Source organism: Streptomyces sp. 3N207 (assembly GCF_052246355.1).
Classification (GTDB): domain Bacteria; phylum Actinomycetota; class Actinomycetes; order Streptomycetales; family Streptomycetaceae; genus Streptomyces.
Genome location: NZ_JBQQBV010000023.1, coordinates 57,320 through 114,990, shown reverse-complemented (window position 1 = coordinate 114,990; position 57,671 = coordinate 57,320). Strand labels below are relative to the sequence as shown.

At 71.1% G+C, this 57,671-nt stretch carries 45 protein-coding genes, 1 pseudogene and 1 riboswitch (1 of these 47 cut by a window edge); of the genes and pseudogenes, 27 read left to right on the top strand and 19 right to left on the bottom strand.

All coding sequences use genetic code 11. The features are described from left to right. On the bottom strand, positions 1–419 hold the 5' end (the start) of the coding sequence (locus tag ACTWP9_RS29115; RefSeq protein ID WP_443249287.1) for an NAD(P)/FAD-dependent oxidoreductase. The gene continues 1,138 nt to the left of window position 1, outside the view; 419 of the gene's 1,557 nt are visible here — the first part of the coding sequence; it begins with the start codon at positions 417–419; the stop codon falls past the left edge of the window. Between the two features lie 410 nt (positions 420–829). On the opposite strand from ACTWP9_RS29115, the gene ACTWP9_RS29110 reads away from it, so the two are divergent. The 3 genes and pseudogenes from ACTWP9_RS29110 to ACTWP9_RS29100 all read left to right on the top strand — a co-directional run bounded on the left by ACTWP9_RS29110 (position 830) and on the right by ACTWP9_RS29100 (position 3,496). Continuing rightward, positions 830–1,651 carry a TetR/AcrR family transcriptional regulator gene (locus ACTWP9_RS29110; RefSeq protein ID WP_443249278.1) on the top strand — a complete coding sequence of 274 codons (822 nt, stop codon included), beginning with the start codon at positions 830–832 and terminating at the stop codon, positions 1,649–1,651. A gap of 53 nt (positions 1,652–1,704) precedes the next feature. Beyond that, a pseudogene (locus ACTWP9_RS29105) lies at positions 1,705–2,502 on the top strand (RNA polymerase sigma factor); the annotation flags it as partial. Between the two features lie 127 nt (positions 2,503–2,629). Then, a complete protein-coding gene (locus tag ACTWP9_RS29100) occupies positions 2,630–3,496 on the top strand; it encodes a zf-HC2 domain-containing protein (protein WP_443249277.1) in 867 nt (288 codons plus the stop codon). Between the two features lie 64 nt (positions 3,497–3,560). Here the strand turns inward: ACTWP9_RS29100 and ACTWP9_RS29095 are convergent, their stop codons facing one another. Further along, complete coding sequence (locus ACTWP9_RS29095) at positions 3,561–7,307, bottom strand: AfsR/SARP family transcriptional regulator (protein ID WP_443249276.1); 3,747 nt, start codon at positions 7,305–7,307, stop codon at positions 3,561–3,563. 107 nt (positions 7,308–7,414) lie between these two features. Continuing rightward, on the bottom strand, positions 7,415–9,841 hold the full coding sequence (locus tag ACTWP9_RS29090) for an asparagine synthase-related protein (RefSeq protein ID WP_443249275.1): 2,427 nt from the start codon (positions 9,839–9,841) through the stop codon (positions 7,415–7,417). A gap of 1,305 nt (positions 9,842–11,146) precedes the next feature. Between ACTWP9_RS29090 and ACTWP9_RS29085 the strand changes: the two genes are divergently transcribed. From ACTWP9_RS29085 to ACTWP9_RS29065, 5 genes are all read left to right on the top strand, one after another. Continuing rightward, entirely contained in the window at positions 11,147–12,685 is a 1,539-nt protein-coding gene (locus ACTWP9_RS29085) for a sporulation protein (RefSeq protein WP_443249274.1), read from the top strand. A 176-nt stretch (positions 12,686–12,861) separates the two neighbouring features. After that, the gene (lhgO, locus tag ACTWP9_RS29080; RefSeq protein WP_443249286.1) at positions 12,862–14,106 is read left to right on the top strand and encodes an L-2-hydroxyglutarate oxidase; all 1,245 of its coding nucleotides are present in this window, start codon (positions 12,862–12,864) and stop codon (positions 14,104–14,106) included. A 195-nt stretch (positions 14,107–14,301) separates the two neighbouring features. Continuing rightward, positions 14,302–15,036: a tRNA (guanosine(46)-N7)-methyltransferase TrmB gene (gene trmB / locus ACTWP9_RS29075; protein ID WP_443249285.1), complete on the top strand. Its 735-nt coding sequence runs from the start codon at positions 14,302–14,304 to the stop codon at positions 15,034–15,036. A 657-nt stretch (positions 15,037–15,693) separates the two neighbouring features. After that, a complete protein-coding gene (locus ACTWP9_RS29070) occupies positions 15,694–16,971 on the top strand; it encodes a PrsW family intramembrane metalloprotease (RefSeq protein ID WP_443249284.1) in 1,278 nt (425 codons plus the stop codon). 172 nt (positions 16,972–17,143) lie between these two features. Continuing rightward, a complete protein-coding gene (locus ACTWP9_RS29065) occupies positions 17,144–20,263 on the top strand; it encodes a DUF3427 domain-containing protein (protein WP_443249273.1) in 3,120 nt (1,039 codons plus the stop codon). Positions 20,264–20,289: 26 nt separating this feature from the next. On the opposite strand, the gene ACTWP9_RS29060 is transcribed toward ACTWP9_RS29065, so the two are convergent. Further along, entirely contained in the window at positions 20,290–20,700 is a 411-nt protein-coding gene (locus ACTWP9_RS29060) for a (deoxy)nucleoside triphosphate pyrophosphohydrolase (protein WP_443249272.1), read from the bottom strand. A gap of 257 nt (positions 20,701–20,957) precedes the next feature. On the opposite strand from ACTWP9_RS29060, the gene ACTWP9_RS29055 reads away from it, so the two are divergent. The 3 genes from ACTWP9_RS29055 (at position 20,958) to ACTWP9_RS29045 (ending at position 23,346) form a co-directional block, all read left to right on the top strand. Continuing rightward, positions 20,958–22,199 (top strand): helix-turn-helix domain-containing protein, encoded by a 1,242-nt coding sequence (locus ACTWP9_RS29055; RefSeq protein ID WP_443249271.1) that lies wholly within the window; start codon positions 20,958–20,960, stop codon positions 22,197–22,199. A gap of 263 nt (positions 22,200–22,462) precedes the next feature. Then, complete coding sequence (locus tag ACTWP9_RS29050; protein WP_443249270.1) at positions 22,463–22,687, top strand: hypothetical protein; 225 nt, start codon at positions 22,463–22,465, stop codon at positions 22,685–22,687. A gap of 218 nt (positions 22,688–22,905) precedes the next feature. Next, entirely contained in the window at positions 22,906–23,346 is a 441-nt protein-coding gene (locus ACTWP9_RS29045) for a PPOX class F420-dependent oxidoreductase (RefSeq protein WP_443249269.1), read from the top strand. A 140-nt stretch (positions 23,347–23,486) separates the two neighbouring features. Here ACTWP9_RS29045 and ACTWP9_RS29040 read toward each other — a convergent pair whose 3' ends face one another. The 5 genes from ACTWP9_RS29040 to ACTWP9_RS29020 all read right to left on the bottom strand — a co-directional run bounded on the left by ACTWP9_RS29040 (position 23,487) and on the right by ACTWP9_RS29020 (position 30,870). Next, positions 23,487–24,434, bottom strand: a complete 948-nt coding sequence (locus ACTWP9_RS29040; protein WP_443249283.1) for an aldo/keto reductase — start codon at positions 24,432–24,434, stop codon at positions 23,487–23,489. A gap of 204 nt (positions 24,435–24,638) precedes the next feature. Further along, complete coding sequence (locus ACTWP9_RS29035; protein WP_443249268.1) at positions 24,639–25,796, bottom strand: M23 family metallopeptidase; 1,158 nt, start codon at positions 25,794–25,796, stop codon at positions 24,639–24,641. 10 nt (positions 25,797–25,806) lie between these two features. Beyond that, positions 25,807–25,981, bottom strand: a riboswitch (cyclic di-AMP (ydaO/yuaA leader). A 132-nt stretch (positions 25,982–26,113) separates the two neighbouring features. Beyond that, complete coding sequence (locus ACTWP9_RS29030) at positions 26,114–27,373, bottom strand: PP2C family protein-serine/threonine phosphatase (RefSeq protein WP_443249267.1); 1,260 nt, start codon at positions 27,371–27,373, stop codon at positions 26,114–26,116. 233 nt (positions 27,374–27,606) lie between these two features. Beyond that, positions 27,607–28,461 carry a DUF4232 domain-containing protein gene (locus ACTWP9_RS29025; RefSeq protein ID WP_443249266.1) on the bottom strand — a complete coding sequence of 285 codons (855 nt, stop codon included), beginning with the start codon at positions 28,459–28,461 and terminating at the stop codon, positions 27,607–27,609. A 459-nt stretch (positions 28,462–28,920) separates the two neighbouring features. Next, complete coding sequence (locus tag ACTWP9_RS29020; protein ID WP_443249265.1) at positions 28,921–30,870, bottom strand: protein kinase domain-containing protein; 1,950 nt, start codon at positions 30,868–30,870, stop codon at positions 28,921–28,923. An 18-nt stretch (positions 30,871–30,888) separates the two neighbouring features. Here ACTWP9_RS29020 and ACTWP9_RS29015 point away from each other — a divergent pair, with 18 nt between their 5' ends. The 3 genes from ACTWP9_RS29015 (at position 30,889) to ACTWP9_RS29005 (ending at position 33,509) form a co-directional block, all read left to right on the top strand. Beyond that, entirely contained in the window at positions 30,889–31,527 is a 639-nt protein-coding gene (locus ACTWP9_RS29015; RefSeq protein ID WP_443249264.1) for an RNA polymerase sigma factor, read from the top strand. 327 nt (positions 31,528–31,854) lie between these two features. Then, on the top strand, positions 31,855–32,571 hold the full coding sequence (locus tag ACTWP9_RS29010; protein WP_443249263.1) for a sigma factor: 717 nt from the start codon (positions 31,855–31,857) through the stop codon (positions 32,569–32,571). A gap of 92 nt (positions 32,572–32,663) precedes the next feature. Continuing rightward, complete coding sequence (locus tag ACTWP9_RS29005; protein ID WP_443249262.1) at positions 32,664–33,509, top strand: SDR family oxidoreductase; 846 nt, start codon at positions 32,664–32,666, stop codon at positions 33,507–33,509. Positions 33,510–33,597: 88 nt separating this feature from the next. Here ACTWP9_RS29005 and ACTWP9_RS29000 read toward each other — a convergent pair whose 3' ends face one another. After that, positions 33,598–33,762 (bottom strand): amidohydrolase family protein, encoded by a 165-nt coding sequence (locus ACTWP9_RS29000; RefSeq protein ID WP_443249261.1) that lies wholly within the window; start codon positions 33,760–33,762, stop codon positions 33,598–33,600. 227 nt (positions 33,763–33,989) lie between these two features. Here ACTWP9_RS29000 and ACTWP9_RS28995 point away from each other — a divergent pair, with 227 nt between their 5' ends. Continuing rightward, positions 33,990–34,817, top strand: a complete 828-nt coding sequence (locus ACTWP9_RS28995; RefSeq protein ID WP_443249260.1) for an alpha/beta fold hydrolase — start codon at positions 33,990–33,992, stop codon at positions 34,815–34,817. Here the strand turns inward: ACTWP9_RS28995 and ACTWP9_RS28990 are convergent. After that, positions 34,780–35,853 (bottom strand): aldo/keto reductase, encoded by a 1,074-nt coding sequence (locus tag ACTWP9_RS28990; protein WP_443249259.1) that lies wholly within the window; start codon positions 35,851–35,853, stop codon positions 34,780–34,782. The genes ACTWP9_RS28995 and ACTWP9_RS28990 overlap by 38 nt on opposite strands. Positions 35,854–36,087: 234 nt before the next feature. Here ACTWP9_RS28990 and ACTWP9_RS28985 point away from each other — a divergent pair, with 234 nt between their 5' ends. Next, complete coding sequence (locus ACTWP9_RS28985) at positions 36,088–36,648, top strand: TetR/AcrR family transcriptional regulator C-terminal ligand-binding domain-containing protein (protein WP_443249258.1); 561 nt, start codon at positions 36,088–36,090, stop codon at positions 36,646–36,648. A 130-nt stretch (positions 36,649–36,778) separates the two neighbouring features. Here the strand turns inward: ACTWP9_RS28985 and ACTWP9_RS28980 are convergent, their stop codons facing one another. Beyond that, positions 36,779–37,702 carry a LysR family transcriptional regulator gene (locus ACTWP9_RS28980; RefSeq protein ID WP_443249257.1) on the bottom strand — a complete coding sequence of 308 codons (924 nt, stop codon included), beginning with the start codon at positions 37,700–37,702 and terminating at the stop codon, positions 36,779–36,781. A 138-nt stretch (positions 37,703–37,840) separates the two neighbouring features. Between ACTWP9_RS28980 and ACTWP9_RS28975 the strand changes: the two genes are divergently transcribed. Then, positions 37,841–39,316, top strand: coding sequence for an MFS transporter (locus ACTWP9_RS28975; RefSeq protein WP_443249256.1), 1,476 nt, complete (start codon positions 37,841–37,843; stop codon positions 39,314–39,316). Positions 39,317–39,368: 52 nt separating this feature from the next. Beyond that, complete coding sequence (locus ACTWP9_RS28970) at positions 39,369–40,454, top strand: NAD-dependent epimerase/dehydratase family protein (RefSeq protein WP_443249255.1); 1,086 nt, start codon at positions 39,369–39,371, stop codon at positions 40,452–40,454. Between the two features lie 132 nt (positions 40,455–40,586). Here the strand turns inward: ACTWP9_RS28970 and ACTWP9_RS28965 are convergent, their stop codons facing one another. Both ACTWP9_RS28965 and ACTWP9_RS28960 read right to left on the bottom strand, forming a co-directional pair. Then, positions 40,587–41,738 (bottom strand): sensor histidine kinase, encoded by a 1,152-nt coding sequence (locus ACTWP9_RS28965; protein WP_443249254.1) that lies wholly within the window; start codon positions 41,736–41,738, stop codon positions 40,587–40,589. 6 nt (positions 41,739–41,744) lie between these two features. Then, entirely contained in the window at positions 41,745–42,464 is a 720-nt protein-coding gene (locus ACTWP9_RS28960; protein ID WP_443249253.1) for a response regulator transcription factor, read from the bottom strand. A gap of 124 nt (positions 42,465–42,588) precedes the next feature. Between ACTWP9_RS28960 and ACTWP9_RS28955 the strand changes: the two genes are divergently transcribed. Genes ACTWP9_RS28955 through ACTWP9_RS28945 form a run of 3 tightly spaced genes read left to right on the top strand, consistent with a single transcriptional unit; the run spans position 42,589 to position 44,779 of the window. Further along, positions 42,589–43,305 (top strand): glycosyltransferase family 2 protein, encoded by a 717-nt coding sequence (locus ACTWP9_RS28955; protein WP_443249252.1) that lies wholly within the window; start codon positions 42,589–42,591, stop codon positions 43,303–43,305. Further along, entirely contained in the window at positions 43,302–44,066 is a 765-nt protein-coding gene (locus ACTWP9_RS28950) for a TIGR04282 family arsenosugar biosynthesis glycosyltransferase (RefSeq protein WP_443249251.1), read from the top strand. The genes ACTWP9_RS28955 and ACTWP9_RS28950 overlap by 4 nt, the downstream gene beginning before the upstream one ends. Beyond that, a complete protein-coding gene (locus ACTWP9_RS28945) occupies positions 44,063–44,779 on the top strand; it encodes a class I SAM-dependent methyltransferase (RefSeq protein ID WP_443249250.1) in 717 nt (238 codons plus the stop codon). The genes ACTWP9_RS28950 and ACTWP9_RS28945 overlap by 4 nt, the downstream gene beginning before the upstream one ends. Here the strand turns inward: ACTWP9_RS28945 and ACTWP9_RS28940 are convergent. Both ACTWP9_RS28940 and ACTWP9_RS28935 read right to left on the bottom strand, forming a co-directional pair. Further along, positions 44,731–45,333 (bottom strand): hypothetical protein, encoded by a 603-nt coding sequence (locus ACTWP9_RS28940; RefSeq protein ID WP_443249249.1) that lies wholly within the window; start codon positions 45,331–45,333, stop codon positions 44,731–44,733. The two genes, ACTWP9_RS28945 and ACTWP9_RS28940, sit on opposite strands and share 49 nt — an antisense overlap. Next, on the bottom strand, positions 45,330–46,688 hold the full coding sequence (locus ACTWP9_RS28935) for a molybdopterin-dependent oxidoreductase (RefSeq protein WP_443249248.1): 1,359 nt from the start codon (positions 46,686–46,688) through the stop codon (positions 45,330–45,332). Before ACTWP9_RS28935 ends, ACTWP9_RS28940 begins: the two co-directional genes overlap by 4 nt. Positions 46,689–46,801: 113 nt before the next feature. On the opposite strand from ACTWP9_RS28935, the gene ACTWP9_RS28930 reads away from it, so the two are divergent. After that, the gene (locus ACTWP9_RS28930) at positions 46,802–48,343 is read left to right on the top strand and encodes a hypothetical protein (RefSeq protein ID WP_443249247.1); all 1,542 of its coding nucleotides are present in this window, start codon (positions 46,802–46,804) and stop codon (positions 48,341–48,343) included. Positions 48,344–48,498: 155 nt separating this feature from the next. Continuing rightward, positions 48,499–50,784: an ATP-binding cassette domain-containing protein gene (locus tag ACTWP9_RS28925; RefSeq protein ID WP_443249246.1), complete on the top strand. Its 2,286-nt coding sequence runs from the start codon at positions 48,499–48,501 to the stop codon at positions 50,782–50,784. A gap of 14 nt (positions 50,785–50,798) precedes the next feature. On the opposite strand, the gene ACTWP9_RS28920 is transcribed toward ACTWP9_RS28925, so the two are convergent. Further along, on the bottom strand, positions 50,799–51,620 hold the full coding sequence (locus ACTWP9_RS28920) for an SDR family NAD(P)-dependent oxidoreductase (RefSeq protein WP_443249245.1): 822 nt from the start codon (positions 51,618–51,620) through the stop codon (positions 50,799–50,801). Continuing rightward, the gene (locus ACTWP9_RS28915) at positions 51,617–52,234 is read right to left on the bottom strand and encodes a cupin domain-containing protein (RefSeq protein WP_443249244.1); all 618 of its coding nucleotides are present in this window, start codon (positions 52,232–52,234) and stop codon (positions 51,617–51,619) included. The genes ACTWP9_RS28920 and ACTWP9_RS28915 overlap by 4 nt, the downstream gene beginning before the upstream one ends. Before the next feature lie 346 nt (positions 52,235–52,580). On the opposite strand from ACTWP9_RS28915, the gene ACTWP9_RS28910 reads away from it, so the two are divergent. From ACTWP9_RS28910 to ACTWP9_RS28895, 4 genes are all read left to right on the top strand, one after another. Further along, on the top strand, positions 52,581–52,949 hold the full coding sequence (locus ACTWP9_RS28910) for an STAS domain-containing protein (RefSeq protein WP_443249243.1): 369 nt from the start codon (positions 52,581–52,583) through the stop codon (positions 52,947–52,949). Positions 52,950–53,225: 276 nt separating this feature from the next. Then, positions 53,226–54,209 (top strand): Bug family tripartite tricarboxylate transporter substrate binding protein, encoded by a 984-nt coding sequence (locus ACTWP9_RS28905; RefSeq protein WP_443249242.1) that lies wholly within the window; start codon positions 53,226–53,228, stop codon positions 54,207–54,209. Then, positions 54,206–54,739: a tripartite tricarboxylate transporter TctB family protein gene (locus ACTWP9_RS28900; RefSeq protein ID WP_443249241.1), complete on the top strand. Its 534-nt coding sequence runs from the start codon at positions 54,206–54,208 to the stop codon at positions 54,737–54,739. The genes ACTWP9_RS28905 and ACTWP9_RS28900 overlap by 4 nt, the downstream gene beginning before the upstream one ends. Positions 54,740–54,742: 3 nt before the next feature. After that, positions 54,743–56,230 (top strand): tripartite tricarboxylate transporter permease, encoded by a 1,488-nt coding sequence (locus ACTWP9_RS28895; RefSeq protein WP_443249240.1) that lies wholly within the window; start codon positions 54,743–54,745, stop codon positions 56,228–56,230. A gap of 229 nt (positions 56,231–56,459) precedes the next feature. Here ACTWP9_RS28895 and ACTWP9_RS28890 read toward each other — a convergent pair whose 3' ends face one another. After that, entirely contained in the window at positions 56,460–57,485 is a 1,026-nt protein-coding gene (locus tag ACTWP9_RS28890) for a DedA family protein (protein ID WP_443249239.1), read from the bottom strand. Positions 57,486–57,671: the final 186 nt, after the last annotated feature.

The following is a 57,671-nucleotide window of genomic DNA, read 5'->3' as shown; positions in this document are numbered from 1 at the left end:
GCCGCGTCGGCCTCCGAAGTGACGAGGGTGCTGATGTGCGCGACACGGCGGTCGGGGTCGATGCTGCGGGCCTCACCCACGATGACCTGGCAGTGCGACAGCACCCGGCGCAGCGGTACGACGACATGGCGCGGAGAGATCGAGCCGGCGGCAGCCTCGGGCAGGAACGGCTGGTACGTCATGTACGGATCGGGGTCCAGGATCGTGATGATGACCCCGTCGGCGGACTCGAGCGATGCGGCGACCGGCCCACCCGGCGCATCCGGCGTGCTCGGCACAGCGGGCATGTTCGCCGCATCCTTCGGCGCTCCGGGCGTACCGGGCACGGCCGAGGCATCCGGAGCGAGGGCCTCGCCGGGGCGGGCGGCCTGCCGGAGTCGGTGCTTGAGTCTGCGTTGGAGGCGCAGCGCTGTGTACATCCCGACGTAGCCGCCGCCGACGACGAGGATGCGCGCGGGTTTCGCAGGTTCTTTCGTGGCCTTCGTCACCTGACCATGACGCACCCTCGGCCCCTCGTTTGTCCACAGGACACGTCAATCATGTGACCGGTGTGCGCCGGGCGCTCTCCGTATCACCGATGTCGTACGGAGAGTGGTCGTTGCAGGTCACGGCTGGGGCGCAGGGGGCGCAAGGGGCGCAAGGGCGGGGTGCGGCCGGTTCGGGCGGGTCAGGGCCAAACGGCCGTGCCGGGACGCCCTCTTCTCTCTCAGGGTGGGCTCAACTATGTTCGTATCCCAGCGGGTGCGGCCTATGGACCAGTGCGCCGCATTCCGACCCCGCGGACGCGGGGGTCTCCGGGGGGAGACATGGATTTTCCGGGGGAACAACGATGCACATTCAGGGTATTCACGGCTCTCATGCTGGGGCGGCGCCGACCGCTGTCTCCGCTGTTCCGGAGGGCCAGACCACCGCGCACGCCACGGCTGCCACGGCTGCTGCGCGGACGACGCCGCTGCGGGTGGACGCGCAGCGGAATCTCGAGCATGTACTGCGCGCCGCACGCGAGGTCTTCGGCGAGCTGGGCTACGGCGCGCCGATGGAGGACGTCGCGCGTCGGGCACGGGTGGGGGTCGGGACGGTCTACCGCCGCTTCCCGAGCAAGGACGTGCTGGTCAGGCGGATAGCCGAGGAAGAAACCGCGCGGCTGACGGAGCAGGCGCGGGCCGCGCTGGGCCAGGAGGAGGAGCCCTGGTCGGCGCTCTCCCGTTTCCTGCGTACCTCTGTCGCCTCGGGAGCGGGGCGACTGCTGCCGCCGCGGATACTCCGCGCTGAGACCCGGCCCGACAGCGCCTTGCGGGTGCCGCAGCAGCGCACCTCCGTGCTGAGCGGTTACACCGAGGCTCCGACGCCTGCCGAGGGGACGCATCCGGACCTGCGGCTGGTGGAACGTCCCAGCGCGGCGAGCGAGTCCTCGGCCGCGTACGACCTGGGAGATGACCCGGGAGCGGCGGAACTGCTGGAGGTCGTCGGGCAGTTGGTCGAGCGGGCGCGGGAAGCGGGCGAGCTGCGCCCGGACGTGACGGTGGGCGATGTGCTGCTGGTGATAGCGACCGCCGCTCCCTCGCTGCCGGACGCTGCGCAGCAGGCCGCCGCCTCGACGCGGCTGCTGGACATCCTGCTGGAGGGGCTGCGCTCCCGTAGTGCGCGCTGAGCAGCCTTCCGCAGCGGCGCACTGAGGGCTGAGCACCAGGTCAGCAGGGGAGCATGCCCTCGGCATTCGCAGAGCCGGGTGTCTGTACCCGAACGGGTGGTTGGTCTGCTTGTCCGGTTCCCGCCCTGCGGCGCTGTGCCACGCTGACGCGATGGTCAGCGCGCGGGGCGGGTACGGAAGTCGCGGCTATGGGCGGTGACAAGGAGCGGGGGCCGGGAGAGCCCCGTCCGGATCCCTCCCCCAGCCTTCGGCCTGGCAGTGCCCCCAGGGGGGTGCCCGAGCAGTCGGTATCGCGCCAGGTGCCCGAGCAGCGCAGGCGGCAGGACACTTCAGGGGCGCCTGGCCGGCACGGCGGGCGTGGCAGCAGGCGCGGCAGGCATGGTGGCGGACCCGGCAGGCATGGTGCCTCCGACATGGAGCTGCTCTCCCGGATGCGGGAGGGCGACAACGAGGCGTACGAGGAGCTGTACAGGCGGCACGCCGAGCCGGTGCGCCGCTATGCCCGTACGTGCTGCCGGGACGCGGACACGGCGGACGACCTGACGGGCGAGGTCTTCGCCCGCACCTTGCAGGCCGTACGCGGCGGCAAGGGCCCCGAGGCGTCGGTGCGGGCCTATCTGCTCGCCTCCGTACGGCATGTGGGGGCGAACTGGGCGCGGACCCGGCGGCGGGAGCGGCTGGTGGACGACTTCGCCGCCTTCGCACAGTCGGCCTCCGCGGCCTCCGCGGCGCGCGACGAGGACACCCTCGAGCTGGGCGCCGAGGTGCGGGCGATGCGGGAGGCCGAACAGAAGCTGGTGGTACGGGCGTTCCGCAGCCTGTCCGAGTACGACCGGATACTGCTGTGGCACACCGCCGTCGAGGGCGTACCGCCGCAGGAGGTGGCGCCGCTGCTGGGCAAGTCCCGCGGGGGGGGCCACGGCGACGGCGGCGCACCGGGCGCGGGAGCATCTCAAGCAGGCGTACCTCCAGGCGCATGTGAACCAGGCACTGACGGAAGGCGGCGAGTGCGCGCGGTACGCCGACCGGCTCGGGGCCTATGCGCGCGGCGGGCTGCGGATGCGTGCCGAACGCGGGCTGGCCCGGCATCTGGAGGAGTGCCCGGCATGTCGGCAGGCGGCGTCGGAGGTCAAGGACCTCAACGAGCACCTCAGGCTGCTGGTCCCATTGGCCCTGGTCGGCTGGTTCGGGACGGCGGGCGGCGCCAAAGCCTTCGCGGCGCTGATCGGCGGCGGTGCGACGACGGCGGCCACGGGCGGCGCGGCAGCGGGAAGCACGGCAGCGGGAAGCCCGGGGGGCGCAGGAAGCGCAGCCGGGGGCGGTGCAGGTGGCGCTGCGGTCGGTGGCGCCGGAAGCGGAGGTGCGGGTGCCGGGGCCGGAGCCGGGGCGGGCGGTGCGGCGTCGGAAGGGCTCGGCGCCCCCGCGAAGGCCGGTATGGGGTTCGGTGTGGCGGCGGCGGCCGGTGCGGCGCTCGCATACGCGCTGTCCGGAGGCGACGGCGAGCCTCCCAAGAAGCCTGAGGCACGGCACCCGGCGCCGCCTGCCGCGCCCGGACAGCCGCCCGAGAAGCCGGACCCCGCGCCCCGGACCGAGCCCCGGCCCCCAGAGCCGAAGCCCGAGCCGCCCGCACCCGATCCGATGACGCCGCAGGCCGAACCGCGGCCCGCACCGGAGCCGGAGCAACCGGAACCGGTCGATCCGGCCGAGCCCCCGCGCAGTCCGGACCGCCGCAGTCCGGACCGGCGCCGCCCGAGCCACCGGCGCCCGGGCCGCTGCCCCCGCCCCCGAGGCACCGCCCCGCACCGCCGCCGCCTCCGCCGGCCGAGCACCACCTCGTCAGGGTGACGGGGGACACCGTGACGCTCAGCTCCAGCACCGGCGAACGCCAGGTACGGCTGGTGGTGGAACGTCAGCCCTCGGCAGCGGGCGGGGCGCCCTCGGTGGAGCTGTCGGCGGCGAGCTGGGCACACAGCTCGTCCAGGCGCTCGACGGCCTCGACGGCGGTGAGCGGCGGTCGCCCGTCGGCCCCCTCCGTCCCATCAGCCCTCTCCGTCCCCTCGGCCCCGCCCGCCCCCTCGGTCCCGTCCGCCCCGGCGTCGGCGGCAGCGGAGGGGTAGGCGCGGATCGTGCCGTCGATGCGGAGTTCGGGGACGCTCGCGGGCAGCTCGCCCCGGAGTCGCTGGGCCGCGTCGGCGAACTGGACGGCCAACGGGTGGCGGCCGTTCAGGTGCAGGATGTAGCCGGCGGTGAGCAGCGCCTGACCGACGAGGCTTTCCGGGATGCCGATCTCCAGCCCGATGCGAATCGCGGTACGTATCTTGCGGACGGCGTCGGGAAGCAGATCCGGCCCCTCGGAGGCGGTGATGCGGGCGTCCAGCATCCGCAACATGACCTCGAACATCGCGGGCGGTGTGCCGACGGACGCGTTCTTCCGGCTCTGGCTGTGGAGGTCGCGGGCCCGTTCGATGTCACCCGCCTCGGTCGCCGCGACCGCGCGGACGAAGACCGCGATGGTCAGTGCGTCCCGGATGCCGAGGCGTTCGGCGTCCTCGATGGCCCGGCGGGCGAGCTGGTCGGCCTGTTCCGTATCGCCGCGGCGGAACCAGATGTCGGCGATACGGGCGAGCAGCACCGGCATCTCGGTGAGGGCGCCGAGCTGCTGGGCGTAGCGCAGGGCGGTCTCGCACTCGGCGCGTGCGTCGTCGTAACGCCCCTCCTGGAGGGCGACCTCCGCGCGCAGTCCGCACAGCTGGCTCAGCAGCCAGCGGTCGCCGGTGCTGTCGGCGAGGGCGCTGATCTCGGGCAGGTCGTCCTTGGTGGCGGCCACTCCGCCGGGGAGGTCCATCCGCACATGGGCGCGGAAGAGCAGCGCCACGGCCAGCCCCCACGGCTCGGCGTAGCGGCGGCAGTTGGCGACGGACAGGTCCATCAGGGCCGCGACGCCCTTGCTGCCCTCGATCAGATAGCCGGTGAAGGGCCAGAGCATGCCCGGGAAGCGGGCGGCAGCAGGGCCGGGTTGCCGGAAGGCCGCGACCAGTTCTTTGGCGACGGTCTGGTGGTGCGGGTCGGTGAGCAGCTCCTGGGTGTAGTGCTCGGACAGCAGGAAGTAGTCCAGCAGCTGGAACTCCCGGAAGAGCAGCTCCTCCTCCGGGTCGCGCTCCTCCGCGGTGGGGGGAAACATCGACAGGACGGTCTCGACCCAGTGCGCTCCCTCGTCGCGGTAGTTGCGCAGCCACCAGAACCAGCCGGCCACGCGGACGAGCGCGACGACCGTCTCGCGGTCCTCGTTGCGCAGCGAGCGGTGCAGGGCGGCGCGGATGTTGTCCAGGTCGGCCTCGACTCTCGGCAGCCAGGAGAGCTGTTCGGCGGAGCGGAGCCGGGGTTCGGCGGCGTTGGCGAAGCGGAGGATCTGGGCGGTGTGCCGTTCCTCGGCCGCCTCCCGGTCGGCCGGGTGTTCGGCGGCGCGCTCGCGGGCGTAGTCGTGGATCGTCTCCAGCATCCGGTAGCGCACGCCGGTGCCGGTGAGGGCGGGCGGCTGGTCGGCGACCAGGATGGACTTGTCCACGAGTGCCGAGAGCAGGTCGAGTACGTCGTCAGGGTGGATCTGTTCCGGGTGGGTGTCCGGCGCGGGTGACCGCCCGGCGTCCTCCGGGGCCCCGTCCGCGCACACATGTTCGGCAGCGGAGAGGGTGCAGCCGCCGGCGAAGACGGACAGCCTGCGTACGACGGTACGTTCGCGCTCGTCCAACAGGTCCCAGGACCAGTCCACGACGGCCCGCAGGGTCTGCTGGCGCGGCAGTACGGTGCGGCTGCCGCTGGTCAGCAGGCGGAAGCGGTCGTCGAGGCGGTCGGCGATCTGCCGCGGGGTGAGCGACCGCAGCCGCGCTGCCGCCAGCTCGATCGCGAGGGGCAGTCCGTCGAGGCGGCGGCAGATCTCGGCGACGGCCTCCGGGTCCTCGCTCGTACGGAACCCGGGGCGGGCCGCGGCGGCGCGGTCGGCGAACAGGCGGTGTGCCGGTGCGGGCGGCAGCGGCTCGACCGGGCGCACCGTCTCCCCCGGTATGCCGAGCCGTTCGCGGCTGGTGGCCAGCACGGTGAGTCCGGGACAGTGCGCCAGCAGCGTCTCGGCGAGGGTGGCGGCGGCGTGGACGACGTGCTCACAGTTGTCGAGCACCAGCAGCAGACCGCGCTGCTCCAGGTGTTCGACCAGCAGCGCAGTCGGGTCCGCCTCGCCGCCCAGCGAACGGGTGCCCTCGGTGGCGGCCGTGGACAGCGACGTCACCCGGCGGCCGAGGGCGCTGAGCACGGCGCCCGGCACGGCTGCGGGGTGGTCGAGCGGTGCGAGCTCCACCAGCCAGGTGCCGTCGGGATACGGCGCGGGGTCGGCGGCGGCCGATGTCGCGGCAACCTGCTCGGCCAGCCGGGTCTTGCCCGAGCCGCCCGGCCCGATCAGGGTGACCAGCCGGGAGGCGGCGAGATCGGCGCCGATGGCGGCGATGTCCGCCTCACGACCGACGAAACTGGTCAGCCGTGCGCGGAGGTTGCCGAGTCGAGGCCGGGCACTCTCGTCGGCACACTGCGGCCTGAGGGATGTGGGGGATTCGGCGGAGTCGCGTGAGTCGGGGGATCCGACGGGCTCAGGGGGCTCAGGGGAGCTGAGTGCTCCGGAGGATCCGAGGGAGCTGTGCTCGCCCTGGGAGTGCGGAGGTGCGGAGCGCGATCCCGGGGTCGAGGTGCCGGAACCCGGCGGCGTTGGGCGCGACTCCGGTGGCGCAGAAGGGGACTCCGGCGGCGCGGCGCTGGAGGACCCTGGCGGCGCAGAACGGGAGGACCCTGGCGGCGCGGCGCCGGAGCGGGGCACGGCAGTGCCGGTCGAGGTGCCGGTTCTGTCGGGCGAGGTGCCGGTCGGCGTACCGGCGGCCAGCAGTTCGGCGTGCAGGGCGCGCAGTTCGGGGCCGGGGTCGGCGCCCAGGCGGGCCGCTATGCCGCGGCGTACGGACTCGTAGCCGGCCAGTGCCTCCGCCGTACGGCCGCTCTCGTGCAGGGCGCGCAGATACAGCGTCTGCAACGGCTCGTCGAGGGGATGTTCGGGCGCCAGCTCGCGCAGCTCCGGCAGCACCCGGGCGGCGCGGCCGAGGGCGAGGTCGGCCGTGAGACGGCGTTGCAGCGCGGTGTGCCGCAGCGCTTCGGCGCGGGCCGCGACGCGGGTGCGGCCGGGCAGGTCGGCGAGGGCGGGGCCGCGCCAGAGTGCGAGACCCTCGCGGAGCGCGGCGGCGGCCTGTTCGGCGTCCCCGGCCTCAAGTGCGCGCTCGCCCTCGGCGGCCAGGCGTTCGAAGCGGATCAGATCGACCTCGTCGTGCTGCGGGTCGACCCGCAGCCGGTAGCCGCCGGCCAGCGATTCGACGGCGTCCTTGCCGAGAACCCGGCGCAGCCTGCCCACGAGCGCCTGCAGCGCGGCAGGCGCGTTCTCCGGCATCGTGCCGGGCTCCCCGTCCGCCCACACCTCGTCGATCAGTGTGTCCGGAGAGGTGGGAGCGCGGCTGTGGGAGCGCAGTGCGAGGGCGGCGAGCAGCGCACGCAGCCGCTGCCCGCCCAGCGGGAGCGGCCGGCCGGCCTCGTCGTGGGCCTCGCTCGCCCCCAGGATCAGATACCGCACGGGCCCATTGTCCCCGCAGCCGCACACACCGCCGCCACATTTTCCGGCAGGCGCCCCCGGACTCCCCCACCGAGCGCCGCCTTCCCCAGGCGAGCGCCTCTTCGGGATCACCCGGCAGTGGGCGGAAGAATTCGTTCGTAGCGGGCGTCCGGGTGGACGCCCGCCGCAGCGGCGCGGTGGCGGGGCGCTGCAGAACCGGTCCAGCAGGTGCCGCGCCGCGCCAGCAGACGGCCCAGCCACAGTTCCATGGAGACCAGGTCGGCGATGCCCTCCACGGGCAACTGTTCGCCCCTGGCCACCCGCTGGACGGCCTGGCGTACGACGCGGGCCTCCACCAGTCCGGCCTCGGCCAGCAGCGGCGCACGGAAGAGTTCCAGCAACTGTTCGGCGGCCAGCCGCACACCGGCGCGGAGGGCGGCGTGGTGGGTGGCGTGGGTAGGGGCGCCCCAGCCGGGAGGGAGTCCGTGCACGCCCGCACCGGCGAGGGCGGCACGCAGTATGGAGGCGCGCGCTCCCGGGCGTACGCGGAGTGCTTCGGGCAACTCCCTCGCCGAACGGACAACCTGGTTGTCGAAGAACGGAGCGTGCAGCCGCTGGTTGCGGATCTCCGCGGCCTGTTCCAGCACCCGGTGGTCGGCGGCGGCGCGGGCCAGCGCTGCCCGGGCCCGCCGTTCACCGGGGCGCTCGACGGAGGGCCGGGCCTGCGCGGCGGCCTCCAGCCGCAGTGAGACCTCCGCCAGTGCCTCCCCCGTCAGCCAGCGCGCCGCAGGCCCGGGGCGGCACCAGGTGAGCGCGGCGACCGAGGCGTCCACAGCGCTCTCGCCACCCTCCGGGTACGGCGCGAAGGCGGCAGCCGTGAACGAGCTGTCGCGCAGCTGCGCCGCGGTCTCCACGACCCCGTCGCGGTAGGGCGTACGGGCCAGCCTGCGCGCCGCCCGGTAGATGGTCACGGGCACCAGCAGTGAGCGGCCCGAGACCTGCCCGCCCGACTGTCCCTCGGCGCGGGCCAACGCGGCGACGGGCCGCACCAGATGGCGGCGGCGCCGGTCCAACAACAGATCGGCCAGGCGGGCGGGGTGCGCGTCGAGGACCTGGCGGGCGCCCGAACCGAGGAAGTGGTCGGCGCTGCCTGCGGAGAGGCGGTGCCGGTGGCGTTCCGCGGTCACCAGGGAGGGGCCGGGCTCGTCGGTGAGGGGGCCGTTCTCCAGATCCGCGTAGGGCAGCGTCTCCTCGCTGCCGGTCACCACGACATGGCGCAGCCGCGGGTTCTCCGCGATGGCGTGCGCCCGTTCCAGCTCGGCGAGATGGCTGTCGGCGCTCGCGGTGCCGGGCGGGTCGGCCGTGGTGCCGGCCAGGTTCGCGGCGCTGCTCAGGGTGAGGTCGTTGAAGGTGACCGCCAGCAGCCGCTCGCCCGCGCTCGCCGCGCCGGAGCCGAAGACGGTGCCGGGCGTACCTGGCAGCCCGGCGGCGAGCAGCGCGAGGGTGCCGGACGCGGGCCCGCCGGACAGGTCGGCGCCGACGCCGGGTGCCGGGCCGCCCCGCGCACGTTGCCGGTCGGCGGGGCCCATGCCGGGCACCGGCCCCGGATCGCGTACGGCCCCTACGTCAACGTCCTGTTCGGCCGCGTGGCGGGGCGCGGTGAGCCGGGCCCGTACGGCGTCCACGAGCGCGTCCCGCACGCCCGCGACCGCTGCCTCCGGATCGACGGGCGGGGCGCCGACGACGAGTGAGGCGGACGACTCGTAGCTGGCGACCTCGCGGCTGCCGCCGTCCCGCACGATCAGCGCGTGCCCCGGCGGCACCCGCCGCACCCCGCGGTAGGGGGTGCCCTCGCCGAGCGCTTCGGCCGCCTCGGGGCAGGCCAGCAGAGCGGCCAGGTGCCCGAAGTCCAGTTCGGCCTCGACGAGATCGGCGAGCGGCAGCGCGGCGGTCGCATAGGCGGTGCCGCCCGCCCAGGGCGTGTGGAAGACGGGCCGGGCGCCCGCGAGGTCGGCCGCGATGGTGATCCGGCGGCCCACGCAGGCGACCGCGGTATAGCTGCCGGGCCAGGCGGTCAGGTGACGAAACGCTCCGCCGCGCGCGGCGACCAGGCCGAGGCGCAGCTCGTCGTCGCTGGCGCCGCAGCAGCCGAACACCGCGAGCCGGTTGCCCGGTTGGGCTTCGACGACGCGGATCTCGTCCGGCCGCCAGTCGCCGACGGCCCACAGCGGGTCGGGTCCGCTCCACAGCACCTGTGCGCCGACGGGCTGGAGGACTCCGTCACTCCCGTCGGGGATGTGCGCGGTGTGCGGGGCGTGCCCGTAGGGGCCGTAGGAGTCGTACGGGTCACGGGAGTTGTACGGGTGGTGGGAGTTGTGCTGGTCATGAGAGTCGTACGGGCGGTACGACTCACGAGGATCGCGGCCGGTGTGGCGATCGGCGTAGGCGTCGGCGGAACCGGTTGCCGAGCGGCCGGAGTTGGCGGTGCTGCGGGCGGATCCGCGACGGCGGTCGGGCGATGCCGCGGCGCTGCTCCACCCCACCAACCAACGCATCGCCGCCTGCCTTCGCGTCACTCCACCGCTGTCTGCGCACCGCGCGGGCGCCTGGAGCGGCGGGTGTCTGCCGTCCGGGAAACCTGCTGCCGTTGCGGCTATGGTGCCACGAGAGTGGCGCGCAGGAGGCGTGTAAGGGGCGCATACCTCAGCTCAGTACGCCGCCCCTCGCGCACCGCCCAGCGCCCCCGAGCGGCCGTTGCCGGGCCGTCGAGTTGCCGAATCGGCAGCGGCATATACCAGTGGCGTCCGCACCCGGCACGGCACACGCGACCGATGTCATTCGGCCAAATATGAACGGCCTCCGCGACGCCGTAACAGCCGTCTTGCCCCCTCGCTACGCAACAGCGAACGGGCGGCGTACCGAAGGCAACCGGGGCGAGCGGGACAGCCGGGCACGATCCGCACGGACCGTACGCGCGGGGCGCGCGGGCCCGTCGCATGCGCGGGGCACAGAAGCATGGGAGGGAGCACACGGCAAGCAGCGTTCCGGACGTGGCCGCTTCCGGGCGCCGGCCGCACGCTCCGGGCGGGGGCGCCACAGAAGTGGACACCCCGGGCGAAGGCAGCGGGCGGCGCCGGGACGGTGACGCCGAGGCGCGGCAGACACCGTGCTGCGCCGCGCGTTGCGGCGAGGCAGCGGTCACCCGGAGACGCCCATGACGACGGCGCCTCCGAGCGATCTCCGTACCCACCTCTGTTACCGACGGAAAGGCCACGTCCGCCCCGGTGCCGCGGCCCTTCCGCGCTCTTCCGCGCGGGCTCTTCGAGGGGACGGCCGCGGCCTGTCCGCGTTGCTCGTCCGCCGGCGAGACCCGCGCCTCGAACTTCGTTCCCGCCCCGTCCCGTTGCCGGGCCGGGAGGGGCATTGCGCACCTCCCGGCCCGGACCGCCGTCCGCGGGGAATGAGACGGCGGTGTCCCCCAGCCCACTGATCCTGTGCAGCGGGCCGACCCACGCGACTCCCATCGAACCGCTCCCCCCTTCGGGTCCGGCAGGCGCATGAGTGGGCGCACGGCCACACGCCAGGGGCACGGCGACCGGCGCCGGAGAAGTCGTACGTCCCGCGGACGGCGCGCATGATTCCAGCCGCTTCGCGCGGGGCAGCATGGGGGTGGCACGTGACCCCCGCACGTACACGCGTACGGACATAGATCTCGCCATCCGGCATGACGCCTCTTAACGGTCGGGATGCGGCGAACTACGCTGTGTTCGCAGTGCTTTCCGCGCCGCGCAGTGCGCAGTGACGGGAGGGGGCCCCGCGCTACAGCCGCGGGGCGGTCGTCGGTGTGGTCAGGGGTGCGCATGTCCAGGGAGTCACGCGGGCCGAATGAGAAGCTCGGCACCGTCCTCGCCCTCGCAGGAATCAGCAACGCCGGACTCGCCCGACGGGTCAACGATCTGGGGGCCCAACGCGGCCTCACTCTTCGGTACGACAAGACGTCGGTGGCCCGCTGGGTGTCGAAGGGGATGGTGCCGCAAGGAGCGGCGCCCCACCTCATCGCGGCTGCCATCGGCAGCAAGCTCGGCCGTCCGGTGCCGCTGCACGAGATCGGTCTCGCGGACGCCGATCCGACCCCCGAGGTCGGGCTGGCCTTCCCGCGCGATGTCGGCGCCGCCGTCAAGTCGGCCACCGACCTCTACCGGCTCGATCTCGCCGGGCGGCGCGGCGGCGGCAGCATCTGGCAGTCCCTCGCCGGCTCGTTCGCCGTGAGCGCATATGCCACCCCGGCCTCGCGCTGGCTCATAACCCCGGCCGACAGTTCGGTCGCCCGCCACGTCGAATATCTGGAGGGGGCGCACCCGTCCGGCGACGGGGCCAGAGCGGACTCCGCCGCGAACGGCGGGCTCCTGGCCATGGCCGAAGGGCGGCTGCGGGAGGGCCGGGACGGACGGGACGGCGACGTGGACGGGGCCAGCACCCCGCTGCGCGTCGGGCACACCGACGTCTCCAAGCTGCGTGAAGCGGCGGACGAGGCGCGCCGCTGGGACTCGAAGTACGGCGGTGGTGACTGGCGTTCGTCCATGGTCCCCGAGTGCCTTCGGGTGGACGCCGCACCGCTGCTGCTGGGCGCCTACACCGACGAGGTGGGACGCTCCCTCTTCGGCGCGACAGCCGAACTGACGCGGCTCGCCGGTTGGATGGCGTTCGACACCGGACAGCAGGAGGCCGCGCAGCGGTACTACATCCAGGCGCTGCGGCTGGCCCGCGCCGCCGCCGATGTGCCCCTGGGCGGCTATGTGCTGGCCTCCATGTCGCTGCAGGCGACCTACCGGGGCTTCGCCGACGAGGGCGTCGACCTCGCGCAGGCCGCGCTGGAGCGCAACCGGGGGCTGGCGACTGCCCGGACGATGAGCTTCTTCCAGCTCGTCGAGGCCCGTGCCCATGCCAAGGCGAACGACGCCCAGGCGTGCGCCGCAGCGCTGTCGGCGGCCGAGAGCTGGCTGGAGCGCTCCCGCGAGGGGGATCCCGACCCCTCCTGGCTCGACTTCTACTCCTACGACCGGCTCGCGGCCGACGCCGCCGAGTGCTACCGCGATCTGAAGGCACCCCGCCAGGTGCGCAGGTTCACCGAGAAGGCGCTCTCCCAGCCGAAGGAGGAGTTCGTCCGCTCGCACGGGCTGCGGCTGGTCGTCTCCGCCGTCGCCGAACTGGAGTCGGGCAACCTGGACGCGGCCTGCGCCGCCGGGGTCCGCGCCGTGGAAGTCGCCGGCCGCATCTCCTCGGCGCGCACCACGGAGTACGTCCGCGATCTGCTGCACCGCCTGGAGCCGTACGGGGACGAGCCCCGGGTCGCCGAGCTGCGCGAGCGCGCCCGGCCACTGCTGGTGGCTCCGGCGTGAGGGCTGATGGCTCCGGCGTAAGGACTGGTGTTTCCGGCGTGAGGGCTGATGGCTTCGGCGTGACGGCTGGTGTCCCCCGTGAGAGATGGTCGCTCCCGTGAGCGGGGGACGATATGGGCTGGAGAGGCGCGTGAGGTGGGGAGGCAGCTGAGTCGGGAAGGCGGAGGCAGTTCATGATGGGGGACGTGTCCTCGACGTCCGGAAGACTCGACTGCGACGTGCTCGTGATCGGTGCGGGCATCGTCGGCCTGTCCACCGCCCATGCCCTCACCCGCAGGGCACCCGGCACCCGGGTCACCGTCCTGGAGAAGGAGCCCGGCCCGGCGCGCCATCAGACCGGGCGGAACAGCGGCGTGATCCACAGCGGCATCTACTATCCGCCCGGCTCCCTCAAAGCCCGGTTCGCGCTCCAGGGCGCGGCCGAGATGGTGAAGTTCTGCGCGGAATACGGGATTCCGCACCAAGTCACCGGCAAGCTGATCGTCGCCACCGAGCACCGGGAACTGCCCCGGCTGCACGCCCTCATCCAGCGCGGCAGACAGCACGGCATCCCGGTACGGGAGCTGGGCCCCGCGCAGATCGCGGAGCACGAGCCGCATGTACGGGGCCTCGCGGCCATCCACGTCGGGACGACGGGCGTGGCCGACTTCGTCGCCGTCGCCGATCAGCTCGCCCGGCTGGCACAGGACGCGGGCGCCGAGGTGCAGTACGGCGCCGCCGGTCAGGTCACCGCGATCGACCGCCGCCCGGGCCGCGGAGTCGCCGTCCGCACGGCGGACGGGACGGTGGTGCGGGCACGCGCCCTGGTCAACTGCGCCGGACTGCACTGCGACAGCATCGCCCGACTTGCCGGAGATGCCCCGCAGGCCCGCATTTTCCCGTTCCGCGGCGAGTACGCGGAGCTGGCGCCCGAGCGGGAACATCTGGTGCGGGGGCTGGTCTATCCCGTACCCGACCCGGCGTTCCCCTTCCTGGGCGTCCATCTGACCCGCGGCGTGCACGGCGGCGTACACGTCGGCCCGAACGCCGTCCCGGCACTCGCCCGGGAGGGATACGCGTGGCCGACCGTACGCCCCGCCGAGCTGGCCCGGCTCCTCACCCACCCGGGCACCTGGCGGACAGCCCGCCGCCATTGGCGCTACGGAGCCGGTGAGGTGCGGCGCTCGCTCTCCCGCCCGGCGTTCACCGCCGCCGTACGACGGCTGCTGCCCGAGGTGACGGCGGAGGACCTGCGCCCCGCGCCCGCCGGGGTACGGGCCCAGGCGGTGCTGCGGGACGGGACGCTCGTCGACGACTTCCTCTTCGCCGAGGGCCCGCACACCATCCACGTCCTCAACGCGCCCTCGCCGGCGGCAACCGCGTCCCTGCCCATCGGGAGGGAGATCGCGCGGAGGGTGGCCCGGGCGCTGGGAGAGGGCTGACGGGTCCCTCCGCCGCCGCAGCCGCCCCCGTAAAATTGAAACATCGTGTCCGAAAGCAAAGACTTCCCTCAGAGTGACGATCCCACCCGCGACGCGGTCGGCCTGGCAGGACCCGGCGACGACCAGAAGGACGCTGATGACGGTCCGCAGCGAGTTGATGACGCCCGTGTCGGACAAGCGCCGGCTCCGCGGGTGATGGCCCGGATGTTCCCGCCGGGGGCCGGGCCCTCACCCGATCCGGCCGGGTCGCACCACGAGCGCCGGATCCGCAGCTTCCAGCCCCGCCGCAGCCGGGTCACCAAGGGCCAGCGGGCGGCGCTGGAGCGGCTGTGGCCGCAGTGGGGGTTCGACGTGGACGGACTGCGGAAGATCGACCTCGGCGAGCTCTTCGGGGACCCGCAGCTGCCCGTCGTGCTGGAGATCGGCTTCGGAATGGGCGAGGCCACGGTGCAGATGGCGGCCGGCGACCCGGCCACCGGCGTACTCGCCGTGGACGTCCACACCCCCGGCCAGGGCAATCTGCTGCGCCTCGCCGACGAGCAGGGCCTCACCAACGTACGGGTGGGCAACGGTGACGCGATCATCCTGCTGCGGGAGATGCTGGCCCCCGACTCGCTCTCCGGACTGCGGATCTACTTCCCCGACCCGTGGCCGAAGGCCCGCCACCACAAGCGGCGGCTGCTCCAGCCCGAGTTCCTGGATCTGGCGGCCGGGCCGCTGCGGCCGGGCGCCCTCGTGCACTGCGCGACGGACTGGGAGGACTACGCGGAGCAGATGCTCGAAGTGCTCAGCGCGCACCCGGAGTACGAGAACACCCAGCCGGACGGCGGTTTCGCACCCCGTCCCGAGAACCGTCCGCTGACCCGGTTCGAGGGACAGGGGCTGGACAAGGGGCACAAGGTGCGGGACCTGCTCTTCAGGCGGCGCTGAGACCGCACCCTGCTCGGTGGCCGAGGGGCGACGGCGCCCGACGGTCGTTGTGGCGGTGCCGCAGCATGCGTCACCCACACTGGTTACTGTCGATGGGTGCATGACGAGGCAACCGGCGCCCCCGGCGCGCCACCGAACCCGACGACGCCCGGGCCTTCCGACGGCCCCGCGCCTGTCCCGCCCGCACGTCCTGGTCGGCCGGAGAGCCCCCAGGACCGGGTACCGGAGACGGAGCGGGGTGGTCCGCGTCCCCAGGACGGCACGCATTCGGCAGCACATCCCGAGCCCGGCCGGACGCCCCCGCCCGCGCAGGGGTCCGCGTACGCGGATGACCCGGCGCCGGCGAACCCGTACGCCCCCGTGAACCCGTACGCACCCGCGAATCCGGAAGCGCCGCCGCACCAGGGCGCTCCCGCGGACCCGCCCCCGTACGCCGCCACACCGCCGTCTCCGCCCTCGCCGCAGGCTCCGTACGGTTCGGCTTCTCCATACGGGGGGTCTCCGTACTACGGCGCGACGCCTCCGTACGCTCCCGCAGCGCCGCCCCCGCAACCCCCCGGGCCGGGCGCCGTCCCCTCGGCGGCCCCGCACTACCCGGAGGTGGCCGCTCCGTCGGACCGGGCGCCGTACCCCACCAACCCGTCCCCGGTGGGTGGCATGTACGCCCCCATGGACGACGCCGGGCAGGGCGGATCCGGGCATCCCATGCAGACGCATCCGGTGCCGTCCTGGTGGCAGCGGAACCAGCGCACCCTGCGCGCCACAGCGGTGATCGTGCTGCTCGCCCTGTGCGGGCTGATGATCCTGGCACTGGTACGTGAACAGACGGGTACGCAGGGCCTGCTGGTCGGGTTCGGACTGGCACTCTTTCCGGTACCGCTGCTGCTGGCCGCGTTCCGCTGGCTGAGCGCGCCGCTGCCCGCTCCGTGGCGTACCCATCTCTTCGCCTTCGCGTGGGGCGCGTGCGCCGCGACGCTGGTGGCGATCCTCGCCAACGGCTTCGCGACCGACTGGCTGGCCTCCTCCGTCGTCGTCGACTCGCCGCACCAGGCGGACACGCTGGGTGCCACCGTCATCGCCCCCGTCGTCGAGGAGACGACCAAGGCGGGGGCCATCCTGCTGCTCTTCCTCTTCCGCCGCCGCCATCTCGACAGCGTCGTCGCCGGCATAGCCGCTGCCGGCATCACCGCTGCCGGCTTCGCGTTCACGGAGAACATCCTCTATCTCGGCACCGCGTACGGGGAGGACACGGTGCTGGACCCCGACAGCCTCTCCGGCTCGGCAACGGCCGGTACGTTCTTCATCCGCATCATCTTCGCGCCCTTCGCGCATCCGCTGTTCACGTCGATGACGGGCATAGCCTTCGGCATGGTCGCGGCCCTGCCACGCCGTCGGCGCACCCTGCGCTGGGTACTGCCGCTGCTGGGCTGGTTCACGGCGGTGCTGCTGCACGCGATATGGAACGGCTCGGCATCCTTCGCCAACTACACCTTCCTCGCCGTGTACGGCCTCTTCATGATCCCGGTGTTCGGCGCGCTGACGTGGCTGGCCATCTGGTCACGGCTGTACGAGCTGCGCGTCGTACGGGACACCCTGCCCGCGTACGCCGCCGCGGGCTGGTTCAGCGAGCCGGAGCCGTGGTCCCTCTCCTCGATGCGGGCCCGCTCCATGGCCCGCGCGATGGCCCGCCGCAGCCACGGCCCGGAGGCGGCCCGCACCGTGGCCGCCTACCAGCACGACGCCACCGCCCTGGCCCTCCTCCGCGCCCGCGCCGACAACGGCGCCACCGCCCCCGACTTCGCCGCCCGCGAGCACGAACTCCTCCAACGCCTCTGGACCAACCGCCCCCTGGCCGGCCCCCCAACCACCAGCGCCGCCCTGGCCCTGAGCCGGCCGGTGGGGGCGGGGTGGGTGGGGTATCCGTCACCGCGATGAGGGGCCTGCTGAGTCGCCAATCTTGAGACGTGAACTTGCAGCACTCTCGCCTGCGTTGGTGCGGCCTCACGGTCTGCTGGCCACGCTGGACGTCGAGTTGACGTGATCAGGCCCCTCTTGTCATAGCCCGCTGGTACAACGTTCAGCAGAACGTACGGTCCAGAGGGGGGACATGTCCGACTCACATAGCCATGACCAGCCGATCGCAGGTCTCTATGAGCAGCTGATCACCCAACAGCTCCAGGCTCGGCTGGAGAAGTTGCGGAAGGAGGGCTGGGCAGCTGATGAAGCACACGTCGCCCCAGGCTCGTCTCCACGCATACTGGCGCGCCATGTTTCCGACGTCATAGAGGAGAAGCTCGCTGGGCTCTCCCCTCTTGAAAGAGGCATCTACACCAATCTGGTACTGAAGCGTCTGGATGACGTCGTACCTCCAGGGGCATTGCTCGCAGATGGGCCCCGACAGTTGCTCGGGCTGAGCAAAGGCGCCGACAGTTCGCCTATACCGCGCCCAAGTACCCCCATGTCAGAAGCGACGCTCATTACCAACAGGCGAGACGTCACAATGGGCGAAGAGCTGCAAAACGAGATCTACTCAGCAGACGCGATTGATCTTCTTTGCTCTTTCATCAAGTGGCCGGGCCTTTACCACATGCGGCCCGCACTGCGCGATGCTAAGGAACGTGGCATCCCCATTCGCATTCTGACCACGACCTACATGGGGGCAACCGAACCGCGAGCCATCAATCGATTGGTCCACGATTTTGGGGCGGAGGTGCGCATCAATTATGAATCCTCCGGCTCCCACGTTCATGCAAAGGCTTGGCTCTTTCATCGGAATACGGGTTTCCACACCGCCTATATCGGCAGCTCAAACATCTCAAAATCAGCACTTAGTACGGGACTCGAGTGGAACGTCCGGGTTTCCCCTGTGTCCGCTCCGGGAGTTCTCGACACATTTAAGGATGCTTTCGCAGGGTATTGGGAATCTGGGGCGTTTGAACCCTATGACCCAGACATCGACGGTGATCGCCTTGCGGCAGCAATCCAGAAGCGCAAGTGGATCCCCGTCGGAAAGATCAAGGAGCCGTCAGAGAGCATAACGCCGCAGCCACACCAGATGGACATGCTCGAGCGCCTCCGGGCGGAACGTGAGGTTCATAAAAAGCCGGGCGCTTTGCTAGTCGCCCCAACGGGCACCGGGAAAACCGTCATGGCGGCCCTTGACTACAAGTCGCTGTGCGAGAAGAAGGCAGAAAAGCCGCGACTACTGTTCGTAGCGCACACGAAGGAAATCCTGGAGCAATCACTAGAGACGTACCGAAAGGCCCTCGGAGACAGCACTTTCGGGGAACTCCACGTAGGCGGCCTCCAAGGTGTTGAGCGGAAGCACCTGTTCGCCAGTATCCAATCCTTCAGCAACGCGAGCTTCCTCGAATCATTCGAAAACGGACACTTCGACGTACTCGTCATTGACGAATTTCACCACTCGGCGGCAAATACCTACAAGAAGGTGATCGATCGCTTTCATTCAGAGGATCGCCTCTTGCTGGGCCTCACAGCAACGCCCGAACGGCATGACGGCGAAAATGTGCACGACCTGCATTTTGAGGGTCGAATTGCAGCTGAAATGCGCCTCTGGGAAGCGCTTGACAGCAACCTCCTCAGCCCTTTCCACTATTACGGAATCGCCGACGATTCCGCGCAGTTTGAGCACCTGCGCTGGCGGGGCAGCGGCTACGACAGCAAAGAACTGACGCAGATTCTTCTCGCGACGGACGAGCACGCGCGTCTGGTCTTTACGGAGCTCTACGACAAAATAGTTGACCCCACGTCAATGCGAGCACTCGGGTTCTGCGTATCCGTAGAGCACGCTAGATTCATGGCCGACTACTTCCAGCAGCGCGGTATAAACGCTAAGGCACTCGATGGAAGCACGCCCCCGGCAGAGCGAGAGTCAGCATTCGCTGGGCTGCGGAAGGGGACGATCCAAGCACTCTTCGCCGTCAACTTGTTCAACGAAGGACTGGACATCCCAGACGTCGACACCCTGCTCTTCCTTCGCCCAACTGAAAGCGTTACCGTCTACCTTCAACAGTTCGGAAGAGGACTGCGGCGCACGTCCGACAAGGAGTTTCTTACTGTTCTTGATTTCGTGGGGCGTCATGGACGCAACTACGACTTCGAGGCGCGTCTTGCCGCGGTGACCGGGCTGCACAAAGGCCGACTCATTAAGAGTATCGAGAACGACTCTTACGGACTTCCTGACGGTTGCGAGATCATCCTAGATCGCAAATCCAAAGAATTGATCATCCGCAACATTAAGGCGCGGCTACACTTCCCGCAAATCGTCAAGGAGGTGAAGGCAGATAAACCGGAATCCCTTGCCCAATATCTCGAAAGTAGCATGCGAGATATCACAGATATCTACCGCAACGGCAACTCGTGGACCAAAGCACGGCGGGATTCCAAGCTCCTCACGGAGCCTGCGCCGGACCGCGAGGACAAGCTCCTTAACCGCATGGGCAAGCTCCTCCACGTGGACGATCCCGAGCGAGCTGATGCATACCACTCTCTCTTGAGCCTTGATTCACCTCGCTACGAGGACCTCTCCCCGGCACAGCAGCTTTATGCTCGAATGCTGATCCTCAACCTGTGGGACGGAGGCTCACGGGATTCGGGATTCTCCTCATACCAAGAAGCCCTTGACCATCTCGCACATCAGCCCTTTGCCCGATCAGAAGCGTGTGAGATTCTTGAGTACAGCAAGGCTCGGATCGAACATCCACCTATTCGGCTGGACCCTCCCCGTGATCAGCTGCCCCTCCGAGTACACTCCACGTACACGAGAGCGGAAGCACTCACAGCAATTGGCCATACCGCATTTACGGGCCCCTATCCCTCACAATCCCAGACTGGTGCTGAGTGGTGCGAAGGAGCCAACGCAGACGTTCTGTTCGTTACCTTGGTGAAGAAGGAAAAGGACTTCAAAGAGGACGTCCGCTATAAGGACTACGCGATCGACACTCGCCATTTCCATTGGGAGTCGCAGAGGGAGACTGCACCGCATACTAAGAGCGGGATGCGCTACCAGACTCACAAGGAGTCCGGATCAGATGTGTTCCTGTTCGTGAGGAAGTACCTCAACGACGAGGTTGGTGCAGCCCCGTATACATTCCTTGGGTCGGTTGAATATGTGAGTCACTCCGGCAAGAAGCCCATGCAGATCATCTGGAAACTGCAACATGATGTGCCAGGGGAGATCCTGTCTTACTCCCCTGCAATTACTTAGGGAAATGGCACCTCAGTAGCCGAGAGTCACGCCGTTACTGCCAAGCGGCGCACAACCTCTTCCACGAACGGCAGGTCTTGCTCAAGCCAGTCCACGTCAAACGCCTGCTCAGGGGTGAGCCAACGCAGTTCATCATGGTCCTGCAAAGGCTGAGGCTCACCCTTGAGCAGTGGCGCCCACCACGCGTGCAAGACAAGGTCCGCCTTAAGTTCCCACTCACCGGGAAGACGATCCATGGCCTCGACTTCGACCCCCAGCTCTTCCCGCAACTCACGTACGAGAGCTTCCTGAGCTGACTCTCCCGGCTCCACCTTCCCTCCCGGGAGCTCCCACCGACCCGCGAATTCCGGTGGGGCAGTCCGACGCGCAGCAAGAAACCGCCCCTCGTCGATCACTGCTCCTGCCACGACTACACGCTTTGCGACGCAATCACTCATGTCTGCCAGCCTATGGGGTCTCTACGTCTGCCTGCTTCGATCTACGACGACTGAGGCAGCTGATCCACGCGGGCGTACCTGCTAAGACTTCGGCAACTCAAAGGTTGCTGAGGTGCCATCGCTTGCGCCTCAGGCGGGGAGGCCAGGGGCCACACACGCGGGTGCGCAACGTTGCCAACGTGGCTGCTCAGTACGCACGTTGGTCTACCAATGCTGCCCGACAGGCTTACGCTGGGTGGTGAGGGGACGGTGATCTCATGTCCACAGGCTTGGCAGACAACATCAGGAAGTACCGCCGCGCAACGGGACTGAGTCAGGAACAACTCGCCCATGAGGCAGGGCTGTCTGTGGGCGTCGTTCGCAAGTTGGAGCAGGGCGGAGACGCCCGGGTTGAGACGTTGCATTCTCTCGCCCGCGCGCTGGGCGTATCCACGTCCGCTCTCTTCGCAACGGAAGCGCCGAAGTCTGTACTCGGCCTGCAAGATGAGGCAAACCGCCGCTATCTCGCTGAGCTACGAAAAGCTCTGATGCCTGCTGTCGGCCTGGCCGCGCCGCTGGCTGAGCCCGCCGAAGATGCGGAGCTGTCAGCCGTTCACAGGGGGATTCGTGAGGGGCACGCTCTCTACTGGGCTGACCAGTATGGAGCTGTGGCAAAACTACTTCCGGCGCTTCTGCGAAGTTCCGATGCGGCGATTTCCTCTCTGGAAGGAGAGGAACAACAGCGGGCTGTGATCGCCCGTTGTCACGCCCTCCTGCTGACGGGGAAATACCTCACTCAAGTGCGGCAGTACGACATGGCGTATTACGCACTCAGTGAAGCGATTCGGCTTGCTCGGGAGACTGGCCAAATTCTCACTGCGGCCACCGGTGTTGTGGGACTGTGCTGGCTGCTGCTGAGGCAAGATCGGTTTGATGAAAGCGAAGAGCTCGCCGCTCTGACAGTCGAGGAGATCGAACCGCGAGTGTCAGAGGCTTCGTCTGCGCAATTGGCAGTGTGGGGCGAGCTCTGGCTGCGAGTGGCGGCGGCGTCCGTACGGAACAACCGGCCCGACGTGGCACGGGAAGCACGGCGTATGGCGGCTACGGCAGCTAGTGCGCTAAGTACCGAGGACTCGACCTTTCCGGACCACTGGGGCGGCTTCGGCCCTGTGACGGTCGAAGTAAAGGCAGTAGAGGACCTCTCCCTCGTAGGCGACTCACACGGGGTGCTCCGGCGCGCTGACGACGGCCTGCTGGGTGCGAAGGCAGTGCGCAACATCGGCAAGCCGACTGCACCGAATTGGGGCCGCCATCGGCTGGACGTTGCACGAGCCCACCTCGATCTCGGCTCGCATCAAGACGCCATGGACGAGTTGCTGCAACTACGTCAGACATCGGGGGCGTGGCTAGCGCACCAACCGATGGCTCGATACGTCATGTCGGACCTTCTCAAGACCCGTAAGCGGACTCTCACACAAGATATGCGGAGCATGGCCACTTATCTGGGAGTCACGGAGTAGCTACCACGGAGCATAGTATTTAGCGGTCTAAGTACACGGAACTACCGTGCTGTGTACGTCGCTTGAACGCCTACATCCCTTTTACGCTCCTTCCACCTAAGAACTGGAAGGGGGCTTCAGTGGAGCGTAGAACGGAAGACGAACGGCAGCGGCACCGAGGCCGGGCGGACGTACCAACGGACTCTCCGCTCCGTCTACTACCGTGGGATGAAGACGGAAAACCGTGCTATTTAAGCTCGGACGGTGACGGCATCCTTTCTCGTGTGGCTGACGACATAGAGGCCGTGCAGCTCGACATGGCGCGAGAAGTCGTCAAGGCAGCTCTTCCAATTCTGCACAATCCTCTGTCGCCGCACGGTGAGATCCGGTATGCCGGTCTCCGGCTCTCGGAATGCCTTGTCGATGCGATCAGGGTCGCGGAAAGTCGAGGCGGGCGCATTCCCGGGCTTCTCGAAGGGCAGCCCGGAGATGACGGCGAGACGAACTAGTCCTTCCCCGGAAGGTGATCAACCGGAAGACATAGCTGGTCGTAGTGAGACGGGAAGCGTCTGCATCTTGTGTAGCCCTGCCCGGCAAGGGAAAGGCAACTGCCGGCGAGGCTCCCTGGAAGCGGCGTGGTGTATCGCAGGTGGCCACATCCTCAAGCGGCGTCATGGAGCATTGGGTTGCCAGTGTCTCTGAAGACTGACAACCCCAGGAGGACCCTATGGCCAAGACCACCGGTGCCGAGGATGCGTTGCTCGGGCTGTTGAGGGAGTACGACCGGGGGGTGCTTGCCACGTTGCGGCGGGATGGGAGGCCGCAGTTGTCGAACGTCAACCACACGTTTGACCCGGGCAAGCGGCTGGTGCGTATCTCCATCACTGCGAATCGTGCCAAGTCGCGGAATCTGGCGCGTGATCCGCGGGCCAGTTATCACGTGACGAGCAGCGACGGGTGGGCGTGGACGGTGGTGGACGGGACGGCCGAGCTGACGCCTGTCGCGCGGGATCCGCACGATGCGACCGTCGAGGAGCTGATCGAGGTCTACCGGGCCATCCGGGGCGAGCATCCGGACTGGGACGAGTACCGGGCGGCCATGGTGGCGGAGCAGCGGCAGGTGGTGCGGCTCGGCGTCACGCATGTGTCCGGGCAGCAACCCGGATGACGCGCTGACGCCGAGCCGCAGGGCCACGACCACGGCCACGGCCACGCCGAACCCGCCCGACGAGGGCTACGCCGAGCCGCACGGCCGGCCAGCCACTCCGAGCCGCCCGGCCACGGCCACTCCGAGCCGCCCGGCCACGGCTACGCCGAGGCGTCCGTCAGAAGGCGGAGTTCGTCGTTGGTGAGGCGGAGGTCGGCGAGGGCCAGCAGGGCGGGGAGCTGTTCCACCGTGCGGGCGCTGGCGATGGGAGCGGTGATGGTCGGCTGGGCGGCGAGCCAGGCGAGGGCGACGGTGGCCTCGGAGACCTGGTGGGCGTTGGCCACAGTGGTCAGCGCGGCGAGGACGCGCTGGCCGCGCTCGGTGGCGAGGTACTGGGCCGCCTTGCCGGTACGTGCCCCCTCGGGCGCGGTCTCGCCCGGCCGGTACTTGCCGGTCAGGAAGCCGGACGCCAGCGCGTAGTACGGCAGCACGGCGAGGGATTCACGCCGGGCGAGTTCGGCCGGCTCTCCCTCGTATGTGTCGCGTGAGACGAGGTTGTAGTGCGGCTGGAGCGCCACGTACCGGGCGAGGCCCTCCCGGTCGCTGAACGCGAGCGACTCGGCGAGGCGGGACGGCGAGATGTTCGACGCGGCGATCTCGCGGACCTTGCCCTCCCTGACGAGGTCGTCGAGGGCGCCGATGATGTCGGAGACCTCGACCGACTCGTCGTCGAAGTGCGTGTAGTACAGGTCGATGCGGTCCGTCCGCAGGCGGCGCAGCGAGTCCTCGCAGGCGGCCTTGATGGTGGCCGGGGAGAGGCCCATGTGGTCGGGGTGGCGGGCGACCTTGGTGGCGATGACGACGTTGTCACGTACGGACGAGCCGCGAGCGGCGAGCCATTCGCCGATGACGGTCTCTGACTCGCCGCCCTTGTTGCCCTCGACCCAGGCCGAGTACGCGTCGGCCGTGTCGATGGCGTTGCCTCCGCCGTCGGTGTACGCGTCGAGGACGGCGAAGGACGTGGGTGTGTCGGCCGTCCAGCCGAAGACGTTGCCGCCGAGCACGAGCGGCGAGACGGACAGCTGACCGATCTTGTTGTCGGCATTCATCTGCATGCCGCGACCGTAACTCGGGGGCGGGCGGTGGCGCATGACCTCACTCGCCGGGCCGCCCCGTCAGCGCCGTCAGCCCTCTCGCCAGGCCGCCTTCCCCCAGCATCCCCGTCAGCCCTCTCGCCGGCCCTACCGCCTGCCGTCGACCCACAGCCCGTCAGCCGCGTCGGCGCTGCCGGTCTCCCGGGCCGGGACCGGGTCTCAGACGTCGACGCCCTTGGCGCGGAGCCACGGCAGCGGGTCCACCGGGTCGCCGCCGTCGGGGCGGACCTCGACGTGCAGGTGCGGTCCCGAGGAGTTGCCGGTGGAGCCGACGCGGCCGATGACATCGCCCGTGCCGACCTTGTCGCCCGCCGACTTGGTCATGGACGAGAGGTGGCAGAACGAGAGTTCGGTTCCGTCCTCCAGTTGCAGCACGATGCGGTAGCCGTACGAACCGGCCCAGCCCGCTTCCTTGACGGTGCCGCTGTGGATGGCCTTGACGGGCGTGCCGTTGGGGGCTGCGAAGTCCTGGCCGGTGTGGTCGTTCTGCCACATGCCGCCGGCCTGGCCGAACCCGGCGGTGAGCTGGTAGGAGGCCAGCGGCGCGGTGTAGCTGCGGGCGAGCTTGGCGCGGCGTTCGGCCTCTGCCTTGCGCTTCCGCTCGGCCTCCGCCTTGCGCTTCTCCTCGGCGGCCTCGCGCGCGCGTTCGGCCTTGGCCTGCTTCTCGGCTGCTGCGGCCCGCTTCGCGGCTTCTTCCGCTGCCGCGTTCGCCGCCTGCCTGGCGGCCTCCTCGCGGGCTTCCGCGTCCTCCGCCGAGCGGTGCTGTTCGGCCTGCGCGAGGATGCGGGCGCGCAGTGCCTCGCCGGCGTTGGTGCCGGCCGCCGCGTCCCCCTTGCCCGTACCGGAGACGTCCGCACCGGCTGCGCCGTCCGGGTCGGCGGATCCGGCTGAGTCGGCGGAGTCGTCCGAGCCGTCCGAGAGGAGGGAGCCGATGCCGGGCAGGTCCTCGGCGTCGGGCAGGTGGTCGGGGAGGTCCCGTACGGTGTCGGCCGCGGTGTCCAGGTCCGGTACGGATATCGCGCCGGGGTCCTTGTCCTGGGCGGTCGCCATGCCGCCGGCGCCGACCGCCGCGATCATGCCGACGCCGAGTACGGCACCGCCGCGCGCCACGCCGCCGGCACGCTGTTTGGCGACCCGGTGCTTGCCGCGGGGCGGGCGGGTGGACTCCTCGGTGGGGTTCCACTCGTCCCACGGTTCGGCACCGGACGGCTCGCTGGGGACACCGTAGGGAACGGAGGAGCCGGCCTGGTCGGCGTGCGGGTCGTAGGCGACGGTCTGGGGCGCATGACCGGTAAAGCCCTGGGTTCTGGACGCCACGGGGGCGCTCTCCTTTCCTTCCTCTCGCCTACCGGGTTAGCTGACGGGTTCGGAGCAGGAAGGTCTCCTACGGGCGTCCTCTCGCGAGGGCGTCCGATTCACCCCGTCCTCCTCGTCTGGCTGACGAGAAGGGGTGGTTCCCCGGTTCCCACGGTGCGGTCCAGTCAGTTGGGCGCTGCTGGTGCCCCGTATGCGGGATTCGGCGATGGCGCACGGTGCCGTCTTCCGTGACGACAGTGACGACCGTGCTGCGTTATCGGACGGTAATAGAACAGGGGCCGTGATTCCAAGCTGTTCCCCGTAATTGGTGGCTGAGCTCAGGAGCGGCTGTGCGACTCGTGGGCGACGGCGAGCAGCGCCATGTCGTCCACCGACCGGCCACCGGTGTGCGCCGCGACATCGATCAGGACCGCTTCCAAGAGCTCCTCTGGGTGGGCGAAATAGCTGCGGGCGAGTCGTTCGGCCGGGTCGTAGAAGACACCGTCGGAGTTGCGTGCCTCTGACAGACCATCGGTGTAGAGGAGCAACCGGGCTCCCGGCGGGAAGGGAACCTCCTCCTCGTGGTCCGGCCATCCGCCCAGGTCGGACATGCCGAACGGAAGCGCCGGCAGGTGTGGCTCCAGAAGGGACGCCCTGCCGCGGTGGAGAAGGACCGGTGCGGGGTGGCCCCGGTTGACGATCCGCACAACTGTGGGGCTGTCGCTGTCGGCGCTGCCGTCCCCGGCGCGTTGCGGCGGACTCTTGCCGGGGGCGGAGGCGTGGGCAGCGGGGTTCTCGGGGGCAGAGGCGTGGGAAGGCGGGTCCTCGCGGGCAGAGGCGTGGGAAGGCGGGTTCGGGACCTCCACCAGCACCGCCGTGCTGAAGCCCTCCAGCTGTGCCGTGCCGAGTTGCCGCCGTCCCTCCCGGTCGAGGGCCCGGTCGAGGCGGGCCGCAACGCCGGAGAGTGATTCCTCCTGCTCGGCGGCCTCACGGAACGTCCCGACGAGGAGTACGACGGCCGACACCGCGTCGAGCCCCTTGCCGCGTACGTCGCCGAGCAGCAGCCGTACGCCGTGCGGGGTCTCCTCCGCGGCGTAGAAGTCACCGCCGATCCGGGCTTCGGCCTGCGCGGCACGGTAGCGGGCAGCCACCGCCAGGCCGCCGATCCGGGACGGCGGGGTGGGCAGCACGGCGAGCTGCACCGCCTCGGCGATACCGCGCGCCGAGGCCAGCCGGCTGCCGCTGCGGAGCAGCACATAGTTGACGCCCACGGCGAGGGCGGAGACCGTCAGGCTGGTGACGGCTCTGGCTTCGGCCTCGATGGCGCTGCCGGTGTCGTGGAAGACGGCGAACAGGATGGTCGCGGCGGAGGAGACGATTCCGGTGACCACCGTGCCCCGGAGGGACAGGAAGGCCGCGGCGGCCAGCGGGGCGGCGGCGAACGGCGCCGATACGGTCACGTCCCGGGGCGTCGCCATCTCCAGGACGACGCCCAGGACGAAGAGCACGGCGGGAAGCTGCCGCGCCAGGCTCCACAGCCGTCCCACGTCGTCCTCGTACCCGTTCGCCGACTTCGTCCCGGCCTCCCTCTCCCGCACGGTCCCAATCTGACCTGAGAGCGGGCTCCGGGCCAGTCGGGAGCGTTCGGAGGGGTACGGGGTACGGGCCACTGGCCGCGGGCGCGGATGGAGGGCGGTGGTGGGCGTACGGAGCGGATACGGGCAGCAGGCGGTCGTCATCACATACGGGACCGCACCGCCTGCGGGCCTGCGCCGATCGGGGCCAGGGGGAGGGGGGAGGGGAAGGGGTGGTGGGGGAATCGGGCCGGGGCTCAGCCGCCGGTGCCGGGGGCCAGCGGGCCGATCTTGGGAACGGATGCCTTGCCGGTGTTGGTGACCGGTCCGCCGGACCAGGGCGTCCGGAGAGAGGCCCGTTCGTCGGGCGGGGTGATCCGCACGCCGCTCGGCGTGACCGTGGTGACGTTCGTCACCTCCGGGTTGGTGTACGAGAGCGGCGCCCAGGCGCTCTTGCCCGGCGCAAGCGTGACGGTCCGGATCTGACCAGCCGTCCGGTGGGGGTCGAAGGACACCTGCTCGCCGCTGCTGTTGACGAAGGCGAGCCCGGGATAGCCGCGTACGGTGCACGTGCTGTCCGACCGGTTGGTCAGGACCAGGGCGAAGTTCTCCTGCCCGGCGCCCGGGTGGTTCGGGCCGAACGACGCCTTCAGGTCGGCCGTGTGGCACCGCGAGCCGGAACCGGAACCCGGTCCCGACCCGCTGCTGCCGGTGTCCGAGCCGCCTCCGCTGGACGAGGAGCCCGCCGAGGAGTCCCCACCGTCCGAACCGGAAGAGTCCGAGCCGCCCGTACCGCCGCTCTGCGAGCCGTTCCCGCCGGTTCCGTTCTCACCGCTGCTGCCGTCCTTGCCGCCGCTCTTGGAGCCACCGTCGGAGTTGCCTGCGGCGGGCGCGGGCTCGCCGTCGACCTTGTCCGGGGACGCCTCCGGGTCCTTGTTGCAGCCGATCAGCAGTGCGCCCGCCGCCAGCACCGCTGTTGTGGCGGCCGCGATGCGGGCCACCCGGCGACGGGGGCGGTACGGGGTGGCCGGGCGGCCGGTCGCGGGGGCCTCGGTGTCGTACAGGGCCTGTGAGAGGTGGGGGGTTGTCGTCGGGTCCTGACGCTTCGTCATGGCTGCCGTCCCTGGTCGTCCTGTCTGCGGTCGTCCGGCCTCCCGGCGGCTCGCGCGCTGGCTCGTCCTCGTCTCCAGCCTGCCCTCGGGCATCTGCGCCGTACACAGCCTTCGATGGGCGACTTCCCGGGAAAGTTCCCGGCCTCCCGGGAGTTTTTCCACAGCGCATCGAGGCGGCGAATTCTGCGCCGTGGCGGGCGGTTCGGAGGGGACGTGAGGGACGGGACAGGACGTGTGGGAGGGGGCCGGGCAGCGGTTTCCCGACGGCGGACAGTGGACGACGGATTCCGGGCGCCGGGGTCGTACGCCGGGCTCGTACGCGGAGGCCCAGGGCTCGTACGCGGGGGCCCGGGCTCCGGGGCCCGGGCTCCGAGGGCCGGGCTCCGAGGGCCGGGCTCCGAGGGCCGGGCTCCGAGGGCCGGGCTCCGAGGGCCGGGCTCCGGGGGCCGGGCTCCAGAACTAGGGCGTGCTGACGCGCAGGCTCTTCAGCACCTGGTCCGTTCGGTTCCCACAGTCCTCGCTGCAGCGGATCTGCACATACACCGAGGGCTTGCCCTTCTGCTGAGAGGTCAGGCCGATCTCTTGCAGCGAGAGACCGGGGCGGTCGCAGGCCGACCAGGTACGGATCCGCCCCTGCCATTCCCCGCCCTTGAAGTTGCGGCCACCTGTGTAGTGACAGCCCTGGTGCTTGAGTCCGGTCACCTTGTCGGGCAGTGGCGGCAGACCACCGGGGGTGCCCTGGGGGTTGGGCGTAGCTCGGGGGGTGGGTGCGGGCGAGGGGCTCTTGGTGGCCCCGTCCTTGTCCGGTGTGTAACCGAGCCCCACGAAGACCCCGCTCGTCGACGAGGTGAGGTCCTGCCAACGGCCCACGTCCTCCGCCACGAGCAGCCCGGGAGCGTGCTTGGCCGGCAGCCCCAGCGAAGAGGGGTTCCAGCCCGAGTCGGTCACCTCCTGCGCCCACACTCCCGGCACCTGCACACTGACCTGCCCGCTCGCGTCGTGCACCCGCACCGTGGAAGGCTCCCGCGTACGGTCCGGCAGCAGTACCGCACTGGCAACTCCCACCCCGGCCAACACCACCACGGCGGACCCGATGGCGACGGCACGCCGCCGACGGCGAGCACGCACCGGCCGAGCGGTCCCCCGGGACACCCCGGGCAGCTCGGCGGCGGCCGACTCGGGCGCGGGCGCCTGCGGAGCGGAGGCACCGAGGAGAGAGTTCTCGGACGCAGGGCTCCCGAGGACGGGCCCCTCGGGGGTGGGCCCCTCTGGCGTGGGCCCCTCCGGGGTGGAACTCCCGGCTGCGGAGGGCCCGGCCGTGGAGGGCCCATCCGCGGAGGTCCCGGTCACAGAGGTCTCGGACGAGGGCGGCTCCGTCGCGGCCGTCGGCGACTGACCGGGCACCTGGGACGCCGGTCGTAGGGCCAGGAAGGACAGTTGGGCCGCGGACGGTGCGAGGCTGTCACGTCCGTCCGCGCCTTGGCCCTGCTCCCCCGCCAACCCGCTCAACGGGTCGGACCCGTCCGACCCGCCCGACCCGGCCGCGTCTTGCTGCGGGCCCTCCTTCGGCCCGTCCGGCGCGTTCGGCCCGTCCGCGGGGGCCGCGTTCCGGTCGAGTTCCGTCGCGATCCGGTCAAGTTCGTCCGCGAACGCAGCAGCCGTCGGCCAGCGGCGCTCGCGGTCGGGCTCCATCGCACGCGCGACGGCCTCCGTCACCGCCCACGGCAGCCCCGGACGCAGCTCGTCCAGCGGCATCACCCGCCCCGGGCTCCCCGGCACCGCGCCCGTCACCAGGTGGTAGAACACGGCGCCCAGGCTGTAGATGTCCGCACGCGCGTCGATACCTTCGAACGGTTCGGCCTGCTCAGGCGCCATGTAGCCGACCGATCCGGCGACCACGGTCAGCCCCGACGCGTGTGCGAGGTTCTTGGCCAGGCCGAGGTCGGCGACCAGCACCCGCTCGCGGCCCTGCGCTCCGCCGCTCGCCAACAGCACGTTGGAGGGTTTGATGTCGCGGTGCACCACGCCTGATTCGTGCAGCGCCTCCGCTCCGTGCGCCGCCTCCGAGGTGAGCCGCAGCGCCTCGGTCACCGGCAGCGGCCCCGTCGTCATCCGGTCGGCGACCGTGCCCCGGTCCGCGTACTCCATGACGAAGTACGGCCGTTCGTCGTCCAGTTCACCCACGTCGAAGACCTGGACGACGCCGCCCGACGACGCCTTGCGCAGCAGCCGCGCCTCGGCCAGGAAGCGCTCCCGGATATCCATCCGGTGGGCCCAGTTGTCGGCCATCACCTTGACTGCGACAGGCGCTTCCAATCGGTCGTCGTGCGCGAGCCACACGACTGCGAAGGCGCCGGAGCCGAGACGACGGTCGACCCGGTAGCGGCCGATCTGATCAGGTGAAGGCATGCCCCTTATGATGCCTGGATGTGCCCACCGTCCTCCTCCCACACCGCGAACCAGCCATCCGGACGGCCTGAGTCGGCGGGCCCCGGCGATACGCCGTCGGCCACCGACACCGAAGCCCTCGCCACCCGGGCGGCGAGCGGCGACAGCGCGGCGCTCGACGCACTGCTGCGCGCCATCCGCCCCGACGTAGTACGACACTGTGGTCGGTTCCTCCTCTTCCGCGAGGATGCCGAGGAGGCCGCGCAGGACGTACTGCTCCAGGTGTCCCGGCACATCGAGCGTTTCCAGGGCCGTAGCCGCTTCAGCACCTGGTTGCACACGATCGTTGCCAATTGTTCACGTCAGAAGTACCGCGAGCTCAAGCGCCGGTCCGCCGAGCAGCCGGTGCTCCCGGACCAGCCGGGAGCACCGGAAAACCGCCCCGACCCGCGTACGACGAGCGTGATCGCGGGCTCCCGGGTGGACCTCCTCGAAGCGCTGGAGCGGCTGGAGCAGGAGAGCCCGCATCTGGTGGCGCCGCTGGTCTACCGGGACCTGTGCCAGATGGACTACGCCGAGATCGTCGACCGGCTCGACATCCCGCTGGGCACCGTCAAGTCGCGCCTGCACCACGCCCGTCGGCAGATCCGGCCCTGGCTCACCTCACAGGAGCCGTGAGCCTGTCGGCCGGGCGGAGGGCCACCGCGTCGGCCAGCTGACGGGAGGCCGCCGCGCCTTCCGGGACGGGAACGGCGGCGAAGATCCGGTGCTGTTCACGCCGGAGCGCCTCGGCGCGGGCGGGCGGTGTGCCGGGCAGCAGCCCGCACCTGCGGGCTGATCGAGCGCTCGGGCTTTACGGGCACGCTCGATGAAGGCGCCGGCGGCCCGGTTGTCAGCCGCGTTCAGGCTGAGGCCCTCGCCCTGCCAACCGGCCCCGGATGTCGCGGCAGTACGCGCTGCGAGGGCGGACGCCGGGCACGGCGTACTGCGTGATGCACTTGCCCCGTGGCGGACACGGCGGCGGCGGAGTTCGAGGCGCACAGGGCGCGGCTCTTCGGGATCGCCTACCGGATGCTGGGCTCGGCGTCCGAGGCGGAGGACATCGTCCAGGAGGCGTATCTACGCTGGGAGCGCGCCGAGGTGCTGGAGATCTCGGAGGCGAACTCGCGCCAGCTCTACCGACGGGCGAAGCAGGCGGTGCACGTCAGTGCGCCTGTTGCAACGGCCACCGATGCAACGACCACCAACGCAACGACGGCCGATGCAACGACCGCCAGTGCAACGACCGCCGCAGCCGGCGACGCCCCGGGCGACCCCGGCGATCAGGGCCGGGAGCGCTGGGTGGGGCTCGTGGAAACTTTTGTGACGGCCGCCCGTGAGGGCGATCTCGCCCGGCTGGAGCGGCTGCTGGCCGATGACGTGGTCTCGTACGCGGACGGTGGCGGGCAGATCAGCGCCGCACTCCGCCCGATCCTGGGCCCGGCGAAGGTGGCGCGCTATCTGGCCGGTGGGCCGGCCAGGTACGCGGCCGGGGTGGACCTGGTGCCGTACGAGGTGAACGGCGGGCCCGCACTGCTCGCTTGCACCGAGGGGCGGCTGCTCGGAGTGGTGTCGCTGGAGGTGGCCGACGGGCGGATAGCCGCGCTGCGGATCTCGGCGAGCCCGGAGAAGCTGGCGTACGCGGCACGGCAGTTCACCGCATACCGGCCGGTCAGTTGGTGAGTTGTCACATCCGGGGCCGCTGTCCAGTCCTCAAGGGGAGAGCGAAGAAAGACTCCTGAGAGCGCAGACAGACCCCTGGAGGAACGAGTTCCATGACCCCTTCGAACAACGCCACCGACCCCGCCGCGAACGCCGCTGCCGACCACGACGGGCCCGTACTGGTGACCGGCGGCACCGGGACCCTCGGCCGTCCCCTGGTGGACGAACTTCTGGTTGACGGCGTCGCTGTTCGCGTCATGAGCAGGCGGCCCCGCCGACCGGGCGACAGCAGGCCCTGCGAGTGGGCGGTCTGCGATCTCACCAAGGGCGTCGGACTGGCCGCCGCCGTGTCCGGTGTGCGGGCGATCGTGCACTGTGCCACCGACCAGTGGCGGGAGACGAAGGTGCTCTCCCGGGTGGTCGAGGCGGCGCGGGAGGCAGGCGTTCCGCACCTCGTCTACATCTCCATCGTCGGCGTCGACCGGATCCCCCTCCCGTACTACAAGGGCAAATTCCAGGCCGAACGGCTGCTGGAGACCTCGGGGCTGCCGTACACGATTCTGCGGGCCACGCAGTTCCACGATCTGGTCGCCGCGGTGACCACCGGGCAGCGGCGGCTGCCCTTTGTCGTCCTGCCCGCCGGTTTCCGCGTCCAGCCGGTGGAGGTCACCGAGGTCGCCCACCGCCTTGCTGAGCTGGTGCGCGGCGAGCCCGCGGGCCGGGTACCGGACATGGGAGGCCCCCAGGTGCACACCGCGCGCGAACTCGCCGAGCAGACCCTCCGGTCGACCGGGCTGTCCCGCCGCATCGTCGACGTGCGCTTCCCCGGCCGTACCGCCCGCGCCTTCCGCCGGGGCGGCAACCTGGCCCCGGACCACGCCACGGGAAAGGTCACCTACGGCGAGTTCCTGGCGGCACGGCGGACGGACCAGGACAAGGGCTTGCCCGGCCCGGCATGAGGGCTGCGCCCCGTAAGGGACGCGGGAACTGGGCGACCACAGCCCGCAACCGGCGGACAGGGGCCCCTCTCGGGAGGGGGAAGCACGCTCAGGCATCGGCGGGCGGCATACACCCGTTCCCCGCCCACATAGATCTCCAGCACCCCGCCTCGGCGATCTCCTCCGGGGGACGGTCGAAGATGTCGCGGTCCAGCACCGCGAGGTCGCCGAAGCCGCCCACCCGGAGGGAGCCGGTGGTCGAGGTGGTGCACATACGCGCTGCCCGCCGTGTACGCAGCCAGCGCGGCGCCCAGGTCGATGCGCTGCCCGGGCAGGAAGACGGGAGCGGCCAGGGGCGCGCCGGGAAGCCGCCTCCTGGAAGCCCTGACCGCCCGCGCGGCGAGCCTTCCCGACGCGGCGGGGCGGGACCGCGGCAAGGGCCCTCCCGGCAGTGCGGGGCCCGACGGCGATAGGGGTCCCGCCGCGTGAGAGCGTGACGGCATGCCCTTCGCTGTCGCGGCAGACGGTGCCGCTCTGTACTACGAGGTCCACGGCGCAGGTGGTCCGCCGCTGCTGTTGTTGAGCGGGCAGGCCAACAGTCACCGCTGGTGGGACTCCGTACGGGCCGGGTTCGAGGGCGACTTCACCTCCGTCGTCATGGACTACCGGGGCACCGGCGCGAGCGACCGGCCGGACACCGACTCCTACAGCACACCGGGCTTCGCCCGGGACGCGCTGGCGGTGCTCGACCACGCCGGGTTCGACCGGGCGCATGTCTACGGCACCTCGATGGGCGGCCGCGTCGCCCAGTGGCTGGCCGCCGACCACCCCGAGCGTGTCGACCGGCTCGTGCTGGGCTGCACATCGCCCGGTGCGCCGCACGGCATCGAGCGAGGGCCCGGGGTACGGCGCGCCCTCGCCGGGCCCGACCCCGAGGCGGCCCGTCAAGCGCTGCTCGACCTGATGTACACCCCTGCCTGGACCGCCCGGCACCCCGGCCCCTTCCACACGCTGGGCGATCCCTCGATGCCGGGCCACGCGCGCCGTCGCCATCTGCGGGCCAGCTCCGAGCACAACGCCTGGGAAGCGCTCCCCCGGATCTCGGCGCCCACCCTCGTGGTGCACGGCACGGACGACCGCTTCAACCCGACGGCCAACGCGCCGCTGCTCGCCCAGCGGGTGCCGGGCGCCCGGCTGGAGCTGATCCCGGGCGGCCGACACGCCTACTTCGAGGAGTTCGCCGACGTCGCCACCCCACTGGTGCTGGACTTCCTGCGGGGCGGCGAGGAGGTCACGCCGCCTGCGAGCCGGGCGGAGCAGGCTGGTTGAGGGTGACGGGCGGCGGGGTCAGCCGGGCGAAGCCCTCCTGTCGCTGGTACGGGAAGTAGGGGTAGGCCGCGTCCTTGGCACTGGCCTCGTCCAGCCTGGCGACCTGCTCGGGCGTGAGGCTCCAGCCGACCGCGCCGATGTTCTGCCGCAGTTGCTCCTCGTCGCGGGCGCCGACGATGACGGAGGAGACGCTCGGGCGGCGCAGCAGCCAGTTCAGCGCGACCTGCGGGATCGTGCGCCCCGTCTCCTCGGCGACGACATCGAGCGCGTCGACCACCCGGTGCAGGAGTTCGTCGTCGACGGGTGGGCCGAAGGCGGCGGTGCGGTGGAGGCGGCTGTGCTCGGGCAGCGGCTGCCCGCGCCGTATCCTGCCGGTCAGCCGGCCCCAGCCCAGTGGGCTCCACACGACCGCGCCGACCCCTTGGTCGAGCCCCAGGGGCATCAGCTCCCACTCGTAGTCGCGGCCGATCAGGGAGTAGTACACCTGGTGGGCCACATGCCGGGGGTAGCCGTGCTTGTCCGCTGTGGCCAGGGACTTCATCAGCTGCCAACCCGAGTGGTTGGAGACGCCGGTGTAGCGGATCTTCCCTTCGCGCACGAGCTGGTCGAGGGTGGCGAGGACCTCCTCCTGCGGGGTCGCGGCGTCGTGGGCGTGGAGCTGGAAGAGGTCGATGTAGTCGGTGCCGAGGCGGCGCAGCGCATCCTCCGTCGCCTTGACGAGGCGGGCCCGTGAAGTGCCGTACTCGGCCGGTCCGTCGCCCATGGGCAGGCCCGCCTTGGTGGAGATGAGCACCTGGTCGCGGCGGCCCTTGACGGCCTGGCCCAGCACTTCCTCGGAGGCTCCGGCCGAGTAGACGTCGGCGCTGTCGAACATCGTGATTCCGGCGTCAAGGGCGATGTCCACCAGACGGCGCGCGGCGCGGGCGTCGGTGTCGCCCCACTCGCCGAACAGCGGCCCCCGGCCGCCGAAGGCGCCGGTCCCCAGGCTCAGCTCCGGGACCCGTAGCCCGGAGGCACCCAACTGTCGATATTCCATGGCTCGTTCCCTCTTCCCTCTTTGCAGCCATCTCTGCATGTGCCTCTGCGCAACCTGGCGACTCTTAACGGTACTACAGTTCCGTTAAGTCCTGCCAGTACCGTAGCAGGTGCGAGCCGTTAAGGGAACTGGAGACCCGTTGTGAGATCAGGGCCGGGAAGCCGGCGGAAGACACCCGCGCCGGAGGCCGGCGCCGTACCCGGCACGGTGCGACCCGGGGGGCGCACTGCGCGGGTGCGCGAAGCAGTGCTGCAAGCCGCGGGCGACGCGCTCGCCGAACAAGGGTTCGCCCACCTCGACCTCGCCGAGGTCGCCCGCCGCGCCGGGGTCGGCAAGACGACCGTCTACCGGCGCTGGGGAACGGTCACCCCCCTGCTGGCGGACCTGCTCGACGACATGGCCGAGCAGTCGGAGCCCCGCACGGAGATGCCCTCTCTACTGGACAATCTGGAGGCGAACGCCACGCTGGTACGGCGCACCCTCACGGACCCCCGGCAAGGCGCGCTGTTCAAAGCCGTCATCGCCGCCGCGACATGCGAAGCCCTCGCCGCCGAAGCACTGCACCGGTTCTACGCGGCCCGCGTCGCGGAATGGGCACCATGTGTCCAGCAGGCAGCAGAACGGGGCGAGGTACCGGCGGACACAGACCCCGAACAGGTCATCCGCGCCGTCTCGGCGCCCCTGTACTACCAGCTGCTGACCACCGGGACGCCGCTCGACCAGGCCGCCGCCGAGCGCGCAGCCCGGTCCGCGTACGAAGCAGCCCGCGCGGGAGCCTTCCGCCGCGAGCGGTGACACCCACCCCCGAGCGGTGACCCCCCTGAGCGGTGACGCCCGCCCCGAACCGGGACCCCCAGAGCGGCGACGCCCACCCCGAACCGGGACCCCCAGAGCGGCGACGCCCACCGCGGACGGCAGGGCCCGACTACAACCACCCGTCAGACCGAGCCGTCTCCGTCATCGCCTCCGTGAACGCCTGGAGCTGCGGCGTGAGGGGGCCTCGGCGGCGCACCAGTCCGTACGCCAGTGACGCGGCCTCCGGGAGAGGGACGTAGCTGACGCCAGGGCGGGGGAAGTACGTCTTGGCGTGCGCGCCCGACAGCAGGGCGCCTTTGCCCGCCGCCACCAGGACGAGGGCTTCCTGCAGGCTGGTGACCGGCAGCCCTGGCGGGATCGAGCGCCCCGCCGGCGTGCGCGCGGGGGCCAACTGCTCGCGGCAGAGCACCGGCAGCTCCTCCCGAAGGGTCAGCAGAGGTGTCTCCCCCAGTTCGGCCAGGTCTTCCGGGGACGCCATCCCGCGCAGCGCCAGCGGATGCGCCGCCTGCACGGCCAGCACCCGCGGCTCGCTGAACAGCTCGGGCCCCTCCAGCAGGTCGGCCTCCCCGGCCGGGAGTTCCGCGAGCTGTACGTCGAAGGCGCCCGCCCGGAGCTTTCCGAACGGGTCGGCCAGCGGGACCTCGCAGGGCTCGACCGTGAGCCCGGGCCACCGTTCGGCCAGTACTTTCGCCGCCCGCATCACGACCTCCCCGGCCAGTGGTCCGGAGAAGCCCACGTGCAGCGCGCCTTTCAGCTCCCCGGCCGCCCGCCGTGCGGCGGTCGCCGCAGCGCGGGCCAACGCCTCGTCCATGGCCTGCTGGTGCGGCGCGAGGTCGTCGCGCAGCTGCCGCCCCAGCTCGGTGAGCGTCACGGTGCGGCTCGTACGGTGGAACAGCGGGGCGCCGACCCGCCGTTCGAGCCGCTGCACGAGCTGGCTGACGCGGGCGCGGGAGAGGTGCATGCGCTCCGCAGTGCGGCCGAAGTGCAGCTCATCGGCCAGGATCAGCAGGCACATCACCTCGTCGCGTTCCATACCGACGCCACACCCCCTGCATCGTTCAGTCCGGCTGAACGCAACGTTGCGTTGTTCGCCGTTGTTCCCCGCGCCCGCCCGACGGAGGGTGAGAGCGTGGCAACTCACCTGAATCCCCAGAATTCCGCCGCTCCCCCCATGTCTGCCCGTGAAAGGGGCATCCTGCTGGTCCTGTGTGGTGCCGTCTTCCTGGAGGGCATCGACATCGGCATGCTCAACGTGGCCCTGCCCGCCATCCGCGCCGATCTCGGCATGCCGGTGGGCGAGTTGCAGTGGGTCATGAGCTCCTACGTGCTCGGCTACGGCGGTTTCATGCTCCTGGGCGGCCGCGCGGCCGATCTGTACGGGCGGCGGCGGATGTTCGTGCTGTCGCTCGCCGTCTTCCTCGCCTTCTCCGGGCTGGCGGGGCTGGCCGGCGAGGGCTGGACGCTGATCGTGTCCCGCTTCGTCACCGGAGTCGCGGCAGCGTTCATGACCCCGGCCGGGCTGTCGCTGATCACCACGAGCTTCACGGAGGGCAGACAGCGGAACAAGGCGCTGCTCGTCTACTCCGGCACCGGTGCCGCGGGCTTCTCCACCGGGCTGGTCTTCGGCGGGCTGCTGACCGTACTCGGCTGGCGCTGGGTGTTCTTCGCCCCTGTCGCGCTCTCCGCGCTGATCCTGGCCGCCGCGCTCATGCTCGTACCGCGGGAACCCCGAGCCGAGCTCCGGGCCGAACCCGGCGCCGAAGCGGAACCGTGCCGCAGCTTCGACCTGGCGGGCGGAGTGACGATCACGGCAGCTCTCGTCCTGCTGGTCCTCGGCATCGAGCGGGCCACGCACAGCAGCTGGCCATGGACGCTGACCGTACTGGCTGCCGGTGCGGTCCTCCTCGGTGTCTTCTTGCTGATCGAACGTCGCACTGCGGCACCGTTGATACGGCTGGGCATGTTGCGTTCGGGCCCTCTCATACGCGCCAACGCGACGGCGCTGCTGTTCGCCGGTGCATTCTTCGGCTTCCAGTTCCTCGTCGTCCTGTACCTCCAGGAGCTGCGGGACTGGTCGACGCTGGAGACGAGCCTGGCGATGCTGGTGGCCGGTGTGGACGCGGTGCTCTCTCCGACGATCGTGCCGCGGCTGGTCAACCGCTTCGGGAGCGCGCGGGTGGTCTTCGCCGGAGTGCTGGCCGCCGCACTGGCCTACGCCCTGTTCCTGCCCGTCGGGGCCGAGTGGTCGTATCTGGCGATGCTGCCGAGCCTGACCCTGGTCGGGGTCGCCTTCGCGCTGGCCTACGGGCCGCTGACCATCATGGCGACCGACGGCGTCGCCGAGGAGGAGCAGGGTGTGGCGGGCGCGCTGCTGTTCGCCTCCGTCCAGTTCGGTGCCGCACTCGGCCTCTCCGGTGCGGCGGCCGCCAACATGGCGGCCACCCGGGCGGACACCCCCGCAGCGCTGCTGGACGGCTACCAGGCCGGGCTCCTGGTCCCCCTGGCCGCAGCGCTGCTGGCCGCAACCGTTGCAGCGTTCGGACTGCGCGGGCGGCGAGTGCAACGCACGGTGGCACAGCAGCCGGTGGCGGGCGGCGAGCCCGGCGGGGCCGAGCCTGCCGAACCCGTGGTTCTTACGGAGCGGTGACACGGGCGCCGCGTAGCGGTACGCGGCGCCCTGGCGCGCCTAGCGTGACCGTATGCGCGTTCTTGTCACCGGCGGTGCCGGGTTCATCGGTTCCCACATCGTGGAGGCCCTGACGGCCGCGGGCCACGAGGCGGTCGTCCTGGATGCCCTGCTGCCGTCGGCGCACGGGGAAGGTGCCGAATCTCCGGCCACCGCACCGGGGGTTCGGCACCTGCACGGTGACGTGCGCGACCAGGACGCCGTCGCCGACGCGCTGCGCGGTGTGGACGCGGTGTGCCACCAGGCGGCGATGGTCGGCCTGGGCAAGGACTTCTCCGACGCACCCGAGTACGTCAGCTGCAACGACCTGGGCACAGCAGTGCTGCTGAGCGCGATGGAGCGCGCCGGGGTGCGTGAACTGGTGCTGGCCGGTTCGATGGTCGTCTACGGCGAAGGGCGCTACGAGTGCCGGCGGCACGGGATCGTACGGCCGGGGCCGCGTACCGTGCCGGACCTGCGCGCCGGACAGTTCGAGCCGCCGTGCCCCGACTGCGGTGCCGCGCTGCGCCCCGGACTGGTCGGCGAGGACGCTCCGCCGGACCCGCGCAACACCTACGCGACCACCAAGCTCACCCAGGAACACCTGGCCGCGGCGTGGGCGCGGGCCGTCGACGGACGTGCCGTATCGCTGCGCTATCACAACGTCTACGGGCCCGGGATGCCCTGCGACACCCCCTACGCGGGCGTGGCCTCCTTCTTCCGCTCGGCGCTCGCCCGCGGTGCGGCCCCCACCGTCTACGAGGACGGTGCGCAGCGGCGGGACTTCGTCCACGTACGGGATGTCGCAGCAGCCAACCTCACCGCGCTGGAAGCCGTGCACACAGGAGCGGCAGGGCGCGGGCCCGGCTCCTTCGCGGCCTACAACACCGGCAGCGGCGACCCGCACACCGTCGGCGAGATGGCCGCCGCACTGGCCGAGTTCTACGGCGGCCCCGACCCGGTGGTGACGGGTGAGTACCGGCTGGGCGACGTACGGCACATCACCGCTTCCTCCCGGCGGGCAGCGCGCGAGCTCGGGTGGCGGGCACACATCGGCTTCGCGGAGGGCATGAAGGAGTTCGCGGCCTCGGAGATGAGGGCACCGTTGCAACGGGCGTAGCAACGGCGTTGCAAGGGCCAACGGCGTTGCAGCGTTGCACCGGCCTTGCACTGCGTTGCACTGGACGTAGCAACCACCTTGCAGTGGCGATGGCCCCGTCTGCTGCAACAAGCGGGGCCCAGCCCACCTCGCTCAACCCGCCTCCGCGCTCGCTCTCCGGCCCGGCAGTGCCCTCGGCAGGGTGAGCTCGAAGCAGCAGCCGCCGGTCACGTTGCGTACCGCCGCCGTGCCCTGGTGGGCCTCGACGATGCCGCGGACGATGGCCAGCCCCAGGCCCGCGCCCGGGGGCGTACGGGCGTGGGTCCCGCGCCAGCCGGTGTCGAAGACGCGCGGCAGGTCCTTCTCGGGGATGCCGCCGCAACCGTCGGTGACGGACAGTACGACCTTCTCGTCCTCCTCCGCACCGCGCACATGCACGGCCACGGTGCCGTCCGCCGGGGTGCGCCGGATGGCGTTGACGAGCAGATTGCCGAGCACTCTGGTCATCTCGCGCGGGTCCACCTCGACCGGCACGGAAGCCACCGCGTCGCCCACCAGGCGGACGCCGTTCTGCCGGGCGAGCGGGTCGGCGCCCGCCAGTGCCTCTTCGACAAGCTGGGACAGCGGCACCTGGTGCGTGGTCAGGGCCAGCGTGCCCGCATGGATACGGGAGAGCTCGAACAGGTCGCCGACCATCGAGTTGAGCCGTTCGACCTCGGTACGGATCTGCCGCAGAGTGCGCCCGGTGTCCTCCACCATGCCGTCCTCCAGCGCCTCGGACATGGCACGCAGTCCGGCCAGCGGGGTGCGCAGATCGTGCGAGATCCAGGCGACCAGTTCGCGCCGTGAGCTCTCCAGTGCCCGCTCGCGGTCCCGGGAGGCGGCCAGTTTCCCGCTGGTGGCGGCGAGTTCGCGGGTGAGCGCCGCGAACTCGGCCGGATCGCCCGCCTCCGCCTCGCCGGGCGCCGGAAAGCTGCCGCCGTCCCCGAAGGACCGCGCGGCCTGGGTGAGGGCGTTGCTGCGGGCCGCCACCCAGCGGCCCAGCAACAGCGCGGTCGCCAGCGAGACGACGGCCGCCATGGCGACGACCGTGGTGACGACGAACAGGTCGTGCCGGGAGAGGAACATGGCCCAGGCGACGGCGAGCGTCCCGGTGAACATGGCCGTCACGGCGACTGTCGAGACAACCATCAGCGAGACGACGAGCGAACGGTGCCGCAGTGCCCGCAGCGCCAGTGCGCCCAGCAGTCCGGCCGCGGCGGCGCCGAGGAAGGCGAACAGGGCGATCAGCAGCATGTCGTACACGGCGGTTCAGCCCTCCTGCACGGTGGCGTCCGGGTCGAGCCGGTAGCCGACGCCCCATACCGTCTGGATCAGCCGCGGGTGCGCGGGATCGTCCTCGATCTTGGCGCGCAGGCGGCGTACATGGACGGTCACCGTCGAGAGATCGCCGAAGTCCCAGCCCCACACCTCCCGCATCAGCTCCTCGCGCGAGAACGCTCTCGCCGGGTGCCGCAGCAGATGGGCCAGCAGGTCGAACTCCCGTACGGTGAGGGAGAGCTCGGCCCCGTTCCTGGTGGCGAGCCGGGCGCGCGGGTCGACGGTCAGCCCTGCGGCGCGCAGCGGCGGTGCCGGCCGCGGCACGTCCTCCGCGCGGCGGCTGCGGCGCAGTACGGACTCGACGCGCAGCACCAGTTCACGCGGGCTGAACGGCTTGGTGACGTAGTCGTCGGCGCCGACCTCCAGGCCCAGCACCCGGTCGCCCTCGTCCCCGAGCGCGGTCAGCATGATGACGGGCACGGGCCCCCTCTCGCGCAGCCGGCGGCAGACTTCCAGGCCGTCCAGCTCGGGCAGCATCAGATCGAGCACCACGAGGTCGGGCCAGTGCGCCGCAGCGCGCTCCAGGGCGCGGGGTCCCGTCTCCGCACGGTCGACGGCGTACCCGGCGCGGTGCAGGTACCCGGTGACGACTTCGGCGACGGTGGGATCGTCGTCGACGACCAGGACGCGCCCGGTGGCTGGTGGCTGCATGGCTTCAGAGTGGCACCCCGCAGGTGGTGGCGGGAGGCCGGTCCGCGACAGCACCGGGCGATGTCCGTGTTTCGTAAGAACGCGAAGTCCGGAATGCCCGTTTTGCTTTCGTAGGGTGTGCGGCGTGATCGAACCTCGCCCGAAGGAGGCCGCGCCCGTGCCCGGTGTCGATGTCGTACTCCCCTGCCTCGACGAGGAGCAGGCGCTGCCCTGGGTGCTGGAACGGATCCCACCGGGCTGGCGGGCGATCGTGGTGGACAACGGCTCGACGGACGGCTCCGCTGCGACGGCACGCGAACTGGGCGCGACCGTCGTGTCCGAGCCCCGGCGCGGCTTCGGCGCCGCCTGCCACGCCGGGCTGACGGCCGCCGAGGCGGACATCGTCTGCTTCTGCGACTGCGACGCCTCCCTCGACCCGTCCCTCCTGGTGCCGTTCGCCGAGGCTGTACGCGAGGGCCGCAGCGACCTCGTACTGGGCCGCAGGCGCCCGCAGACGCGCGGCGCCTGGCCCGCGCACGCCCGTGCGGGCAATCTCGCGCTCTCCCGCATGCTGCACGCGCGTACCGGCGTACGGCTGCACGACCTGGGCCCGCTGCGGGCCGCCCGCCGCGAGGGACTGCTGGCGCTCGGGCTGACCGACCGGCGCAGCGGATACCCGCTCCAGATGGTCGTACGGGCCGCCGACGCCGGCTGGCGGATCGAGGAGCGCGACGTGCCCTATCTCCCCCGCACCGGCAAGTCCAAGGTCACCGGCACCTGGCTGGGCACCTGGCATGCGGTACGCGACATGCGCGCGGTGCTCCAGGAGCCGCCCGCCACCGGACAGGAGGCTGCCCGATGACGGACCGCTCCCACCGCCAGGAAGGTCCCCCGGAAGGGACCACCACACTGCTCGTCATCGCCAAGGAGCCGGTGCCCGGCCGGGTCAAGACGCGGCTGTGCCCGCCGTGCTCCCCGCACCAGGCCGCGCTGCTGGCAGCCGCCGCGCTGCACGACACCCTGGAAGCCGTACGGGCCACGCCCGCACGGCGCCGCGTGCTGGTGCTGTCCGGACGGCCCGGTGAGTGGCTGCCGCCCGGTTTCGACGTCGTCCCGCAGTGTGCCGGAGGGCTGGACGAACGGCTCGCCGCAGCCTTCGCCGCAGCGGGCAGCGGGCCGGCGCTGCTGGTCGGGATGGACACCCCGCAACTGACCCCCGCACTGCTGGCTCCCGCGCTCGGCCCGGACAGCTGGCGGGATTGCGACGCCTGGTTCGGACCGGCCCTGGACGGCGGTTTCTGGACGCTGGGGCTGGCCTGCCCCGACCCCGCACTGCTGCGCGGAGTTCCCATGTCCACCCCGACGACCGGACAGGCGCAGCTCGCCCGGCTGGCACGGGAGGGCCTGCGGGTGCGCCACCTCCCGGCGCTGCGCGACGTGGACACCGCCGAGGACGCCGTACGGGTCGCCGCCGAGGCACCCGGCGGCCGGTTCGCGGCGACCGTCGCCACGCTCCCGGAACTGCGGCCCGAACGCTTCCCGGCCGTACTCACCGTCCCCACCGTCCCCAGGAACCGGGTACGCCCGGACGGTCTCGACGTACGCTGGACGGCCCTTCCATGACGACCACCACACCCACCACGGCAGCCTCAGCGTCGACGGCAACCCCGGCGGCCACGGCAGCGGTGACGCAGTGGAGTGCCGACCCGTACGCCGACGCGCTGCGCAGCGGCTGCGGGCCGCTGTTCCTTCGCCGTAGCGACGGCTGGCTGCTGCCGCTGGAGGTGGAGCGCTGGTGCGCGAGCGCGGACGCGGCCGACATGTCGGTGCTGCGCCGCTGCGAGGGAGCCGTGCTCGACATCGGCTGCGGCCCCGGCAGGCTGGTGGCAGCACTGTCCTCGCTCGGCCACCGGGCCCTGGGCATCGACGTGAGCCCGGCGGCTGTCGCGCGCACCGTCGGCCTCGGCGGTACGGCACTGTGCCGCTCGGTCTTCGACCCGCTGCCCGGGGAAGGCCGGTGGGGAAGCGTGCTGCTGCTGGACGGCAACATCGGTATAGGCGGCGCCCCCGAGGCCCTGCTGAAGCGGTGCGCCCGGCTCCTCGGCCCGCGCGGGCTGCTGCTGGCCGAGACCTCGCCCCTGGACATCGACGAGCGGGCCGAGGTGCACATCGACGACGGGCGCAGCGCGCACACCCGCCCCGGCAGTGGGCAGTTGTTCCCCTGGGCCCGGCTGGGTACCCGCGCACTGTTGCGGTACGCGCTGCCCGCCGACTGGTCGGCCGCCGGTCAGTGGGAGTCCGGCGGACGCTTCTTCGTCGCACTGCGGCGGATCTGAGACGCACTGCGGCGCGCCTGAGACACACTCCGGCGCAGTTGACGCGCTCTGTGCAGGGGCCGCCTGCCGCGCACTGTCCGTACGGCCAGCCAGAGCCCCGAAACGGCGAACAGTCCGACCGTCAGCCACAGCCAGTGCAGCGCATAACCGTTGTTCCCCTCCGGCCGCCCGGTGAGCTTCGGGTACCGGTCGGCCGGACCGACGATCAGTGGGAGCCAGACCAACAGCAGCAGAAGGGACAACAGGGCGGGGATCCGAAGGTGGTTCACATACCGACCGGCCAGTCTGGGGATCCGGTCCGCGAGCGAGTACAGCGGCAGCAGCACCAGATCGTGCAGCAGCGCTGCCCCCACGAACCACACGGCGACGCCCAGCCAGTCGTCCGCGAGCAGCCGCACACCCGCGTAGCCGGTCAGCACGAAAGAGGCCAGCAGCAGGACGATCTGGAGCGGGCTGCCCACCGAGCGGCGCAACCGCCCGGCGCCCCCTGCCGGACCGGCCTCCATCCGGCCGCCTGCCGCCGGCCCCCGGGACCGGCCCGGTCGGCCCCTCATCGGTCCGCTCCGAACGCCAGCCGGGTGACCCACTTGGTGTTGTGCACCCCGGGTGCCGCCGGAACGATGACGCGGGCCGGATAGCCGTGGTCGAGGGAGAGATCCTCGCCGCCCACCCGGAGTGCCAACAGGGACCGCGAATCGCGTACCTGGTTGTCCCGCAGCGACGCATGCCGGAAGACACCGACACGCTGGAGCGACGCCACGAAGACGCCGGGCAGCCCCTCCCTCGGGTCGAACCCGGCCAGCTCCGCCAGATCGCGCAGCCGTACGCCGCTCCAGTGCTGGTCCGAGGTCGACCAGCCCTCCACACAAGCGATCGGCAGCTCCGCGGAGTGCTGCGGCATCTTCAGCAACTCGGCCCGGGAGAACCGCAGCTTCCGCCCGCGCGGACCCTCGATCGTCAGCCTCCAGCGGTCACCGGCCTCCTCCTCGGTGACGCCGACGGCGGCGGCCGTCTTGTTGATCTGGAAGGCGTTCGCCCCGGTGCCGGGGTCGGTGCCGCCGTGCGGTGCCAGCAGCGCGGTGCGGCGCAGCGGCCCGTCGAAGTTCTGGCCGATCGTCACGCCCAGCAGCAGTACCGATCCGCCGCCCACCGCGCCGAGCGCTCCGCGCCGCGTCAGCGTGGGCGCGGCCGGACGGGGCGCGACCAGCCCGGTGTCGAGATCCGGCTCGCGCGCCCCCTCACTCGCGGGCTCCGCTCGGCTGCGTTCCTCGCTCTGTGCCCCGCGTTCCCGGCGTTTTCGGCGCCCCGAAGCGAAGTCGTCCGGCGGACCCTCCCGCAGCACCCGTACCGCCTTGGGCAGCCGCAGTGCGATGTGCACCAGGAACGCGGCGATGAAGACCCACGCTCCGTAGAAGTGCAGCGTGTAGAACGAGCCGGGGAACAGGTAGTCGAGCTGGATGTTCAGCAGCCCCGTCACGAACTCGAACAGCACACCGCCGACGAGCAGCAGCAGCGAGACCCGCTCCAGCGCGTGCGCGGCAGAGCGAGCAGGCGGCATGGTGAACAGTTTCGGGATGACCGACCAGAGCTTCGCCAGCAGCACCGGTACCAGCACCACACCGAGCGTGGTGTGCAGTCCCTGGGTGAGCCGGTAGAGCCAGTACGGATCGGTCGGCCAGGCGAACAGAGAGAAACCGAGCAGCCCATGGTCCGGTGTCCGGTCGTTGGACCGCAGATCCGGGTTGTACGCCGCGTAGGACAGCAGGCCGGTGACGAACAGCACGGTGATACCGGCCAGCAGTACGGCACCGAGCAGCGCCGTCAGCCACGGGCCGCGCAACGGACTGCGCCAGAAGCCGGGATCCGACGGAAGCCGGGAGGGACGGGGAAGGGTGCGGTGGTCGCCCATGCGGTGACCGTAAGCGCCGGTACGGCCCGGAAGAGGGCTGCGACCCATGACGAAACGCTGACGTCCTCCGCCGGTGGCCCCTGTGCAGCCCCCGCGCGGCCTAACGTGCCCCTGTGCCCCCCAATCCGAACCCCCCACCCGCCCCGAAGGAGCCCGAGGAACCACGCGCCCCGAAGGGGCGCGGGGAACTGCGCGCCCAGCCACAACCCACCCGCAGCCGGCAGACGGCGAACAGGGGCACCCCCCTGCCGGACCTGACCGCCGTCGCTGCGGCCGGGGCACTGGTGACCGCGGCCGTCCTCATCGGCGGGGCCATCGAACGGGAGCACGGCACGCTGCGGGTCCACCTGCCGCCCTTCTACGCCGAGCTCGAACCGCACCTGGGCCCGGGCACACCGGCCGCGCTGCTGGTCGCCGCGGCCGTGCTCGGCTACGGCCCCGCGCTGGCGGCGCGACTGCCGTGGCGGCGGCTGCTGGCGACGGCCTGGGGCGCCTCCATGGCGTGGATCTGGTCGCTCGCCCTGGTGGACGGCTGGCACCGGGGGGTGGCGAACCAACTGACCTCCGCCTACGAATACCTCCAGGAAGTCGACCGGTTCGGGGACGTCAGCGCCGCCCTGCGCACCTTCACCGACCACATCCTGCTGCACTCCCCCGACAACTGGGTCCCGCACGTGGCGGGCCATCCGCCCGCCGCCGTCCTCACTTTCGTCGGGCTCGACCGCGTGGGGCTGGGCGGAGGCCCGTGGGCGTCCGCATGGGTCATCACCGTCGGATCGTCGGCAGCCGCCGCCGTACTGGTGGCGCTGCGTGCCCTGACAGGCGAGCAACAGGCCCGCAGAGCAGCACCGTTCCTCGTCCTGGCGCCCACTGCCGTCTGGATGGGCGTGTCGGCCGACGGCTACTTCACAGCAGTGGCCGCCTGGGCACTCGCCCTGCTCGCCCTGTCCGCGCGTTCCTCAGATTCCACACGTTCCGTACGGACAGGCCGCCCCGCGTCCCGCGCCCCGCGCACTGCTGCGCTCGGTGCGGGGCTGCTGTTCGGGCTCACCTGCTATCTGTCGTACGGGCTCATCCTGTGCGCGCTGCTCGGCCTCACCGTCCTCGCACTCTCCCGCACCCTGCGTCCCCTCCCATGGGTGCTCGCGGGCGTCGCCGTGGTGGTCGCCGCCTTCACTCTCGCGGGGTTCAACTGGTGGGAGGGCTACCAACTGCTGACCGAGCGCTACTACGAGGGCGCCGCCCGCGTCCGGCCGTACAGCTACTGGGTGTGGGCCAACCTCGGCTGCGCGGTGACAGCCGTGGGGCCGGGCGTCGTGGCCGGCGTACGGCGGGCACTCCTGGCCGGAGCGGCAGCGGGACGCCGGGCGTCGGCACGACTGCGACCGCAACTGCGGGAAGGGCGAACGGTCGACCCCGGCCCCCTCGCCGACCGCGAACGCCTCGCCCTGCTGATCCTGGCGGCCCTGCTGACGATCGCCGTCGCCGATCTGTCCGGCATGAGCAAGGCCGAGACCGAACGGATCTGGCTGCCCTTCCTCACCTGGCTGCTCCCTGCCGCAGCGCTGCTGCCCCGCCGGGGCGCACGGTACTGGCTGGCGGGCCAGGCGGCAGCCGCACTGGCGGTCAACCACCTCCTGCTGACCGGCTGGTGAGGCCCAACGCAGGGCACCCCGCGCCGAGTTGGCGACCGCACCGGTTCCGGCGGTGAACCACGATTGTCAGACCCTCCGCATAGGCTGGCCAACCAGTCGCTTCAGCAGGACTGTCCGAGTGCGGGGCACCCGGACAGGGACCGAGGAGAGCCAGGATGCCAGCCCAGCACACGCCGCTGACGCCCGCCGACAGCCACAATGTGATCGAGGTGCGCGGGGCGCGGGAGAACAACCTCGCGAACGTCTCCCTCGACGTGCCCAAGCGCAGGCTGACGGTCTTCACAGGGGTGTCGGGTTCCGGCAAGTCCTCGCTGGTCTTCGGGACCGTCGCGGCCGAGTCCCAGCGGCTGATCAACGAGACGTACACGGCGTTCATCCAGTCGTTCATGCCGAGCCAGGGCCGCCCCGACGTGGACAGTCTGCGCAACCTGAGCGCCGCGATCGTCGTCGACCAGGAGCGGATGGGTGCCAACTCCCGCTCCACCGTGGGCACCGCCACCGACGCCTACACGATGCTGCGGATCATCTACAGCCGTCTGGGCACCCCGCACATCGGCACCTCGACCGCGTTCAGCTTCAACAGCACGGAGGGCATGTGCGCCGAGTGCGAGGGGCTGGGTGAGACCACCACCATCGACGTCGGCCAGATCGTCGACCGTGAGCTGTCCGTGCGCGAGGGCGCCGTCACCGCACCGGGGTTCGCCGTGGACACCTGGTTCTGGCAGGTGATGGTCAACTCCGGGTTCTTCGACCCGGACAAGAAGGTCCGCGATTTCACCCAGCAGGAGTGGGACGCACTGCTGTACCAGCCGACGACGAAGGTCAAGGTCGGCACCTCGAACCTCACCTACGACGGCGTGATCACCCGCATCCAGCGCACCTACCTGTCCAAGGACCGGGACGCGATGCAGTCCCACATCCGGGAGTTCACCGACCGGGCCGTCGTCTACACCAGCTGTCCGGCGTGCGGCGGCAGCCGGCTCAGCCAGGCGGCGCTCTCCTCGAAGATCGACGGCGTGAACATCGCGGACTGCGCCCGCATGCAGATCAGCGACCTCGCCCCGTTCGTCCGGGGCCTGACCGACGCCTCCGTGGCGCCGCTGCGCGACACGCTCTGCCAGACGCTCGACTCACTGGTGGACATCGGGCTGGGCTATCTGAGCCTGGACCGGCCCGCCGGCACGCTCTCCGGAGGCGAGGCACAGCGCGTCAAAATGGTCCGCCACCTCGGCTCCAGCCTCACCGACGTCACCTACGTCTTCGACGAGCCCACCATCGGTCTGCACCCGCACGACATCCAGCGCATGAACGAACTACTGCTCCTCCTGCGCGACAAGGGCAACACGGTGCTGGTGGTCGAGCACAAGCCGGAGGTCATCGCCATCGCCGACCATGTGGTCGACCTCGGCCCCGGCGCGGGCACCGAGGGCGGCCGGATCTGCTACGAGGGGGACGTCGCGGGCCTGCGCGGCTCCGGCACCCTCACCGGCCGCCATCTGGGCCACCGCGCCCGGCTGCGCGAGACGGTCCGGGAGCCCAAGGGGGCGATCGAGATCCGGGGTGCGAATCTGCACAACCTCAAGGATGTCGACGTGGACATCCCGCTGGGCGTCCTCACGGTCGTCACGGGTGTGGCGGGTTCCGGCAAGAGCTCCCTCATCCACGGCTATCTGTCGGGCCGGGACGACGTACTGGTGGCCGACCAGTCGCCGATCCGCGGCTCGCGCCGCAGCAACCCGGCAACCTACACCGGGCTGCTGGGCCCGATCCGTACGGCCTTCGCCAAGGCCAACGACGTCAAGGCGGCGCTGTTCTCGGCCAACTCGGCGGGCGCCTGCCCGAACTGCAACGGCATCGGGCTGGTCTACACCGACCTGGCGATGATGGCCGGGGTCGCCTCGGTGTGCGAGGAGTGCGAGGGCAAGCGCTTCACGCCCGAGGTGCTGGAGTACACGCTGCGCGGGAAGAACATCAGCGAGGTGCTGGCCATGTCGGTGGCCGAGGCACACGAGTTCTTTCCCACCGGCCAGGCCGCCGCGATCCTCGGCCGCCTCGCCGATGTGGGCCTGAGCTATCTACGCCTGGGCCAGCCGCTGAACACCCTCTCGGGCGGCGAGCGCCAGCGGCTCAAGCTGGCCATCCACATGGCGGAAAAGGCCGCCACCTACGTCCTGGACGAGCCGACGACCGGACTGCACATGGCCGACGTCGACCAACTGCTGTCGCTGCTGGACCGACTGGTCGAGGACGGCAACTCGGTCGTCGTCATCGAGCACCACCAGGCGGTGATGGCCCACGCGGACTGGATCATCGACCTGGGCCCGGGCGGCGGCCACGACGGCGGCGAGATCCTGTTCACCGGCGCTCCGGCCGAACTCATATCCAAGGCCGACACGTTGACGGCGCAGCATCTGCGCAGCTACGTGGGGGAGGGTGCCTGACCCAGGCGCCGCAGTCACCACGAGGGCCGTGCCGACACCCCGCCGTCCAGCACCAGATCGTGGCCGTTGATCCAGCGCGCCTGCGGCGAGGCGAGGAACACACAGGCGTCCCCCACGTCCTCGGCCGTCCCCAGGCGGCCGTCCGGGGCCGCCGCGCGCCAGCGCCGTACGCCCTCGGGCCACTGCTCCTCGATGCCGTCCCGCTCCACCAGCCCGGGCGAGACGGTGTTCACCCGCACCCCGAGCGGCCCGTACTCCAGCGCGGCGGCCCGCGCGTGCGTGACGATGGCGGCCTTGGAGGCGGCATAGTGCGCGTGCCCCGGCGCGGGCTGCGCCGCCTCGATGGAGGCGACGTGCGTGATGCTGCCGCCACCGCCCTCCGCGAGCAGCTCAGCCGCCGCCTGCGTACAGCCGAAGACGCTGGAGAGATTGGTCTCGACGACCGCTCGCCACTCCTCGGCCAACATCCCGCGCAGCTCCCGTACGGGCTGCACGCCCGCGTTGTTGACCAGTGCACCCAGCCCCGCGGTACGCCACTGCGCGGCCTCGGTGACCACGGCACGGCAGCCGTCCGCCGTGGCCAGCTCGCCGTGCACGGCGAGGGCCGCGCCGCCCTCCCGCAGAATCAGCTCCACCGTCCGGTGCGCCCCCGCGGCGTCACTGCGGTAGTGGACCGCCACCGGCATACCTGCCGCCGCGAACCGGCGTGCGATACCGCGACCGATACCGCCGGAGGCGCCGGTGACCAGCACGGTGCGTGGCTCGGTGGGCGGGGCAGTGGGCGGGGCAGTGGGCGGGGCAGTGGGCGGGGCAGTGGGCGGGTCCGGCGGCCTCATCGGGTCAGCTCCCTGATGAGCTGCTCGTGCTCCGGGTAAGCCCGGGCGAGCGCGTCCGCGTCGCCGTGCTCGTACCCCGCGTCGGTGTAGCCGGGCGCCATGGTGCAGCCGAACAGCGTCCACGCACTGCCCGCTCCGCCGGCACCACCGGGCCCGCCGACACCACCGATCCCGCTCACCCCGTCGGCCCCGCCCACGCCGCCTGCCCCTCCCGTACCGTTCCCGCCCCCCGGCGCGACCCGGGCTCCCATCCACGTTCCGGCCGGAACAGTGAGCTGCACCTGGTGCCCTGCGCCGAGCACATCGGGACCGAGCACGGGGGTGCTGACAGCCGTACGCTCCCCGCGCGGGGCGAGCAGCAGCAGTTGGAGCGGGGCGCCCAGGTAGTAGTGCCAGACCTCGTCGTTCGGCAGCCGGTGCAGCGCGCAGTAGTCGCCGGGTTCGTCGGTCAGCAGCATCACGATCGCGGAGCCCTCCGGCCGTCCGTCACTCCGCTCGGGCCCCGCCCACAGCCGCCGGAACCGTCCGCCCTCGCGTGGCAGTGGCTCCAGTCCGAAGTGCGCGGCCAGTGCCTCAGCCGTAGCGCGCGCCTCATCTCCCACCTCACGTCGCATCCTTCAGCCCTGCCCTCACAGCACACGCGCCATGCGCCCTCCACGCGCCCCCACCGGCGCCGCCGGACCCGCCATCACTCGGACGGGTGAGATCGAGGCACTGAGGGGTTCGCTGTCCGCACTCACGCCTCAGCGTCCTCAGGACGTGCTTAGAGTGCACACGTTCGGCCCCGGACCCCGGCCGGACGACCGTGTCGCCGCCCACGCACGGACCCACCTGGCCTGCCGCCGAACCGCCACGCACCACCGGCCCGAACGGCCCACCGCACCGCCACGCACCACCACACCACCCGCACCGCCGTACCGCATGCACCGCCGTACCGCCCGTCAGTGGAAGGGGTCTTCCATGGTCGCCGTCCCGCGCTCCGACACCCCGGGCCCCGCCCGGTTCCGGACCGTACGCGCGAGGGGCGAACTGGACATCGCGACGCTGCCCGAGTTGGAGACCGACCTGGTCCGGGCGCTGTCGGACGCCGCTCAGCCCCGCGTCGTACTGGACATGCGCGACGTGACGTTCCTGGACTGCTCAGTGGTCCGCGTCCTGCTGCGGGCCCGGACGGCAGCGCTCTCCCGAGAGGGCTGGCTGGTGCTGGTGTGCGAACAGGTACCGGTCGGCAGGCTGTTGCGGCGGCTGGAACTGGAGCACCGCCTGCCGCACTATCCCTCCCTCGACGCCCTCGACGCGGCGCTGGTCCCCGCCGAAGACACCAACTGAAGACACACCAACTGAAGGCGCCCCAACCCAAGGCAGCAACCCAAGACACCTACTCAAGACACCACCGAAGTCGGCGGCAGAAAACAGCGGCAGAAGACGGCGGCAGAACCGACCACACCCCACTATTCCGGTCACCCCGCCCCCCGGACCACAACGAACACAACGACCAATACTTTTCTTGCCGTACGAGGGCAGACACCGCCCCGCCACCCGGGCAGCATGTGGGCCTCCCCCCACCCCCGTCCCCCGGACTGCCCTGGAAAGGCGGTGTTCCGCGTGCGTACGCGCGCCCTTCTCTCCCCCCTGGCAGCCGCGGTCGTCGTGCTGCTCGTACCGCCGCTGATCACCTCCGGCAGCGGCGCCGCAGGCGGTACGAACATCCCCGGCCTGCGCTTCATGGTGCCCAACACCCCCGGCGGCGGCTACGACATCACCGCACGCACGGCCGCAAAGAATGCCGAGGAAGCCGAGCTCAACCACAACATCGAAGTCTTCAATCTGCCCGGCGCCGGCGGCACCGTCGGCCTCAGCCGCCTCGTCAACGAGCGCGGCAACGGCAAGCTGACGATGTCCATGGGGCTCGGCGTGGTCGGCGCCGTCCACACCAACCACGCGCCCTCCACGCTCGCCGACGCCACACCGATCGCGCGGCTCACGGAGGAGCCGGACATCGTGGTCGTCGCCAAGAACTCCAAGTACAAGACGTTCGAACAGCTCCTGGCCGACTGGAAGAAGCACCCGCGGTCCATGCCTGTCGGCGGCGGTTCCTCGCCGGGCGGCCCCGACCACCTCGCACCGATGCTGATGGCCCGCGCGGCGGGCATCAAGACCAGGTCGGTCAACTACGTGCCGTTCGACGGCGGCGGCGAGCTGCTCGCCTCCGTACTGGGCGGCAAGGTGAAGTTCGGTATCTCGGGCCTCGGCGAGTACCGCGACCAGATCAAGTCCGGCGAGCTGCGACTGCTCGCCGTCACGGGACCGAAGCGGGTCAAGGGCTTCGACGCGCCCACCCTCAAGGAGGCGGGCGTCGATGTGGAGTTCACCAACTGGCGCGGCATGATGGCGCCGCCCGGCCTCTCCCAAGCCCAGCGGGACAAGCTGATCCGCTTCATGCGCGAGCTGCGTCACTCGAAGGAATGGCGTAAGTCGCTGCGTACCAACGGCTGGGACGACGCCTGGCTCCCCGGCGACAAGTACGGCCGCTTCCTCAAGAGCGAGGACAAGCGCGTGGACTCCGTCCTGAAGGGGCTGGGACAGTGAGCGCAACGGAAACACCGGACACGAAACCGGCCCCCACCGGCCTGCGCGCCTACTCCGAACTCGGCGTATGTGCCCTGCTGCTGGCCGTGGGCGTGCTCGTCCTCACCGACGCGCTGACCATGGAGACCGTCGCCGGAGCACGCGGCCCCGTCGGTCCCCGCACGGTCCCGCTGATCGTCGGGGCGGCACTGCTCGTCGTCTCCGTCCTGCTCGCCGTCGACGTACTGCGCGGCGGGCGCGGGGAGGCGGAGGGCGGCGAGGACGTAGATCTCGGTGAGCCGGGGGACTGGCGTACGGTCGCGCTGCTCGCGGGCGTCTTCCTCGCCTTCGCCGCGCTGATCGACCCGCTCGGCTTCCCCCTCGCGGGCGCACTGCTGTTCTGGGGCTCGGCCTTCGCGCTGGGCAGCCGCACACACGCGCTCACCCGCGATCCGCTGATCGCCGCCGCGCTGTCCCTGGTCACCTATGCGGTCTTCCACCTCCTCCTCGGCGTCCAGCTGCCGGGCGGACCTCTGATGGGAGTGATGTAACCGATGGACTCCGTCAACTCCCTGATCGACGGCTTCGGTACCGCCCTGACGCCCCTCAATCTGCTGTGGGCCGCCACCGGAGTACTGCTGGGCACCGCCATCGGCGTACTGCCGGGCATCGGCCCGGCCATGGCCGTCGCCCTGCTGCTGCCCGTCACCTACGGTCTCGACCCGACGGCGGCGTTCATCATGTTCGCCGGGATCTACTACGGCGGCATGTTCGGCGGCTCGACGACCTCCATCCTGCTCAACACCCCGGGGGAGAGCGCAGCGGTGATCGCCGCCATCGAAGGCAATCCGATGGCCCAGGCGGGACGCGGCTCCCAGGCGCTCGCCGCCGCGGCTGTCGGGCACTTCGCGGGCGGCATGATCGGTACGATCCTGCTCGTCGTCCTCGCCCCGGCCGTGGCAAGCCTGGCCGTGGACATCGGCGCCCCCGACTACTTCGCGATCATGGTGCTGGCCTTCATCGCCGTCACCTCCGTCCTCGGCTCCTCCCGCATCCGCGGCTTCGCCTCGCTGCTGATCGGACTGACGCTCGGGCTGGTCGGCCTGGACCAGATGACGGGCCAGCAGCGGCTGACGTTCGGCAGCCTCCAGCTCTCGGACGGCATCGATGTCGTGATCGTCGCCGTCGGCCTCTTCGCCATCGGGGAGGCGCTGTGGGTGGCCGCACATCTGCGGCGCGGCACGGGCGCCTCCATCCCGGTCGGCCGCCCCTGGCTGGCACGGGAGGAGCTGCGGCGTACGTGGAAGCCGTGGCTGCGCGGACCGCTGATCGGGTTCCCGTTCGGCGCCGTGCCGGCCGGCGGCGCGGAGATCCCCACGTTCCTCTCGTACATCACCGAGAAGCGGCTCTCGAAGCACCCGAAAGAGTTCGGCAAGGGTGCCATCGAGGGCGTTGCCGGACCGGAGTCGGCCGCCTCCGCCTCGGCCGCCGGCACGCTCGTCTCGATGCTGACCCTGGGGCTGCCGACGACCGCCGTCGCCGCGGTGATGCTCGCCGCGTTCCAGCAGTACGGCATCCAGCCGGGCCCCTTGCTCTTCGAGCGCGAGCCGGAACTGGTGTGGGGCCTGATCGCCTCGCTGTTCGTCGGCATGGTGATGCTGCTCGTTCTCAACCTGCCGCTGGCACCGGTCTGGTCGAAGCTGCTGCGGGTACCGCGCCCCTACCTGTACGCGGGAATCCTCTTCTTCGCAGCGATCGGCGCCTACGCGGTGGGCGGCGAGGCCGTCGACGTGGTGATCCTGCTGGTCATCGGCCTCATCGGCTTGATGATGCGGCGCTACGGACTGCCCGTACTGCCCGCGATCATCGGCGTCATCCTCGGCCCCAACGCGGAGCAACAGCTGCGCAGGGCGCTCCAGATCAGCGACGGCAGCGTCACCGGCCTGGTCAACACCCCGTTCGCCATCACCGTCTACGCGGTCATCGCCGTCCTGCTGCTCTGGCCCCTGCTGAAACGGCTACTTCCGGCCCGCCAGAGCTGAAGCTCAGCGGCCGCTTGCGGGCTGCGGGTTGCTCCCCCAAGCTCTTCGAGCAGGGAGATACCCCCATGGCTGGTCGCGCAGTTCCCCGCGCCCCTGACGGGGCGCGGGGAACCCTGCGAAGCTTGGGCAGTCTGCTCCCCCAAGCTCTACGAGCAGGGGGTACCCCCAGGGCGCAGGGTGGGCAAGCGCAGCCCCCCATGCCGGGTGCGCACGAGCCGCCGGACACGGCCTACCGGCGGGCGTGCCGACCCCGGCCGCCAGGCCGGTTCTGCGGAGCAGACGAATCCTGCGGCGGAGCCGGGGGGCCCTGCGGCGCCCCGCCCTCCTGGTACGGCGGCGGACCCTGCGGTGCCGTGCCGGGGCCGCCGCCGTACGGGACCTCCGGGGGCAGCGGGTAGCCGTCACCGTAGGGGGCCCCGGGAGGCATCGCGCCCTCGGGTCCCGAAGGGCCGGAACCCGCACCGTGACCAGGGCCGTAGCCGCCGGGAACACCAGGGGCGCCCGGCGCACCGGGGGCACCCGGGTGCTGCCCCGGAGCGCCGTAACCCGCGGAGCCGTAGGGCGTCCCCGGCGCCGGGGGGTGGCTCTCCGGATGGGAGGGAGCAGCGGCGGCGTCCGGCTCGGCCGCGGCGGAGCCGCCCTTGCCGCGGCTCCGCAGATACTCGATCACGATCGGCAGGATCGACAGCAGCACGATGCCGATGAGGATCGTCTCGATGTGCTCGTGGACCAGATCGATCCGCCCCAGCGCGGCGCCCAGCAGGGTGACACCGGCGCCCCACAAGGTGCCGCCGACGATGTTGAAGATCACGAACGAGCGGTACCGCATCCCGCTGACACCGGCGATGATCGGCGTGAACGTCCGTACGATCGGCACGAACCTGGCCAGCACCAGCGACTTCGGCCCGTGCTTCTCGAAGAACTCGTGCGCCTTCTCGACGTTCTCCTGCTTGAAGAACCGTGAGTCGGGCCGCTTGAAGAGCGTCGGCCCCACTTTCTTGCCGAACATGTATCCGACCTGGTCGCCCAGTACGGCGGAGAGCACGATCAGCAGGCACATCAGCCACAGCGGCATGTGCAGCTGGTCGGTCACGATCAGCAGCCCCGTGGTGAACAGTAGCGAGTCGCCGGGCAGGAAGAAGCCGATGAGCAGGCCCGACTCCGCGAAGACGATCGCCAGGATCCCGACAGGGCCGAAGGTCTGGATCAGGAAGTCCGGATCCAGCCAGCTGGGTCCTAGTGCGAGGTTGGTCACGGAAGGCTCCTGATCAGGGGCGCGGGACTGGGGTGCCGCGCGGCCGGTGGCCGGGGGAGTGCGCGGAGACGACACGCGGGCGGTATCGGACGCTACACGCTACCAACGCGGTTCCCCTCCCCATGCGTTCCCGAGCCACCGCGACTGCAGTACGCGCCACACCGGGACCGGCCGTACGCGCTCCAC

Excerpts from the sequence above, each read along its gene's own strand:
- ACTWP9_RS28975 (WP_443249256.1), top strand. The coding sequence starts at position 37,841 with ATGTCTGCCCGTGAAAGGGGCATCCTGCTGGTCCTGTGTGGTGCCGTC.
- ACTWP9_RS28940 (WP_443249249.1), bottom strand. The coding sequence starts at position 45,333 with ATGAGGGGCCGACCGGGCCGGTCCCGGGGGCCGGCGGCAGGCGGCCGG.
- lhgO (WP_443249286.1), top strand. The coding sequence starts at position 12,862 with ATGGGGGACGTGTCCTCGACGTCCGGAAGACTCGACTGCGACGTGCTC.
- ACTWP9_RS29060 (WP_443249272.1), bottom strand. The coding sequence starts at position 20,700 with ATGAGTGATTGCGTCGCAAAGCGTGTAGTCGTGGCAGGAGCAGTGATC.
- ACTWP9_RS28910 (WP_443249243.1), top strand. The coding sequence starts at position 52,581 with ATGGTCGCCGTCCCGCGCTCCGACACCCCGGGCCCCGCCCGGTTCCGG.
- ACTWP9_RS29055 (WP_443249271.1), top strand. The coding sequence starts at position 20,958 with ATGTCCACAGGCTTGGCAGACAACATCAGGAAGTACCGCCGCGCAACG.
- ACTWP9_RS29020 (WP_443249265.1), bottom strand. The coding sequence starts at position 30,870 with ATGCCTTCACCTGATCAGATCGGCCGCTACCGGGTCGACCGTCGTCTC.
- ACTWP9_RS28945 (WP_443249250.1), top strand. The coding sequence starts at position 44,063 with ATGACGACCACCACACCCACCACGGCAGCCTCAGCGTCGACGGCAACC.
- ACTWP9_RS28990 (WP_443249259.1), bottom strand. The coding sequence starts at position 35,853 with ATGGAATATCGACAGTTGGGTGCCTCCGGGCTACGGGTCCCGGAGCTG.
- ACTWP9_RS28980 (WP_443249257.1), bottom strand. The coding sequence starts at position 37,702 with ATGGAACGCGACGAGGTGATGTGCCTGCTGATCCTGGCCGATGAGCTG.
- ACTWP9_RS29065 (WP_443249273.1), top strand. The coding sequence starts at position 17,144 with ATGTCCGACTCACATAGCCATGACCAGCCGATCGCAGGTCTCTATGAG.
- ACTWP9_RS28950 (WP_443249251.1), top strand. The coding sequence starts at position 43,302 with ATGACGGACCGCTCCCACCGCCAGGAAGGTCCCCCGGAAGGGACCACC.
- ACTWP9_RS29000 (WP_443249261.1), bottom strand. The coding sequence starts at position 33,762 with ATGTGCACCACCTCGACCACCGGCTCCCTCCGGGTGGGCGGCTTCGGC.
- ACTWP9_RS29110 (WP_443249278.1), top strand. The coding sequence starts at position 830 with ATGCACATTCAGGGTATTCACGGCTCTCATGCTGGGGCGGCGCCGACC.
- ACTWP9_RS28920 (WP_443249245.1), bottom strand. The coding sequence starts at position 51,620 with ATGAGGCCGCCGGACCCGCCCACTGCCCCGCCCACTGCCCCGCCCACT.
- ACTWP9_RS29040 (WP_443249283.1), bottom strand. The coding sequence starts at position 24,434 with ATGAATGCCGACAACAAGATCGGTCAGCTGTCCGTCTCGCCGCTCGTG.
- ACTWP9_RS28960 (WP_443249253.1), bottom strand. The coding sequence starts at position 42,464 with ATGCAGCCACCAGCCACCGGGCGCGTCCTGGTCGTCGACGACGATCCC.
- ACTWP9_RS29045 (WP_443249269.1), top strand. The coding sequence starts at position 22,906 with ATGGCCAAGACCACCGGTGCCGAGGATGCGTTGCTCGGGCTGTTGAGG.
- ACTWP9_RS28995 (WP_443249260.1), top strand. The coding sequence starts at position 33,990 with ATGCCCTTCGCTGTCGCGGCAGACGGTGCCGCTCTGTACTACGAGGTC.
- ACTWP9_RS28915 (WP_443249244.1), bottom strand. The coding sequence starts at position 52,234 with ATGCGACGTGAGGTGGGAGATGAGGCGCGCGCTACGGCTGAGGCACTG.
- ACTWP9_RS28970 (WP_443249255.1), top strand. The coding sequence starts at position 39,369 with ATGCGCGTTCTTGTCACCGGCGGTGCCGGGTTCATCGGTTCCCACATC.
- ACTWP9_RS28935 (WP_443249248.1), bottom strand. The coding sequence starts at position 46,688 with ATGGGCGACCACCGCACCCTTCCCCGTCCCTCCCGGCTTCCGTCGGAT.
- ACTWP9_RS29090 (WP_443249275.1), bottom strand. The coding sequence starts at position 9,841 with ATGCGTTGGTTGGTGGGGTGGAGCAGCGCCGCGGCATCGCCCGACCGC.
- ACTWP9_RS29025 (WP_443249266.1), bottom strand. The coding sequence starts at position 28,461 with ATGACGAAGCGTCAGGACCCGACGACAACCCCCCACCTCTCACAGGCC.
- ACTWP9_RS29085 (WP_443249274.1), top strand. The coding sequence starts at position 11,147 with ATGTCCAGGGAGTCACGCGGGCCGAATGAGAAGCTCGGCACCGTCCTC.
- ACTWP9_RS29070 (WP_443249284.1), top strand. The coding sequence starts at position 15,694 with ATGTACGCCCCCATGGACGACGCCGGGCAGGGCGGATCCGGGCATCCC.
- trmB (WP_443249285.1), top strand. The coding sequence starts at position 14,302 with ATGGCCCGGATGTTCCCGCCGGGGGCCGGGCCCTCACCCGATCCGGCC.
- ACTWP9_RS29005 (WP_443249262.1), top strand. The coding sequence starts at position 32,664 with ATGACCCCTTCGAACAACGCCACCGACCCCGCCGCGAACGCCGCTGCC.
- ACTWP9_RS28925 (WP_443249246.1), top strand. The coding sequence starts at position 48,499 with ATGCCAGCCCAGCACACGCCGCTGACGCCCGCCGACAGCCACAATGTG.
- ACTWP9_RS28895 (WP_443249240.1), top strand. The coding sequence starts at position 54,743 with ATGGACTCCGTCAACTCCCTGATCGACGGCTTCGGTACCGCCCTGACG.
- ACTWP9_RS29015 (WP_443249264.1), top strand. The coding sequence starts at position 30,889 with ATGTGCCCACCGTCCTCCTCCCACACCGCGAACCAGCCATCCGGACGG.